This window comes from Acinetobacter sp. YH12131 (assembly GCF_013418635.1).
Classification (GTDB): domain Bacteria; phylum Pseudomonadota; class Gammaproteobacteria; order Pseudomonadales; family Moraxellaceae; genus Acinetobacter; species Acinetobacter towneri.
Map to the genome: position 1 here is coordinate 57,364 of NZ_VPBQ01000007.1, position 57,671 is coordinate 115,034.

Below are 57,671 nucleotides of genomic sequence, written 5' to 3' on the forward strand. Positions count from 1 at the left end.
TTACCAAAGGAACCCACGACAAAACTGCGTTCCCTAAGCTCAGGAAAAGACAGTGCAGAGCGGTGTTGATGCGCATCAAAGACCAAATGTTCATAGACTTCATCGGACAGCACCACAATATTATGTTCCTGAATAACATCAATTAAATGCTGCCAATCTTGCGCTGACCATACTGTGCCTGTGGGGTTATGTGGTGTGTTGATGATGATCATGCGGGTTTTGGCATGAATCGCATCTTTGACCATATTCCAGTCCACCTGAAAATGTGGAGCCTGCAGCGGAATATGAACGGCTTTTGCACCCAACAATTTTACACAGGGTGCATAACTGTCATAACTTGGATCAAAAATAATGACTTCATCGCCTGCCTGCAGCACGGTTTGCATGATGCTAAAAATAGCCAGTGTTGCCCCTGGGGTGATGGTAATTTCACTGATCGGGTCAAGCATTAGCTGATCACGCTGTAAAAATTGCTGTGCCAGTTGTTCGCGTAGTGGCAAGTAACCATTGCCCGAAGGATATTGATTGAAGCCTGCGTGTGTGGCTTGGCTTAAAGCATCCAGTAATGCTGCAGGTGGGGGAAAGTCGGGAAAACCCTGTGATAAATTTAAGGCATTTAGTTGTTGTGCCAAGTTAGACATGGTACTAAAAATACTCAGACCTTGAGCAGGCAGTTTCGCGTGAATATCGAGCATAGAGAGTTCTGGTTATGGCAGCAGCTTGTTTTACATCGTAGCGTTTTCAGGAGTGAATGCAAATGGGGTAAAGGGTGATGATGTGGCTTGAATAGATCGTTCGAGGCGTTATTTTTGATTGAACACCTCAAGATCGACTTATCAAAAAAATTTCATCTCAAATCAACTCCACCAATGCCCGAATAATCCCCAATCCCAGACCAATAAATGCACCTACCACTACACCATTGACCCGAATCATGTGTAAATCACCACCGACTTCGTTTTCAATTTTGCCAATCATTTCGCGCGAGTCCCATTCATGAATGCGCTCACTAATAAAGCGAATCACTTTTTCACTATATTGATCTGACAAGTTCACCGCAATCGTACTCATTTTTTCATTCAGTAATTGACGTACTGCGGTATTGGCAATGATATTTTCACCGACTTGCTGAATGGCAATACGCAGGTTTTGCGCAATTCCCGAATCAGATTTTTGTAAATCTTCCTTAATCGCATTGCAGAGAATCACCACTGCACCACTGATAAAATTCAAGACTTGTGGACTGTCTAATAGGGCATTTTTAGTGTCATTTAGACGTAGACTGGCACTGCTGTTGTTATCTGCCAGTTGTAACATCAGTTGTTGCCCAGCCTCTTCAATTTTTTGTCGCCAAGGGTGTTCAGGGTCTGCCAACATAGATTCGACCCGTTGCAGTAAAGAATCTATGGTGCGTTGCTGCACATCAATTCCAATCCAGCTCGCACCTTTGGCCAGTTTCCACACGCCAAGCTCTTTAAACAATTGACGGGTCAATTCACGGCTTTTTTCAGGATGTTTCAGCATCCAGTCATGGGCAAGGTCTAAACCGCGTTGCAGCACATCCTGATGAAAGTCATTTTCCAAAACCGCACGCAGCATTTCACTGGCCAAGTGGTTGACCTGAGTATTGCGAACCCATTGCACACTGTTGCTTTGAATAAAGCGCCCAATTTGTTCTTGCCCGACAAATTCAAAAATTTTCGGTACAGTTTGCTGAATGACTTGGGTCACTTGCGCATTATTTTGCGGATTCGCCAACCATTTACCCACGGCTAAGGATAAGTCAGTGCTATGCAGGCTTTTTTGTACCACTTGGGGCGATAAAAAGTTTTCCTGCACAAAGCGCCCCATCGACTCGGCAATACGGTCTTTGTTGCGTGGAATAATTTCGGTGTGATCACGCAAGAATTTAGGAATTGGCATTTTGCCAAAAGGATTGCGAAACAGTACCGTAATCGCATACCAGTCTGCCAGACCACCGACCACGCCTGCTTCGGCAGACAGCATTAGTATGTGAATCAACCACGTATATTCAGGCAGTAATTTTGCGGTCAGCATTAATGCCAGCCATGCCACCACGGCAATCACTAAAGCAATGGTGGCAAAGCGTTTACTGCGTTGCAGACTCGGAGAGGTATGCTGCGAGCTGCTCGCTAAAGTGTGGTCAGACGCTGTATTCATGCAGGCATCCTTATCTCATTAGGGCGCGGCAGGGGCAGAGGTTGGTGGGGGTAATGGTTGTCCTGTGGGACTTAAACCATATTTTGCCCCCAGTGATTGTAAAATTAGGCTCGCATCAAAGGCATCTTCAGGTGCAGATTTTTGATCTTTAAAACACTGAATGGTGTAAGACACTTGAGTCGGATCGAGGGTCACCACTTGCGGCATATCATAGAATGGGTCAGGCCAGAATGGTGCGCGACGATGATAATATCCATACGGCGAATAGCTATACGGATAGTAACTTGGTGCAGGGTAAACCACGGCTTGTCTAGGTGGTTTCTGGCTACGGTTACTCGGATCATCTAAAACTTTAAAAAAGCGAAAACCGTGTTGCAGCGTGGTTTGTGCTGCTTTCACCAAAGTAATTTCTTCTGCAGTGCCAAAACTCATGTTATGACCCGCTAAAAAACTAATCCGATAGGTTTGCGCATTCAGTGGTGTGGTGCTGTATTGCCCCAACTGCTCAAAGCTGAGCGGTTTAGAGGATGTCGTGGCACAGCCTGTAAACAGCAAACTGCTGGCAAGGGCAAGACCGAGTAGGGAATATTTCATGTGAAAGCTCCTGTACACATCAACCAGCCAAGACAAGCTCGCCAGTTAGAAACTGCTATTGGGTTGGGTTAAAAACTCAAGTTCTTCTGCACTCGAAGGACGTCCCAACACCTGATTCCGATGTGGATAACGTCCAAAACGGTCAATAATCACTTTATGTTTCAGTTCATAGCCCAACACGGTGGGGTCATTCAAACTTTCAAACAACGTTAATGCGACTTCGTGAATACGTTTGGATTCACTGTGCATAAACGGCATATATAGAAAACGACGTTCGGTTGGGTTTAAGTCCTGATCCAATTTTAAGTGAATCATTTCTTGTGCCAACACCAAGGCCATTCCATCTTGGGCAAAGGCACGCGGGTCATTACGGTATAAATTACGTGATAATTGATCTAAAACAATGATTTCAGCCAAACGACCTGCGGGTGTTTCGCGCCATGTCCATAGTTCTCCTTGTGCCGCTTGTTGCAGTACATCGGTAAATTTTTCTGCAAGCACGGCATCAAACTCTGCGCTTTTGACAAACCAGTTCGGTTCCGCAGCAGGAGAAAACCAAAAATCTAAAAAATCCTGATAATTCATACGCTTTATTATTTACCTCTGTTCTTTTGATTATAAAATCACAAATTTAGCATGTCTTATAGTGCAACTTTGTGATAAAAAATTGCCAAATTAAAATTTATTGACGTTGACCACTTTATTAAATGTCAGCATGCCCCAAAATCATCATTTTGTTAGAAAAAACAGCCCAAGCGCATGTGCTGATGCCAAATCAAGTTATACTTGAACGGTAGCAATTTCATCTCAGATCATCTGCATGATAGAGAAAATTGCCACCGACCCAAAATCAGCCTGTGGTTTATGTCGTATTTGTAGTGTATTGGATTAAGCGAGAGTGTAATGAGTCAACCCGAACCAAATGCGCAAGATGTTCTACCAACATGGGTAGACGCTGCGTTGCTTCAAGGGATGTTGCGCGGGATTGAACGCGAAAGTCTGCGTATGCAAAGCGATGGCTTCTTGTCGCAGCAAGCACATCCTCAAGCCTTGGGTTCGGCACTCACACATCCGCATATTACTACGGACTATTCCGAAGCGTTGATGGAGTTCATTACTCCACCGCAAAGCAGCATTCAACACGCGCTTGATTATTTGCGAGATATTCATAGCGTGGTGCATCAACACTTAGGCGAAGGTGAAAAACTTTGGCCGCTGTCGATGCCGTGTATGCTCGATGAAACCGATGACGGTATTCCACTGGCGCAATATGGCAGCTCCAATATTGGGCGCTTTAAAACCTTGTATCGCCGTGGTTTAGGTGTGCGCTATGGTCGCCGTATGCAGACCATTTCAGGGGTGCATTATAATTTATCCTTCCCTGAACATTTATTTGCCGCCTTGCAACAACATGAAAGTGATGAGCAGCTCAAAGCACTGAGTTTGCAAGATTATCGTAGTCATCGTTATTTAGGTTTAATTCGTAACTTTATTCGTTTAACGCCATTGGTGATGTTTTTAGTCGGTGCGAGTCCATCGGTTTGTCAGTGTTTTATGACAGGGCGTGAACATCATTTGTTGCCGTTGTTAAGAGGCACGTTGTATTTACCGTATGCGACTGCGTTGCGTATGGGTAACTTTGGCTATCAAAACTCGGCGCAAAAAAAACTTGGTATTCATTACAATGACTTAACAGGTTATTTAGATGGTTTGCAAAAAGCCGTGAAAACCCCGTACTTGCCATTTAGCCGCTTAGGTTTAGATGATGCTACGGGTGAGCCAATTCAAATTAATGACCATGTGCTGCAAATCGAAAATGAGTACTACAGTTTGGTGCGCCCAAAACAAGTACCACAAGAAGGTGAAACCCCATCTCAAGCACTTGCCAATCGTGGTATTGGTTATGTCGAATTACGTGCGGTAGATGTTAATCCGTATAGCCCAATTGGGATAGATGAACATACCGCAGGCTTTTTGGAAGTCTTAGCATTGTATTGTTTGTTGCAAGACAGCCCAGCCTTGTTAGATGCGGAACAAAGCATCATCGAAAAAAATCAGGCCGAAGTGGTCAATCGTGGGCGTGCGCCAAATGCGCACATTCAAGAGGGCGATGTTAAAACCCCAATTGAAGCGTGGGGACAGCAGTATGTCACCGCTATGCAACCTTTGGCTGCTTTACTCGACCAAAGTTATGCGACGCAGCTGTATTCTCAAGCTTTAGAACGCATGATGGCGCGTTTACATGAAGTCGATGAAACCCTGTCGGCACACATGATTGCCGATACTATTCGTCATGGTGGTACGTGGGGTTTTGGCAGTTATATGGCACAGCAACATGCACATGCGTATGAACAACATACGCTTCGTCCTGAAACACAAACATATTTTGATGAAATTGCAGTGCAATCTATTCAGCAACAACAACAACTTGAACAAGCACAAGGTCTGAGTTTTGCAGACTATGTCGCACAATATAGATAACAGTTCAGGGATTTAAACATGCAATTGAGTTATCGTCTGCTAAGTGGTGTTTTATTTTTAGCCAGTGTCATTGGGATGACATTTGCATTGTATTTGGAGCATGTGCAAGGTTTAGCGCCGTGTCCACTGTGCGTTTTTCAGCGGGTGGGCCTAATTGCATTGGGCTTGGTTTCACTGATTGCCTTTGTGCATAACCCTAAATCTAACGTGGTTAAGCGTATTTATGCGCTGTTCGGCAGTATTGGAATTTTATGGTCGGTGGGTGTGGCAGCACGTCATGTTTGGCTGCAAAACTTACCGCCCGATCAAGTGCCAAGCTGCGGTCCAGGGCTAGATTATTTGGTAGATGCCTTACCCATGAAAGCCGTATTGCAACAAGTACTGTCGGGTTCAGGTGAATGTGCTGTGATTGACTGGACGTTCTTAGGGCAGTCTTTACCTGTGTGGTCATTGCTGTTCTTTAGCGTGTTGGCGATCATTAGTTTATGGCAATTGCTGCGTAACTATCCTTTTGTGGCATCGACTACATTTGGCAAAGTGAAGAAAAAATAAATTCCGGGAGCCTACCCACTGAATTGATAAAAATGCGTCATCCATAAAATTGCGATGGCGCATTTTTTTTGTGTATCTGTTGATAATCTATCTACCAATCATCGTGTTGTAGCGTATTTTGAACTGCTTGGACTGTGTTAGGTGAGCGCAATGCCTTCTAAACTTGACCAATCGCCAATAAATTCATGAATTTGCTGCTCTGGTACTTCTTCATGCGCAGGATAAAACCATTTCACCAATTGCTCTGCCACACTTGGATGATATTGTAACTGAAAGTGGTTCAGACCATAGAACACAGCTTTGTGCGATTCAGGCAGTTTTAATTGAAACCGTGGGTTAGGATGTTCCCCCAAAGCACTTTTTATACTGACTAAATAATCGCCAATGACTTTGCGGGTCAGGTTCTGCTTTTTCTCAAACTCAATACTGCCTGCCACGAAATAAGCATTAATATGGGTCGGCAAAGGTGCGGGTTTGCGGTTGTCATCGACCTGTCCAATTCGTGCCTGATTATGTTCCCAGTCATCATCTCGCACACTGCCATAGCGCAAATCTAAAATGCCGTTGCTGCGAATATTGACCAAATGCCCGACAATTTTCACAATAGGAAAGCGACCTAATTTTTCCTGTAAATGGAAACCAAAACGCTCCAACACTGCTCCGTGATGTGGTGAGCCTAAACAGACCAGATTTTCGACCAAGTGAATCCAGTGCTGCAAATTTTGCTTACCGTAAAACAGCGCACTGCGCGACACCAAGCCACCCATGCTGTGCCCAATTAAATCAATACTGGTAATTTTAGGATGACGCTGAATTAAATCATCTAAGGTATTGGCAAGACTGCGGCCATTGGCAGAAATGCGACGCCCTGTATTGTAATTCAGATATAACATGGTGTTATGGTCACGTTGTGCCAGTAATTTTTCACCAAAACCACCAAATTGGTGTGTAGTCCAATCGAGGTGATTGCGGCATAAACCGTGCACAAAAATCACCACACGCCCAGACAAATCGCCTTGTTGGACTTCGCCATAATGGTCATAGAGCACCATAGGTAAGGCGAGCGGATTTTGCTGTTCGAGTAGATAATCTCCCAATACGCCATTCAGTACACCGACTAAAAAATGCAGGCTTGGTGTGAGTGCTTTGTCATGTAAGTTGGGAAATTGCGCAATAATTTGACGTAAACCTGGCGCAACAAAGTGATAGCCGTATTGTTGTAAGCTGTGAAAGGCAAACTTATACAGCTTTTGAAAAGTCGCGGTTTTTTGAAACTTTTGCGAGCGTTGTTCGCTCATGCCAAATACGCTGAGCAAAACTTCACGCTGAATGGTTTGAATCACTTCGCTCATCACGGCATTCAGGCGCGTGCTGACCAACTGTGCCAAGCCTTCTAAGATATCGGCCTGACTTGGAGGTGTACGGTCCCATCTACAATAGGTTTCATGCAGCGGTGTTAAACTTGGCATACTGTGTTGCCCCTTGTGTTCCCATATACCGAACGCTTTATTTTTACTTGGGTTCGCGGTATAAACTCAAGGGTCTGTTGGCATTTCATGAATTTACAGGACTGTAAATTTTTAGATGAATTGTCACCAAACCCGATACTTTTATTTTATCGTGTTCATCTTGAACTACTTGTAAAATACCGATGACTGCCAAGATGTTCGCATCTTTTTGTCTAACAATTGCATTTTTCCATGAAAATTAAATTAAAAACGCAAAATAAGTGCTGTATCAGCCAAAAATTGAATGGTGTTACTTAGAAATGTCACGCATGAATTTAATTTATTTACATGGTTTTCAGAGCAGTCCTTTGTCCATGAAAGGGCAGCTATTGTATGCCTATGTGCAGCAGCATCGCCCTGATATTCAGATGCATTTGCCCGATTTAAATGCTCCACCTTTAGCGGTTTTGGCAAACGTATCGGCATTGATTCGACGTTTGCCCAATGTGGCATTGGTGGGCAGCAGTCTAGGCGGCTTTTATGCGACACAACTGGTCGCACAGCATCATGTGCCTGCTGTTGTGATTAACCCTGCTATGCGACCATGGCAATTGTTTCAGGACTTGTTTGGCGATGTGCTGCCCTATGTGGTACATCCGAACTGGAGCTTAACTGCAGCGCAATTGGATGACTTAGCAGACATTGCGTTGCCAGTTGCGCAAGATGCAGACAAAATATTGGTGTTATTGCAACAAGGCGATGAAGTTTTGGATTATCGTGAAGCGCAGCGTTATTATAGTGCTGCCTCACCTTCGGCCATGATCATGACTGAAGCGCACGGCAATCATGCCATGGATGATTTTGCAGACAAAATTCCGATGTTACTGCAATTTTTATCGGATTCCCTAGCTTAAGGAAACAGTACAACGTGTCTCAATATACCGCTCAATCTCTTGAAGTTTTATCTGGTTTAGATCCAGTACGTCGTCGTCCGGGCATGTATACCGACACCACACGTCCAAACCATTTGGCGCAAGAAGTTATTGATAATGCGGTGGATGAAGCACTTGCAGGGCATGCCAATAAAATTACGGTAAAAGTCTATAAAGATGGCTCTTTGTCGGTAGAAGACAATGGCCGTGGTATGCCTGTCGATATTCACCCAGAATACGGGCAAAGCGGGATTGAAATTATTCTGACCAAGCTGCATGCAGGCGGTAAGTTCAGCACCGACAACTACCAATTTTCGGGCGGTTTGCACGGGGTCGGTATTTCTGTAGTGAATGCCTTGTCCAGTCGGGTTGAAGTGACCGTACAGCGTCAGGGCAACCTGTATAAAATGGCTTTTGATCAGGGCGAAGCTGCTGCACCTTTAGAAGTCTTGGAAGGCAAAGCCCCAAAACGTGCTTCGGGTACGTTGGTACATTTCTGGCCTGAAGCTAAATATTTCGATTCACCTAAATTTGCGCTAAAAGCCTTAAAACACAATTTAAAAGCCAAAGCGGTACTGGCTGCAGGTTTAGAAATTCATTACATTGATGAAATTAACGATGAAAAAATTGTCTGGCAGTTTGAAAATGGTCTAGTCGACTATTTGATGGATGAGCTGGAAGATCGAGAGATTGTACCTGCCCCTGCTTTTGTGGCGACAGGTGAGGCAGAGCGTGCCAGTGCAGAGTTTGCAATTTGCTGGAATGTAGAAGGCGGCGAGCAAATTCAAGAAAGTTATGTCAACTTGATTCCGACTGCGCAAGGCGGTACGCATGTCAATGGACTACGTTCTGGTGTGACCGATGCTTTACGTGAGTTCTGTGAATTACGCAATTTATTGCCGCGCAATTTAAAGCTATCTGCCGAAGATGTTTGGGATGGGGTTAACTACATTTTATCGTTAAAGTTCCAAGAGCCGCAGTTTTCTGGGCAGACCAAGGAGCGTTTATCGAGCCGTGAAGCGGCAAGCATTATGCAGAATATCGCCAAAGATGCCTTTGCCTTGTGGTTAAACCAAAATTCTGACATTGCCATGCAATTGGCAGAAATGGCAATTTCCAAAGCAGGTCGTCGTTTAAAAGCAGCGAAAAAAGTAGAACGTAAAAAAATCGTTTCAGGCCCAGCTTTGCCGGGTAAATTAGCCGACTGCGTGGGACAAACCCGTGAAGAATCGGAACTGTTTATTGTAGAAGGTGACTCTGCAGGTGGTTCTGCTAAGCAAGCGCGTGATAAAAACTTTCAGGCGATCATGCCAATTCGTGGAAAAATTTTAAATACGTGGGAAGTGTCTTCGGACGAGGTTTTGGGTTCGCAGGAGGTACACGATATTGCAATTGCGATTGGGGTTGACCCAGGTAGTGATGATTTATCTGAATTGCGTTACGGTAAGGTTTGTATTTTGGCCGATGCCGACTCAGATGGTTTACACATTGCCACTTTGCTGTGTGCTTTATTCGTGAAACATTTCCCAAGTTTGGTGGAAGATGGGCATTTATACGTCGCCATGCCGCCGTTATTCCGTATTGATGACGGTAAAGATGTGCATTATGCGCTGGATGAAGATGAGTTAGAAAACACGCTGAAAAAAGCCAAAACCAAAAATCCGCAAATTACCCGATTTAAAGGTTTGGGTGAAATGAATGCCAGTCAGTTACGTGAAACCACGATGGATCCAAATACACGCCGTTTGGTGCAACTCGATTTGGATGATAGTCATTTTACCGCAGGTTTATTGGATAAATTGCTGGCTAAAAAACGCTCTGCAGACCGTAAAGTGTGGTTAGAGCAAAAAGGTAATTTAGCCGATTTGGCGGTTTAAGCTGATTTAATTTAGAAAAAGCATCCATTATTTCAAAAAAGTAATGGATGCTTTTTATTGTAATTTTGATTGGTGTTTATAATTCAATATTTTCAGGCCATAAAAAATATCCACCATATTGACTGGTTTTAAATTCTGCACCTACGTCTTTGCCTTGTTGAGTGAGTATGTGCTTTCCAGCATCATTGATATTTAATAAGCCTTTTTCGGTAAAATGAGCCAACAATTCATTGGTTTTCATTTTATGTTTTGCTGCAAGTTTAGATGATGTTAATTTACCAACATTATTGTCATTGGTTTCTTCAACAGATTCATTTGTTGGTTCGGCTTTCACTTCATCTAAACTAATTCTAACTTCATCACTAATACGAATAATACGTTGCGCTTCTTCATAAGCATCTTTAAAGACATCTTGATCTTCATATTTGCGAATCAAAATGCCCATTTCGTTATTATTAATTTGGCTAAATTCATAAAGATTTAGACTAGAAATAATACATTCAGATTCATTGAGATAGCATTTAGCATGTAAGTTTTTACAAAAACTGAGCCGAACAAAATCAAGTTTTTGCATCCATTTTATTTCATCAGGATGTAAATCACTTTTTCCATAAACGATTCGAATATCAATTTTGAGTCGATCTTTATCTTCAAGTAACTCTTTAATACGGTCATTTAAACGTAAATATGGGCTAATTAAAATTAACCTTTCTTTGGCATTTTTTATCAGTTCTTCTAAGAAAAAATTGGTCGCGCTCGTATTTAAAAACTTAGCCATTTAACCCTCCTCATTGTGTCTAAATTATTATGTCCTGAGTATAGCGAATTTATTTAGGTAATGATTTGATGATTAAAAATATTCTAAAATTGAGGCGAAAAAAATGGAGCATCTTGTGCTCCATTTTTTATTGATCCTTAACTAAAGAACCAATATACAAATAATGAAATAATAAATACGCACATGACGTTCAACACCATGCCCACACTCATCATTTCACTTTGTTTAATTTGACCTGTACCAAATACAATCGCATTTGGTGGCGTTGCCACAGGTAACATAAAGGCACACGATGCACCAATACCAATAATCACCACTAAAATTTCTTTTGGAATACCCATTTGGTCTGCAATTGCAGCAAATACAGGAACCAATAACGCAGCAGACGCTGTATTACTGGTAAATTCAGTTAAGAAAATAATGAAGATGGTCACCGCAAAAATCACTACCAATGGCGAAGTATCACCAAAGGTATTGGCAAGGGTTTGACCCAATACCAAAGATGCGCCTGAATCTTTTAAGATCGCACTGAGGGTTAAACCACCACCGAACAGTAATAACACGCCCCAATCGGTATTTTCAGCTACTTGCTTCCAAGATGCAGTACCTAGCATGACTACCAAACATGCAGCAGCTAATGCAGTCCATGTATCGGGTTGGCTAATACCAAAGGTTTCGCTAAGTTTCTTGCCGAAAATCCACGCCACTGCAGTACATACGAATAAAATCATCGTTGCAACACTGGTTTTGGTCCAAGGAATTACTTCAGTTTCAAAATGAATTTTTTGATTTAAATTTGGACGCAATACCAAATATAAGCTGACCAACATTGCTGGTAGCAAAATCAGCATCATTGGTAAACCAATTTTCATCCAGTCAGCAAAGTCATAGTCTAACGCTTTGGCTGCAATAGCGTTTGGTGGCGAACCTACCAACGTACCCAAACCACCTAAACTGGCAGAGTAGGCAATCCCCAATAAAATGAAAACGAAGGTTTTACGCTCTTTAGTGGCATCGAGGTGTGATAACAAACCCAGCGCCAACGGTAACATCATCGCCGCCGTGGCTGTGTTGGAAATCCACATCGACAACGCAGCAGTGACAATAAAAATAGATAAAACCGAAATCCCCAAGTGACCGCCCGACATGGAAATAATCCACATCGCAATTTTACGATCCAGTTTCTGAATGTGCAGTGCAGTCGCTAAAGCAAAACCACCAAAGAACAGGAAAATAACAGGATCGGCAAAAGTCGCCAATGCCTTGCTGGTGCTAATTGGCTCAAGCACTTTGCTGGCATTTTCTACAGGCATGCCCAAAATTACGGCAAGCACCGGCACCAAAAGCGCGGTAATGGTAATGTGTACAGCTTCGGTGAGCCATAAAATACCAATAAAAAGCAACAGACTTAGACCCTTATTTGCATTTTCATCATAGGGCAAGACATTGTATAAACCGAAAGAGAGCAGGGCTGCAATTGCAACAATCACCCAGGTCTTGATCAGTTCTTTTCGCTTAATATTGGCTGGCACTTCTATATGGTTATTTTCCATAGAAGTTCACTCCGTCAAAAGGAATTAAAAGAAAAGAGGGAAGATTGGTCGATGCAAACGACCGAAGCAGTCTGAATAGACTGTTTTTTAAGCTGGTCTTAATTATAGGTGTAAATAATTATTTAAGCCAAAAAAAATCTAAATAATTTTCCATTTGTTATGTTTATTGGTCTGATTTATATCAATAAAGCAGGTGATGTTTGGATGATGAATAATCCTTGAGCAATCGCGTAAAGTGCCATAAAACCCAATAACGTAAATACAATCTGCTTAAATAATGTCTGGGAAATTTGTTTACGAATCAGACTGCCGATATACACCATCAGCATAGAGATGATGCAAATCAGGGCTAAAACTTTTAATTGTATGTGGCTAAACTGTTGAATGACTGGATATAAAACTGCCAATTGAATGAGTTTGGAAATAATAAAGTTTAAGTTGCTAATCACCACAATATCGGTTTTGCTGTGTTGAGTGCTGAGTAAATACATCATTAGAAATGGTGCCATGGCATTGGTCGCACCACCAATCACACCTGCCAGCAAACCAAAAATCAGCATATTTTTGAGTGAGGCAGAAATTTGCAAAGGACGTTGTCGAAATTGATCGGCCACGTACAATAAAATCAGTACGCCCATTGCCAATTTTAAATAACCTTCGTTCAGAATGAGCAGCAAACTGACGCCCAAATAGCTGCCAATCAGCGCACTGAAGATTAAACCCCAATATTTTTTGCAGTAGCCATATAAACTGCTGAATATAGATTGTGTGGCATCGCCCCGCAGCATGTAGATATTGAGAAGCAAACAGGGAATCAGAACCAAAGCAACCGCAGTACTGAGTGGATATAACATCGCCACCGCAGCCGTACTGAGCATAGGAAAACCAAAACCGCTCATGCCATGCAAAATTGCAGCAATCGCACAAAACAGCAGAATAATGAAATCGGTTTTTTGCATGTGGCCTTCACAGTGCTTTTTATTTGAAATTTAACTCAATGTAGCGGAGTTTTGCGCTAAGTACAAATGGGTTGCATGGTTATGAGCAAAGCATATTTATTGGAAACTATTTTAATGACCAATAAAAAAGCAAGACCGAAGTCTTGCTTTTTTGAACAGAGAAAAATACAGCTTAGAAATGGTATTTGACCAATGCGCTGACATCGTTTTGATCTACGCCTTTAATACCAAACTTGTTGTTCCAAACAGAGTGTTCGATACCGACATATAAACGTGTATTTGGCGAAATGTGTTTGCCTGCATTCCATTTATATTGTGTAGTCCAGTTGAGTTCGCTGGCATGGTCATCTTCTGCAGTAGACCAATCAAGGAAACCATCTACTAAAAAGTCTTCAGCACCGACTTTAAATGGAAGACCGTAAGCAAACGTCATTTGATAATCATCTTGAGAGATATCTTTATCATTATCTGCTTTGTAGAAGTTCAATTGCGCATATTTGAAATATGGAAGCTCAAGATCAAAACCAATACCGTATAGGTAATTGTTAAAGCCTTCGCCACCTTCCCAAGTGGTTGCAATTAAAACATCTTTAATTGGACCAAAGGCAAGTTTTTGACCAGAAACAGCGCCTAAGCTTAAGCGTGGTGATACTTCAAAGTAAGTGTCATTGCCATCTACATCATTGTTTGAACGGTCAGCAAAGGCAAAAAAATCACCATATTTAAAACCAGCAGCATATTCAGCAGTAATAGTGGTTTGCTCTAAATCATCAACCATGCCAACAGGATGAGCATAATTCTCACCATATAAACCTGTAATGCTAAAATCTTGCCAAACTGGCGCAGCTTGCGTAAAAGTTGCAGCAGTAGAGAGAGCGCATAGCGCAGCAATATGTGTAAATTTCATAAAATAAGACCCCAAGAAAAGCGTTTCAAGGATACAGATTCTTTAGCAAAAATAAAGCAAAATTCGATTATTGACGGGTCATTTTTGGGTGTTTTTTATCAGTTTTTGGGTTGAGTGTTTTTTAAACGATTTAAAACCAATGGTCAAAATGCAAAGGCGAATATTGCAGATGTAACTAAACCCTTTAAAAGCATCAAGTTTCTTATTGGCAATAGATTGAACAACATGGTGCTATCCAAATTGATCGCTTATTGAGCATCTAAGCTGAAATTGGTGATAAAAGGGTTATTCTTTTGCTGCTTTTCTATAAATATTGCTTGCATATTTTTCAGATAGGCCCGATATTCAAGGTATAGGGACACGGTTCTGCAGAATTAAAAGTGTTCATCATTCACGTAGGAGGAAGTGATTCCAAACTAAGTTGAAGATGTACTTTATGCTGTAAAAACAGCACATTATAAACACGCCAAAACATATATATAAAATTATGTGTAAGATTTTGGCACAACAAGATTCAGAAATAACGAACGCAAGAGGATGAAATCATGAACATTGAAATCCGTACCGATAAAAACATTCAAAACAGTGATCGATTAATTAGTTACGTTCGTGAAGAACTGAATAATGAATTCCAACGCCACAGTGAGCGTATTACCCATTTTTCAGTGCATTTTAGTGATGAAAATGGTGAAAAAGGCGGTGATGACGATATTCGTTGTATGATTGAAGCACGTCCAGCAGGTCTAAAACCAGTGGTTGTGAATCATCGTGGTCATAATATTGATACAGCCATTCACGGTGCGATTGACCGTTTAAAACGCAGCCTAGAACATGCGTTTGAGAAAAATGAAAATCCTCGTGGTGCTCGCCCAGAATTTGTAGATACAGATGTTGGTGGCGACGACGAATAAGGATCAGACAGATTCCAAGAGCCTCGCAAATTTTGCGAGGCTTTTTTGTGTTTGCATGTAGCCAATGCACTAAATTCACGATTTGCTGACATTTATCTCATACAAATGTCGCTTTATTGGGCATAATAGTTCTAAATTAAACATTGAATAAGAGAGCTCTCTGCATGTTAACTGCGCAACAACAAGTCTTGGTGCAAGCAATAGAAGAATTAGACCTTGCCCAAGTGCAACGCCTATTGGCAGACGGTTTAGACCCTAACTTTATGGATGCCGAAAAAGGCCCTGTGATTTCAGTCTGGTCAGATGGTTTATTTCAATGGTGGGAAAAAGTCTGCGAAGCATACGAAGCAGGTCAGCCACTCACAGAACAGCAAAAACAGCAAGATTTGCAAGTGCATTTAGATATTTTAGAGGCATTGATTCAAGCCAAAGTGAATTTGCACTTATGGGATGCCGAAGAAATTTACGGCCCATTGTGGGATGCAGCTTCTGCAGCATGTGTTCCTGCAGTGCAGCGTTTATTGGATGAAAAAGTCGATCCAAACAGCAAAGATGAAGATGGTTTAACCATTTTATCTTCGATTAGTGATTTATTGTTTGATTGTGATTTTGATGAAATTCAGTGGTCGGATGCTTTGCCAGAAGAACAACAGACTTTAGAATTGTTGCGTCGTTATGGCGCAAAAATGAGCAAAGAATTGGCCTAAGAGCAGAGATAAAAATATGTCAGTATTAAAAACAGTTGGGTTAATCGTGGCGGCAGGCATCAGCATGCAGGTGAGCGCGGCAGATTTTGAGTTTGATCGTCCTGGTGCAGGAGTGAGTACGGGTATTACACCTGTAGGGAAGTTGGCTTGGGAACTAGCTTTGCCAAGTGCAAGTTATCAAGAAAGTAACGATGCTTCGGGCGAAAAAGTTAAAACCACTCGCCTTAATGCTGACATGCTGTTACGTACAGGTTTGGCGCAAGATTTAGAGTTACAGCTGGGCTGGCAAGGTCCTGCATGGAGTAAAAGCAAAACCGCAGGTCAATCGGTTGAAGAAGATGGTTTGGGCGATGTCAGCATTGGTTTGAAACAAGCCATTGACTTAAATGATGACAAACTTTCTATGGCCGTGTTGTTGCAAGCGTTAATTGCCACAGGCAATGATGGCTTTAGCGAAGAAGATGATATTTATAGCTTGGGTACGGCAGTCAGCTATCAATACAGCGAGCTGTTAAAAACAGGCATCAACATGCGTTACGATGTGCAAAATAGCGATTGGGCGGTTACAGCAATTCCCAATATTCAGTACCGTTTAAGCGATCAATGGTCAGGTTTTTCAGAATTGGTCTATCGCAAAGCTGAAAGTCAGGACAATGAATATGGCTTAATTTCGGGAGTGATTTACGCACTGAATGAACGCACTCAACTGGATGCCAGTGTCGGTGTAGATTTAGACGGTGCAGATAAAAGTTACCGTGCAGGTTTAGGTATGGCGTTTTTGTTCTAAGCAATCGAAACCATTTAAAGCTTTAAAATACGTTGTATGCTGCAGCAGGCCAAAGTTATTAAGTATTAAGCTTGCTGCAGATCTGTTTTCATCCTAATAAAGTTCATGCCGAGGCGAGCAGAACATGAAGCAGTCCTTATTTCAGACCTTTTGGCAAGTTGCTGTTGATCTAATGGCTGATATTTTACGTTATGTGGCGCAGGGCTTATCTTGTCTGCTCGCAAGTCTATTTTTGCTGTGTTCGTTAAGCCTACACGCAGAAGCACCTTTACTCCCACCCGAACAAGCCTTTCAGTTTAGCGTTGAATCGGTCAATCCCCAGCAAGCCGAACTGCGCTGGAACATGCCTGAACAGTATTATTTGTATCAGCATCAATTTAAGGTTGAGCATGGACAGCAAATACTGGCTTTAGAGTTGCCTCCCGCAGAAGATGTTTATGATGAAAACTATGGACATACTCAGGTTTATTATCAACAAGTCAGTTTTAAAATTCCCACGCAGGCTGCACAGCGCTATCAAGTGAGCTGGCAAGGTTGTGCGCAAGATCGACTTTGTTATCCACCACAGCGCATTGAATTTCAGACAGACAGCACTGGTTTGGTGATTTTAGACAATCAAAGCGCAGCACAAAAAAATCTGTGGGGTGGACACAGTAACCCAACCCAGAATGTGTTTTCGACAACTCAGACCAACTCCACGCTAGCATCTTCAACAAGTCCTGCAGCAGCACAACCCATCACAGCACAAGATCAAATATGGTCAGAAAAACTGGCACAAAGTTCGTTTGCCTATGGCTTGCTGCTGTTTTTGGGTTTAGGGGTTTTATTGGCCTTTACCCCATGCTCCTTGCCGATGCTACCGATTTTGACCTCCTTGTTGGTGCGTGAACATAAAGGTGTCAAAGCGTGGACGATTGCACTGGTCTTTGTCTGTAGCATGGCAATGGTCTATGCCATATTGGGTTTAATTGCGTCATCCGCAGGTTTGAATTTTCAGCGCTGGTTGCAGCAACCTGCGACTTTAATTGCTTTTAGTTTGCTGTTTGTGCTGTTTGCCTTAAATCTGTTTGGACTGTTTGAAATCAAGTTGCCGCGTGCTTGGGTCAATCGACTCGATCAGGCACAATCCATGCAAAAAGGCGGTAATTTGGCAGGTGCTGCACTCATGGGCATGTTGTCGGCACTTTTAGTTGGCCCATGTATGACTGCACCACTGGCAGGGGCGTTATTGTTTATTTCACAAACCCAAAGTCAGATGCAGGGGGCGTTGCTGTTATTTACGCTCGGTTTTGGTATGGGTACGCCGTTATTGTTGGCCAGTGTGCTTGGTGCAAAAGCTTTGCCACGCGCAGGTTTGTGGATGCATCAAGTCAAAGTGCTGTTTGCTTTTATTATGTTGGCATTGGCATTGTATTTTATTCGTCCTTTATTGGGTGAAGCATGGATGCAATGGCTTAGTTTGGCACTTGGACTGAGCTTTGTTGGCTATGTGCTGCATCGTTTGAGTGGCTATCATGGCGTGCTGCGGGCGATTTATCTGAGTGCGTTATTGGTGGTGGTGCCGTATCTGATTTATAGCCAATATCAACACAGTCAGCGTTTTTGGCAGCAGGAAAACGATGCCGTCTTAGAATGGCACCGAGCAACGACTGCAACAGAATTAAAACAGTTACTTGCCCAAGCTCCGAAAAATCAGCGCATGATTATAGATGTCTATGCCGATTGGTGTGTGGCGTGCCGTCCGATTGAGCAGCAGGTATTGACATCCTCCACCGTAAAACAGGCACTTGCAGAATTTTATTTAATTAAACTCGATTTAAGCCATTACGATGCCAGTCATCAAGCCTTGTTGAATCAATGGGAAATTTTAGGGCCACCTACCTTTTTATTTTTGGATCCACAACAACAAGAAATTCGCAGCCTACGTTTAACGGGTGCATTTAACGAAAGCACTTTGTTAAATCAACTGCAGCAACTTCAAACCACACAGGAATCATCGCCATGATGCAGCTGTACATTGCCAATAAAAATTATTCGAGCTGGTCGATGCGCCCGTGGTTGGTACTAAAGGCATTTGACTTAGCCTTTGAAGAAATACAACTGAACTTTCCATGTGAACGTGGCGAGGGCGATTTTAAACAACGTGTCCTAGAAATTAACCCCAATGGTAAAGTGCCTGCCTTATTAGATCAGGGCATGTTGATTTGGGATTCTCTCGCCATTTGCGAATACTTGGCAGAGCAATATCCTGAACAGGCACTTTGGCCGCGTGATGTACAGCAACGCGCTTGGGCGCGTAGCATCAGCGCAGAAATGCACAGTGGTTTTACCGATTTACGCAGTTTATGTGGCATGAATATTCGCGCCAATTTAGCAGAAGTGGGTACAAAATTATGGCAAGAACATTCGGGTTTAAGGCAGGATGTGGCACGCATTGAACACATTTGGTCGGCACGTCCTGCAGCAGATGGTTTCTTGTGTGGTGAATTTAGCATTGCCGATGCGTTTTATGCTCCTGTGGTGACGCGTTTTATGACTTATGCCTTGCCTGTAAGTGCCAACAGCCAACACTATATGCAGCGGGTGATGCAGCATCCTGCTATGCGCGCTTGGGTACACGCCGCATCACAAGAAGCAATGTGGGTCAATTATTTAGAGCCTTATCAAAAACCAGCAAAATGACTTGGAAAAAGCAGGATTAGGAAAAATACTGCGGAAGTTTTTGTGCGGTAAAGTGGTCTTTTTTGTTCCAAAAATAAAACATAGTGTCTTAGTTTTCCCAATTATTCTATTTACGCTGCACGATTAAAATAGCGTTATTAAATGAATACAAGATTGGAACATCCCCATGAAAATTTTACACATCGACTCGAGTATTTTAGGTGAAAACTCAGTTTCACGTCAGTTAAGCCAAGCGATTGTGCAACAATTGACTGCAAAAAATAGCAATGCACAGGTCGATTATTTAGATTTGGCACAACAGCCGATTCCGCACTTAACTGCCGAAATTTTAATGGGGCAGGATGCAGAACAAGCGGCTTTGGGTGAAAAAATCATCCAACAATATATTGATGCCGATGTCGTGGTGGTGGGTGCAGCCATGTATAACTTTGGTTTGACTTCAACTTTAAAAGCATGGATTGATCGCATCAGCGTGGCAGGTAAAACCTTTAAATATACCGAGCAAGGGCCTGTAGGTTTGGCGGGTGAGAAAAAAGCCTATATCGCCAGCAGCCGTGGCGGTGTGTATGGTGATAATAGCCCTGCTGATTTTCAGGAAGATTTCTTGAAAACCATCTTCAACTTTACAGGGGTGAATGATGTAGAAATTATTCGCGCTGAAGGGGTGAGTATGTCGGAATTTAAAGACCAAGCTGTTGCCAATGCGATGCAAAAAATTCAGGCGATTTAACCCACTATTTCAATAAAAAAAGCTCAGTGCCTTGAGGGTGCTGAGCTTTTTTTATATAGATGGATCGGCTAAAAGGGTTGGTTAGCAAAGCCTTGTTATGGTTGAACTTAGCTCTGATCTTGCCGATGTGCAAACTCTGCTAAATCTGCCAATGCACGTTTGGCTTCTTCAAACCACGGTGAAAACATTTGAAAATTGTGCCACATACCCGTGTAGAGTTTGTAATGCACTTCTACGCCTGCCTGTTCGGCTTTTTCTTTAAAACGTGTTGCATCATCCAGCAAAATTTCTTTAGAGCCAATTTGTACTAAAACTGGTGGTAATTCATGTAAATCATCAAACAATGGCGAAATTTGCGGGTCTGCCCGATCAAGTTCAGGCGGTACATAGTAATCAATGCCTGTTTCCAGCGTTTCAATTGACAGCAGGGCATCATGCTTGCTGTTATAACGCAAGGATTCACTGGTGAGGGTTAAATCTAAAAATGGTGACAGCAGCATTAAGCCACTCACTTGCGGCAATTGCTCATCACGTATTTTTAAAGCTAGCGCCAACGCTAAATTTGCACCGCAAGAATCTCCTGACAAAATAATATCTTTGGCGTGTATACCTTGCGCCAACAGACTTTGATAGACATCAAACACGGCTTCCAAAGCATGTGGAAAAGGATGCTCAGGTGCAAGCGGATAATCGACATGAATCACTTGCATTTGGGTGCGTGCCGCAACTTGACTCAAAAATGCTCGATGGGTATTTAACGAACCCAGAAAAAAAGCCCCGCCATGAATATGAAAAATGAGCTGTGTTGCAGCATTCTGTGGTTTTAATTCTTCGGCATGCAGACCTGCTAAACGCAGCGCGCGTACCTGCACCGACTTTTGCATGGGAAATAAACGGCACATTTGTTCTAGTGCAAAACGTACAGAATTGGGGGGTAAATTAAATTGGCTTGGTTTGCGAATGGTGGTTTTTAAAAACTGCTCTGTAATAATTTGTTTCCACATGGGGTTAATCTTCATGATTTTTCCATCTTGTTCTTTATTTGATCGGATATTTGTGTATTTACCAACATAATTTACAAGGGTACACTAAACGGTCACATTCAAAAATTGCAAATTTGTTGTGACTTTTTAATAATAAAGTTGTCTGATAGTAGACCAGGGAAACAAAACAATGAAAAAAATTGCACTTGCATTCGGGCTGTTAGGTTTAAGCGCTTTGGCCAATGCTGCAGATCCGCTTAACGGCACAGTTTGGAAAACAATTGACGACAAAACCAAACAACCCAAAGCCACGGTAAGATTTACTGAGCAAAAAAATGGAACTTTAACCGCAAGCATTCAGTCAATTTTAACGCCTGGTGAAGAAAATGCCTGTACAAAATGTGAAGGTCCGTATCACAACAAATCACTCAAAGGTTTGACCATTGTTCGCGGTCTGAAAAATACAGGCGGCACGAGCTACGATGGTGGTTCAATTCTTGACCCGCAAACAGGTAAAACCTACAAGCTAAAAGGTAAACTTGCCGATGGTGGTAAGAAACTGGAATTGCGTGGTTTCATTGGTGTAGCGGCATTGGGTCGTAACCAAACATGGATTCGTGCGAACTAAGCATGTATTCCACCTGTGCAGTTGAAATCATATTGCACAGGATATAAAAAAACCTGCTCCATGTGAGCAGGTTTTTTATTGGTATTTTTTAAATTTAACCTAAAGCACGATAAGCCGTTTCATCAAAACCTGCAATAAAGCCTGATTCAGTTTTTAAGACAGGACGTTTAATTAAACTGGTGTGAGTGCAAAGTGCTTCAATTAAGTTGGCTTCACTGGCCAAAGCAGCTTGCTGTTCTGCTTCGCTGAGTTTGCGCCAAGTGGTGCCTTTTTTATTCAGTACTACATCTTGCCCAAGCGCATCTAACCAACTTTTGACAGTGTCGGCATCGATCCCTTGTTTTTTATAATCGTGAAACTCATAACTTAGCCCCAATTCATTGAGTAAATCGAAGGCTTTTTTCATTGAATTGCAGTTCTTAATCCCATAAATTTTTAACATATTTTTTTCACGTTAATATCATCAAACTGGCTATAGCCTAGCCCAAAACAGCGCTAAGTGCTAGAAACTTGCAGTGAACAATGATTGGCTGTTTAAATGGTATGTGTCATCAATACGTCATACCGATGTCACCAAATTGACACTTGATCGCTCTAAAATGGGACGCATAAACAGAAAAAAATGAAAAACTTGATAAGAACAGACTTTAGTGAAAATAAAAAATACAGTGAAGAACAACAGTAACAGCGCAAAACAGAAAATAAGATGATAAAAAGAGAAAACCCGCATTTAATCATCCTGATTATGCGGGTCTCATTTTAACGTCCATTGTTACATCCTTGAAACTAACCAAAACCAGTTAGTTTATTTTCCATCCTTCGGCTTCCAATCCTTTTGTGTCATCCTGACTGTCTCTTTGCCGTGATGCAATAATGCGCTGAATCGACTTGAAGATAAATACACAAAGTCGACAGATTATGTGCGAATTGAACCTCAGTTGAGTGAACAACTGTTCACTCGTGTAGGCTGTGAAATTTGTGTGAATAAGGGACTATTGACAATTCGTCTATGTTTGCGACGACGCATATTTTTAGCTGATATAAGGCATGGGACAGGAAATTTAGCCATTCTAAATGACTGGCACATAACGCAATAGCAGCAAAAAAATATGCTCGTCCTTCGCTGCGCCTTGCGCTGCAAACAAAGCAGTGCTTGTTTTTGCTCAGGCTGTGGCTAAAACTTTCTCAGATTGCGTTATGAAACTTGGCAATAGACCCACTATTCCCTGCGTTTCATGCCTGATCTGCTCAGTTTTAGCCTACAGCGCAAACCATTTATGAAATGTCAATAGACCCTAAATCTTATAATCAATAATCACAGGAGCATGGTCACTAAACCATTCGTCTTTATACACCCAAGCATTGACAGTACGTGCTTTCCAGTCGGGTGAGCAGGCATGATAATCAATCCGCCAACCAACGTTCTTGGCACGTGCTTGCCCGCGATTTGACCACCAAGAATACAGCTCTGCTTCATGGCGTACTTCACGGAAGGTATCGACATAGCCCAAGTCATTATAAATATGATCTAACCATGCACGTTCATGCGGTAAACAACCTGAAGACTTTTGGTTACCCGACCAGTTTTTAATATCAATACGTTTATGTACGATGTTGTAGTCACCACAGACAATGATCGATTTATTCTCTTCACGCCACTGTTTTAGAATTTTTTGATACTCTTCTAAAAAGTGATCTTTGCGCATTTGCGCTTCTTCACCTGAAGAGCCAGAAGGCAAATACAGTGAACAGATGTAAATTGGGTGATCCAGTCCTACATCAAATTCAGCACTGATAAAGCGGCCTTGAGAATCAGCCAATTCAAAGCCTAAACCATTTTGCACAGAAACAAAGGGCAAACGGCTGTAAATGGCTGTCCCTGCGTAACCTGCGCGTTCTGCAGGGAAAAGATGCGTGTGCCAGCCTTCAGGCTTAAATTTATCGGTCCATTGGGCGTGGGTGATGCGGCTTTCCTGCATGCAAATCACGTCTGCTTCAGACTTTTCCAACCATTCGAGTAAGCCTTTGCTTACCGATGAACGCAACCCATTGACGTTAATTGAAACCACTCGAAGAATTTTTTGATCACTCGGATAGCTACTCTTTGGTATCATGCTCAGGTCTTACCTCAATGTATTAATTTGGAGCACCTCATGACATCGCCAGCTCAATTTAACCCGCAAGCTTTTATCGAACTCGCCTTATCACGTGGTGTGCTTAAATTTGGTGAGTTTACTTTAAAATCGGGTCGTGTGAGTCCTTATTTTTTTAACGCAGGTTTGTTGAATGATGGCGAAGCTTTATCGCTATTGGCTTCGGGCTATGCAGATCAACTCATGCAATGCAAAAATGTAGATGTTATTTTCGGGCCTGCCTATAAAGGTATTCCATTTGTGGCAGCTACAGCAGTGGCTTTATCGCAAAATCATGGCGTAAGTGTGCCGTGGGGGTTTAACCGTAAAGAAGCCAAAGATCATGGCGAAGGCGGTGTGTTGGTGGGTGCTGCGGTTGAGGGCAAAAAAGTTTGGATTATTGATGATGTGATTACTGCGGGTACGGCTATTCGTGAAGTGGTGACTATTTTGAAAAATGCAGGCGCACAAATTGCGGGCGTATTGGTGGCTTTAGACCGTCAAGAAAAAGGTCAGGGCGATTTGTCTGCTATTCAGGAAGTGCAAAAAGAGTTGGAAATTCCTGTGCATGCTTTAATTACCATGAAAGATTTAATGAATTATTTGGATGCTAAAGGTGAAAAAGATGCCTTGGCGAAAATGGAAGCGTACCGTGTGAAGTATGGGATTTAAGTTGTTTTGGAGAAGGAAGCGAGAGCTTCCTTTTCGCTTTTATTCAGTTTGATTTTTAATAATATAATGAAATGTAATAAATAATAAAAAAGCCCGACTGAGGGGTGAGACAAATTTTGTATTTTTAAATCACATTAAAATTTAATATGAGAAAAGTACTATGATTTTTTACTAATTTAAAAGTTTGTTATACTTCGCATTATATAATAAAAACATATACGAACTCAAAAATGACAAGATCAACTTCGTTATACAAATTATTTATCAAAACACTAGAACAACAGATGTTCTCAAAAGAGATTGAGCAAATCTTAAAAGTTGTTGAAGGTATCACTGCTCTATTGGTCAGTAGTCAATTAAAGAATGGCGATGAAATTATTGATACTTTTAACAATTCGGTGGCAATATGCATTTTTAAAGATCAATTAACATTTCAGAACTCTCTTAGTCATGACTAAACTATAAGGATTAAGATTATGAGAGGTTTTGCTATTCATAATGCACCAACTAATCATGGTGGTCGTATTCTAGCTACTCAGATAAGAAATTCTCAAATGGGCAATTCTTTTGTTAGAGCGGGCGATGGGCATTTCTGTCCAAGATGTAAATGTTGGTCTTCAGTGATTAAAAGCCATGACCATATTATCTTTGATGGTAAGCCAGTTGCTTATGTCGGGGATAAATTAACATGCGGTGCTATTATTCAGCCGCAACAGTCGCATGTTGTTGGTGGGAGTAATGCTAATTATCATATAGTTTCTAATCCTCAAACTGAGCAAACTCTGCCTATAAGTGCTCAACAGAATTTAATAAATAGTTTTACAAATAAGAGGAAGTATGAGAACTATTATATTGAGTTTAATAAAACCGATTATGTAAAATTTAAAACAGGAATTCCTCCATACGATGAAGATAAAAAAGGGCTATTGGGGAGTGTTTTACAAATAGTTTCAGGAGCATGTGATTTTATCGTTACATCTATTTTAAAGAAAAAGAATCTGTTTATAACAGTTTCATATCACCCGCCAGTTGTAAAACATGATGCAAATAAAATCACTCCTTATGCAACTCTAAGACTCTATAAAGAAAAAAATAGAAAATCTGAATTATTAAAAATACAAGAATTGAAGTCTGATGGTGGGGTTTGGAGTATTGAGCGAGGAAAAGAACCAGTAGGTTTCTGTAACATTACCTTGCCTGAGCCTGATTTACTCCTATTGAGGGTTGAATTAGATCTTGGATATGTATTGATGTTTAGCGGTGGAATTGTTACCCCGATACCCAGTTTTACAACCCACAGCTTTACTTTAAATTCCGCAGCAAGGGAAGTTAGATGAAGAATTTTCTTATTTTTTTAACAGCCTTCTTGATATTCGGAAGCACTGCCTGCTCATCTAATGGACATAATACACATCATGGTGAAGTTGAACTCACTCAAGATAGTGAAGCTGCCCAGAGTCTTTCTGCAGAAGATCAATCTATTATAAAAAAATATAAAGATACGATTCATAATTTGAATTTTAGGGAAAGAGAACATGCGAATAAGGTAATGAAAGATAGCTTGTCTGAAATAAGCAAAATTAAGAATGATTCCGAGCGAGAAAAGTTGCAAATGCAGATTTACTTAGCCACAGCCATGTATAAAGAAGCTTATGATTTAAATAGTAAAATGTTAAAAACTAGGTTTAGCGAAGCACGTTTACTGACTCAATGTGAGTTGAGCTATTACGCTAAAAAGCCTAAAAATGAATATGAAAAATGTTATGCCCAAGTAGCGTCATTGCTGGAAAAGACATTGAAAGTCACTCCTAAAAATGACTCTGAATATTTATATGGTGAGTGGGGGTACTTACTCGCGATGTATAAGGCAGGACATGAAGAATATAGACAAAAAATGGAAGATTTTATTCATTCTACTCAAGATAAAACGCTGAAATATCAGTTTGAAAGTTCTTATGAGTTGGCGATTGAACAGATCGCTAGTTACCAGTGATCTTTGTTGTATTGGTTTTCAGGAGTGCGTAAATACATCAACCTAACCCTACTGTTGTGATGTATGCAAAATTCTTAAAATATGAACAGAGTCTTTAACGTCATACACGACAACATAGTGCGATGCACCACAAGTTCTCGAGTTCCATGGATGAGACCAGATCGCCCTTTAATGGCAGCGAAGAATGCTATACACGCACGACTTAAAAGGAGACATTTGTGGTATGAATAACACTGAGTATCTAAGCGGAGGGTATAAATAATTCTGTGTAAATACAGTTTTAAAAATACTTGGTTACACGCTCTTCAAACATGATACTAAAGCGATTCATAGCAGCTTTCCAATTCTGAATAGGCATCGTCCATTTTTTGCTTGCTGCCATAATTGCTAAATATACCACCTTTTTCACGGAATCATCAGTTGGGAAGATTTTTTTTCTTGGTTGCATGGCGGATAACGCTGTTCAATGATTCAATCGCATTCGTCGTGTAAATCGCTTTGCGAATATCCATAGAATAAGCGAAAAACGTGTTGAGATTCGACCAGTTGGCAAGCCATGACTTGCTGATTTGAGGATACTTCTCATCCCATTTTTGTCCAAATTCATCTAAAGCTTGTAAGGCTGCGTCTTCTGTAACAGCTTGATATATCTTTTTTTAAATCGGCTGTGACAGCTTTGTAGTCTTTCCAACTCACATATTTAAGATTGTTGCGTACCATGTGGATGATACACAACTGAATATGCGTATCAGGGTAAATTGTATTGATCGCATCAGGAAAGCCCTTCAGTCCATCTACGCAGGCAATCAGAATATCCTTTAAACCACGATTTTTCAGTTCTGTAAGGACTGAGAGCCAAAATTTAGAACCTTCGTTTTCTGACATCCACATACCTAATAAGTCTTTCTGTCCGTCTGTATTGACACCTAATGCTAGATACACCGCTTTGTTAATAATCGTACTATCTTGACGCACTTTCACCACGATACAATCCATATAGACAATAGGATAAAGGGCATCCAATGGTCGATTTTGCCATTCTATTACTTGTTCTTTAACTGCATCCGTCACTTTGGAAATAAGCGTTGGGGAGACGTCCGCATCGTACATTTCCTTGAATGTGGCAACAATATCTCGTGTCGTCATGCCTTTGGCGTATAGGGATAGGATTTGGCTATCCATTTGTGTGATACGCCTTGCGAAGCGCTGCTTCTCATCTTCTTAATCAGCTGGGGCTCAAAAGTGCCATCACGATCTCTAGGCGTGTCTAGTTCAAATTCACCATCATCAGTAAATAGCCGTTTGGTTGTATAGCCATTACGTGTATTTTTGCCTATACGAGGACTATTCTTCTCATAGCCTAAATGTTCAGTCAGTTCAGCATTGAGTGCAGTTTCAACGGTGAGTTTCTTTAGAGCTTTACTGAAATTATTCAGGTCAGCTTCTGTTTTTAAGTTCTTGGCAAATTCTTTTGCCAATGCCAGCATTGCTTCATCTTTCATGGTAAACACCTGTGTTGCCCCCAACAGCGTTGAGGGATAGTTTAAGCGTTTACACAGTTTTATTTACAGTCTCCCTAAGCGTATTCACTCAGTCTCCTCCTCACACTTCTTACACTCCAGCATCACCCCCAACTTTTCCTTGCGCCCTTGCTCTGTGATTACCCACGGGCGGTTTTGCCACGGTGGATTATGCCGCACATGCTGCCCATGACCGCAGGCCAAATCTGCGACCCAATCATTTTCTTCATCTAAATGAAAATCAATAATCGCTTGTTGCATCGCATACTCCTAAGTGCATGATGATCGTGGATAAAGCGTTACGAAAATTGCAGCAAAACCAAAGCCAAACTCCGCTATACTTTTGCTTATTCAATTCTTCAAAAGAGCACCGAAATATGCGCGTACTTGTTGTGATGGATCCCATCGAAAGTGTCAATTTGAAAAAAGACTCAACCATGGCGATGTTATGGGCGGCAAGCCGTCGTGGGCATACCTTGGGCTATGCATTACAGCAAGACTTATATATTGATCAGGGCAAGGCATTTGGTCTGATTGCTCCGCTCAAAGTCTTTGAAGACTATAACCATTATTACGAATTGGGCGAAAAACGCAAAGAATCCTTAGCTGATTATGATGTCATTCTCATGCGTAAAGACCCGCCTTTTGACATGAATTTCGTTTATACCACATATATTTTAGAGCAAGCTGAACGCGAAGGCGCATGGATCATCAACAAGCCGCAAAGCCTGCGTGACTGTAATGAAAAGCTGTTTGCGACTCAATTCCCAGAACTACAAGTTCCGACATTGGTCACTTCACAACAAAGCCTGATTCGTGAATTTATTCAGCAACATGGTGATGTGATCGTTAAACCGCTCGATGGCATGGGCGGCATGGGAATTTTCCGTTTGTACCAAGATGGGGTCAATATTGGCTCAACCATTGAAATTCTGACCAACAACGGCACTCAGCCAATCATGGCGCAGCGCTATATTCCAGAAATTGTAGATGGTGATAAACGCATCCTCATGGTTAATGGTGAGCCTGTGCCTTATTGTTTGGCACGAATTCCACAAAATGGCGAAGTGCGTGGCAACTTAGCTGCAGGTGGTTTAGGCGAAGCACGTCCATTGACTGAAAATGACAAAGCCATTGCCGCCAAAGTCGGGCCATTTTTACGTGAAAAAGGCTTGGTTTTTGTCGGATTAGATGTGATTGGCAACTATGTCACTGAAATCAACGTGACCAGTCCAACGTGTATTCGTGAAATTGATGCACAGTTTGGTACATCCATTGCCGATGATTTATTTACCGTACTTGAAGCAGGTCGTCCCAACTAAGTTTGGGCTTTATGTTCACTGTATCAATACAAAAGCCGTTTTCTATTTGAAAGCGGCCTTGTTTTTAGAGACGTGGATACAAAAAACAACTTAAACACTTTGCAAAATAGATCAATCAAAGCAGGTAAAATTGAATAAAACTTAACATTTTCCGTAGATTAATAATAAAACTAGTTTAAACTTGAAAATCTGTAGAAAAAAACAATCAAGCACTTGGTGAAAAAAAGTAAATAACCTTTCAAGCCCATGCGTTTGTGATTACAATTGATAGCTTATACAAGATTTTTATTTGCCTTATTTTGAGTTGAAGAATTAAACCGTGACTGACGCACAGCAACAACAGCCTAAACATGTCATGATGATGGCCGCAGGTACAGGTGGACATGTTTTTCCCGCTTTGGCCGTCGCAAAACAATTACAGCAACAAGGGATTCAAGTGTCATGGTTGGCGACCCCAACGGGCATGGAAAATCGTCTGCTTAAAAATCATAATATCCCAATTTACCAAATTAATATTCAAGGTGTACGTGGCAACGGTTTGATCCGTAAACTGGCTGCACCATTTAAAATTTTAGGCGCAACGCTCAGTGCTGTGCGTTACATGAAGCAATTAAAAGTTGATGCTGTTGCAGGTTTTGGTGGTTATGTGGCAGGGCCGGGTGGCTTGGCAGCACGTGCTTTGGGTATTCCTGTGCTGATTCACGAACAAAATGCAGTTGCGGGTTTTACCAACACTCAATTGTCACGTGTGGCAAAAACCGTGTGTCAGGCTTTCCCAAATACCTTTCCAAACAGTAACAAAATTGTCACCACAGGCAACCCTGTTCGTGAAGAAATCACTGCGACCTTAAGCCCTGCATGGCGCTATCAGGAACGTGAAAAAGCAGGCTTGCCAATTCGTATTTTAATTGTGGGTGGTTCACTAGGTGCACAAGCCTTAAATGAATGTGTACCTGAAGCGTTAAAGCAACTAAATGTCGCTTTAGATGTTTATCATCAATGTGGGCAAAACCATGCCGATGCGACGCAGGCACGTTATGCACACAAGCCTGACCATTTACAGGTTGAGGTACAGCCTTTTATTGAAGATATGGCCAAAGCCTATAGTGATGCCGATTTAATTATTTGTCGTGCGGGCGCACTCACGGTAACCGAGGTCGCGACTGCAGGTGTTGCAGCAGTATTTGTACCATTGCCTAGTGCGGTGGATGATCACCAAACTGCCAATGCCAAGTTTTTAGCCGATCTTGGTGCAGCAAAAATCTGTCCGCAAGCTAGCATGACACCTGAAAGTTTAACAACATTATTAACCCCGTTAATGAATCGTCAATTGTTGTCTGAAATGGCGGTCAAAGCCCGTCAGCAGGCGCAGCCTGATGCAACTCAACACGTGGTTCGTCTTATTCAAGCATTGTTCGAGTAAAATATGTCTCCATCTACACCCGCTGATCAAGCGAAAAAATTAATCAAAGTGCCTGAAATGCGCCGTATCAAACACATTCATTTTGTGGGTATTGGTGGCGCGGGGATGTGTGGTATTGCCGAAGTCTTGAAAAACCAAGGCTATAAAGTGTCGGGTTCAGACATCAAAGCTTCAAAAACCACAGCGCAATTAGAAGAAAATGGCATCAAGGTTTATATTGGGCATGCGGCAGAGAATATTAAAGGCGCCAATGTGTTGGTGGTGTCTACTGCAATTGACCCAGAAAACCCAGAAATTAAAACAGCAATTGACACCCGTATTCCTGTGGTGCGTCGTGCTGAAATGCTGGGCGAGTTGATGCGTTACCGTCATGGTATTGCAGTCGCGGGTACACATGGTAAAACCACCACTACCAGTTTAATCACCTGTATGTTGGCCGAAGAAAACATGGATCCAACTTATGTGATTGGTGGCTTGCTAAACCGTACTGGGGTCAATGCAGCATTGGGTGCGAGCCGTTATATCGTGGCAGAAGCCGATGAATCTGATGCATCGTTTTTATTCTTAGAGCCCATGGCGGCTGTGGTGACTAATATTGATGCCGACCATATGGACACCTATGGTGGTAGTTTCGATACCTTAAAAGATACCTTTATTCAATTTTTGCACAAACTGCCATTCTACGGTTTGGCTGTGGTGTGTGGTGATGATGCCAATATTCGTGAAATCATGCCGCGTATCGGGCGCCCTGTATTGACCTATGGTTTTAATGAAGACAACGATATTCGTGCCATTGATGTCGATCAAGACGGCATGCGCACACACTTTACTGTACTGCGTAAAGACCGCGAACCGTTACGCGTGACGGTGAATCAACCGGGGCTGCATAACGTATTGAATGCCTTGGCTGCAATTGGAATTGCCACCGATGAAGGCGTTTCTGATGGTGCAATTTGCCGTGCTTTAGAAGGCTTTAGCGGTGTCGGTCGTCGTTTCCAAGTACAAGGTGAGTTTGAGGTAGCAGACGGCAATGTGAAATTGGTAGATGACTACGGACATCACCCGAAAGAAGTGGAAGCCACCATTAAAGCTGCGCGTCAAAGTCATCCTGATCGCCGTTTGGTGATGTTGTTCCAACCACACCGTTTTAGTCGCACCCGTGACTGTTTTGATGACTTTGTGGAAGTGTTGTCACAAGTCGATCAATTGTTATTGCTCGATGTTTATCCTGCGGGTGAAAAACCAATTGTTGGGGCAGATAGCCGTACTTTGGCACGCAGTATTCGTTTGCGTGGTCAGGTTGAGCCAATTTTGGTCGATCCAAATGACGGCAATCTACCGAATATTGTGAAACAAGTGTTACAGGCCAATGACTTGTTATTGACCCAAGGTGCAGGTAATGTGGGGGCGATTTCAATCGAGCTTGCACAAAACCATTTATATTTAAAATAATCACAACCTGTGATGTTTGAATTTGATCGACCAGTTTAAAGTTTAAGGATATAAACGTGTCAAATGCTTCAAAGTTCGGCAAAGTTGCCGTGTTATTGGGTGGAAAATCTGCTGAGCGTGAGGTTTCTCTAGACAGCGGTCAAGCAGTACTCGAAGCACTGCTACGTTCTGGGGTCAATGCAGAAGCATTTGATCCACAAACACGTAGCGTGACCGAATTGGTCAATTATGATCGTGCCTTTATTGTGTTACACGGGCGCGGTGGTGAAGATGGTCAAATTCAAGGTGTTTTGGAATGGTTGAATATTCCATACACGGGTACGGGCGTGCAAGGTTCAGCCATTGGCATGGACAAAGTGAAGACCAAGCAAATTTGGCAAGGTTCTGACTTGCCAACTGCGCCATATCGTATTGTTAGCAAAGATTCCAATATTGAAGACGTGGTTGTCGAATTGGGTTTACCACTCATCATCAAGCCTGTACATGAAGGTTCAAGTATTGGCATGAGCAAAGTCGAAAAAGTAGAAGACTTTGCCGATGCTGTAGCGAAAGCAACTGCACATGACGCTATTGTTATGGCTGAAAAATGGATTACAGGACGTGAATTTACCATCGTGCTGTTAAATGGTCAGGCTTTACCGATTATTCGTTTAGAACCACCGAAAGATGTGGCGTTCTATGATTATGAAGCCAAATATCAACGTAATGATGTGCAATACGGTATTCCGTGTGGTTTAAGCATTGCCGAAGAGCAACAGTTACAAGCTTTGGCATTACGTGCCTTCCAAGCCGTGGGTGCAAGTGGCTGGGGTCGTATTGATGCCATGCAAGATGAGAACGGCAATTTCTGGCTATTGGAAGTGAATACCGTGCCGGGAATGACCAGCCACTCTTTAGTTCCGAAAGCGGCAAATGCAGTCGGCTATAGTTTTGATGAGCTGTGTGTGGCAATTTTGGCACAAACCCTTACAGGTGAAGCACACTAAATATGGCTCAACTTCCTGCATCCTTGCGCCGTAAACGGGCAGCGATTACCTCGATTCATGACAAACCGCCAACAGCCAAAGAAAAGCTGATTCATTTTGGCGGTTGGGTAATGCTGTGCGTTGCGGTGCTCGTGTTGGCAGTGGGTGCGTACGGGCTATACAAAGTCATGACCGATGCACAAATTGCCAAGCTAGATGTAGTGGGTACACGTTCAGATGCGGAACACCGCCAAGTGATGACGCATGTGAACCCTGTAATGACCAAGAACTATTTCACCTCTGACCTAGAGCAAATCCGCGATACCGCTTTGGAGTTGTCTTGGGTAGATCGAGTGGTGGTTTCACGTGCGTGGCCGAATGCTATTCGTGTGCGGGTTATGCCGCGTCATCCAATTGCACGTTGGGGGACAGGTCGTTTGCTCAGTGACAGCGGTGAAGTCTTTACCGAGGTCACGCCACAAAATAATCAACATTTACCGTTATTACACGGGCCAACGCATCAATCTAAAATGATGATGCGTCGTTATAATGAAATTAACCAATTATTCTTACCCGTCAACGATCGTTTAAAAGAACTATATTTAACAGAACGTATGACGTGGTTTATGCAGTTTGATTCAGGTCTACGTGTTATTGTAGATAAAGATCAAACCATGAGTAAGCTGCAGCGCTTGGGGCATCTTGCACAAAGTGATTTGAAACCTGTATGGTCTAAAATATCCGCCATCGATTTGCGTTATCGCAATGGTTTAGCCATTCAATGGAAAAACTCAATTCCGCCAAAAATTGCAAATGGTCACTTTGTTGTAACGATTGATGACACAAGCATTGCAGAGGGAATAAGAGCAAAGCCATAATATTGGGCTTTAAAAAAATAGAGGCATTAAGCCATAAATTAAACATACTGGTAATGGTAGTGAATAAATGAGTGAAGCTGTTCCCTCGGTTGTTGCGATTGACATTGGGACGCACAAAGTTTCAGTTTTGATTGCTAAGGTCCATGCGCCAGACAATATCCAAGTCATTGGTATGGCCACCGCACGTAATCGAGGCATGAGTAAAGGAAAAATTGTCAGTCTCGATAAAGTGATTACTGCAATTAAAAATGCCGTGCAAGAAGCAGAAGATATGGCGGAATGCCGTGTGCATTCGGCATGGATTTCTATTCCTAGTGCAGAGCTAAAAAGCTTTTATGCTTCAGGTCGCACACCTATTGAAAGTAGTGATCACACCATTACCACCAGTGAAGTGGTACGCGCATTGGACTTGGCCAAAGCCAGTCACCTCACCTCAGACCATTATTTGGTGAGCGCAGTACCACTCGGTTTCGATTTAGATGATTCGGGTGAATGGGTACAAAACCCAATTCGTATGTCAGCACATAGCATGACGGGGCATTATCAATTGATGATGTTGCCTATTAGCACCATGCAGAATTTAGACCGTGCTTTAAAAGGTGCCAATATTGGTGTCGAAAAAATGGTGGTGTCAAATTTAGCCACTGCAGAAGCCAGTCTGCTTAAAGATGAAAAAGAATACGGTGTGTGTCTGGTAGATATTGGCGCAGGTACGACCAGTATTGCAGTTTATTTAGATGGACGTTTGGCCTTGGCACACACTTTGCAGCGTGGTGGTGAGCATGTCACCCGCGATATTGCAGCGGTGTTACAAACCACAACTGAAGAAGCTGAACGGATTAAGCTATTGTATGGCTGTGTAGATATGAAAGTGGTCAAACCTGATCACATGATTCAGATTCAGGGCATTGATGGGCCGCAAACCATTAGCCGTATTGAACTGGCGGAAATTATTATTGCGCGTTATGAAGAAATTTTTGCACAAATTCGTCAGGAACTCGAAAAGAGCGGTGCCATTCATGGTTTATATCATGGTGTGGTTTTGGCGGGTGATGCCTCACAAATTGAAGGCATGATCAGCTTGGTACGTCGTATGTTGGGTGTTTCGGCACACTTGGGGAATCATCCTTCACAAGTTTATGCCGATGAACCGCATCAGGCCGCCTTACGCCGTTCACAATATGCAACAGCTTCAGGCTTATTGCTTTATAGTCAAAACTATACTCAAGACACGATTGTAGAACATGAAGACCCTGAAACCTTATCGGTTTGGGGGCGTGTCGGACGGGCATGGTCTGGCTTGAACGAAAAGTTAAAATCTATTTTTTAGTTGAGTTTTTTGGGAATATTGTTAGGAAGTTGTACGGATCATCACTGGTACTTGACAAGCCAGAAGTTGAACAGCATTCTTAAAAATAATTTTTATGAAGATCAAGGCAGTATACGGGCTTAAGTGACTGCCAATAACGTATTAGGAAATCTAAAGGTCATGGCCTCATTTGAATTTATAGATGATCAAACCGATAGCAACGGTCAAGCCCGTTTCACTGTGTTTGGTGTGGGTGGTGCAGGTGGTAACGCTGTGCAGCACATGCTTGAGTCGGATATTCAGGGTGTAAAATTTGTTTGTGCCAATACGGACAAACAAGCATTGGATCGCATGAATTCGCAATTCAAAATCCAGCTAGGTGAGCAAAGCACACGTGGTTTAGGCGCGGGCGGTGATCCTCAAGTGGGTCAAACTGCAGCGGAAGAAAGCCGCGAGCTGATCTGTCAGCAACTTGAAGGCACAGACATGGTGTTTGTGACTGCAGGGATGGGCGGTGGTACAGGTACAGGTGCTGCGCCAGTTGTGGCTGAAATTGCCAAAGAAATGGGCATTTTGACTGTTGGTGTGGTGACTACGCCATTTAACTTTGAGGGTAAGCGTCGCTTACTTTCTGCGGAAAAAGGGATTGCGGCATTAGAACAGCATGTAGACTCTTTAATCATTATTCCAAACCAGCGTTTAATGAAAGTTTACCGCGACATTTCAATGAAAGATGCGTATAAAAAAGCCGATGACGTTTTGTTGAACGGTGTACGCAGTATTTTTGATTTGGTGGTACGTCCAGGTCACATCAACCTAGACTTTGCTGACTTGAAAACTGCGATGAGTACGCGCGGTTATGCGATGATGGGTGTTGGTTCAGGTCGTGGTGAAAACCGTGCGCGTCAAGCGGCTGAACAAGCGATTCGTAGCCCATTGCTCGATAGCGTAACCATTGCCAATGCCAAAGGCTTGTTGATTAACGTAACGGGTGGTGATGATGTGACCTTCGGTGAAATCGAAGAGATCATGGACGTGATTCATCAACTTTCAGATACCGAACAAACCCAAGTATTCTACGGTACGGTATTTGATCCTGAAGCGCGTGACGAAATTAGCGTGACTGTTATTGCTACTGGTTTAGCGCGTAACACAGGCGATACACCAGAGCCTGCAAAACGCACCGTTACACAAACCACTTCTGCAGCACCAACAGCGGCAGTAGAAGAAGATGATGTGCCTGCAATTCAGCGTCAGCAGGCAGAAACTGCGCCTGCAATTAGTGCGACAACAACATCAGGCTCTGCGCGTCCAACGCCAATGAGTATTCAAGACTATTTGAAAAATCAGCAGCGTAAATAAGCCAAGATCCTCAATTTCATTGTGTGATCGGGAAAAGGCAGTTTTAAACTGCCTTTTTTGTTTTTTATCAATGGCTAAATATGCTAACGTATAGCGGTTTTAAAATTTAGATGAATTGAGAACATGCTGAAACAACGTACCCTACAACGTGTCGTCAAGGCGAGCGGTATTGGTCTGCACAGTGGTCAAAAAGTATTGATCAACTTTGTGCCGCATCATGCCGATGGGGGAATTGTGTTTCGTCGTATCGATTTAAATCCGCCTGTCGATATTCCAGCCGATGCCATGCTGATTCAAGAAGCATTTATGTGCTCGAATTTGGTTCAGGATAATGCCAAAGTTGGCACTATTGAGCATGTTATGAGTGCAATTGCAGGGTTGGGCATTGATAACTTGATTATTGAAGTGTCTGCCTCTGAAGTGCCCATTATGGACGGCAGTGCAGGGCCTTTTATTTATTTGTTGATGCAGGGTGGTTTAAAAGAACAGGATGCTGCGAAAAAGTTCATCAAAATTTTAAAACCTGTAGAAGCTTTAATTGACGATAAACGTGCGGTGTTCAGTCCGCATGAAGGTTTTCAGCTCAATTTCACCATCGACTTTGATCATCCTGCCTTTAAAAAAGAATATCAGTCTGCCACCATCGATTTTTCTACAGAAACCTTTGTCTATGAAGTCAGTGGCGCACGTACTTTTGGCTTTATGAAAGATTTGGACTATTTAAAAGCCAATAATTTGGCTTTGGGTGCGAGTTTAGATAATGCCATTGGGGTAGATGATACAGGCGTGGTTAATGAAGAAGGTTTGCGCTTCTCGGACGAGTTTGTACGGCATAAAATTTTAGATGCTGTGGGGGATTTGTACTTGCTTGGACATCAAATTATTGCCAAGTTTGATGGTTATAAATCAGGACATGCCTTAAATAATCAGTTATTACGCAATGTTCAGAGCGATCCAAGCAGTTATGAAATTGTAACATTTGATGACATAAATTCTTGCCCGATCACTTTTGTGCATGTGACATAAGTCATTGTCTTTTCTTACTACGTTATAATGTAACAACAATAATATGTGAATTTCATCACAAATTTGAGCACGAGTTTTTGGTGTTTTCTGCAAACAATTATTTTTTATTGCTTGCCAAACGTAACAAAGCTTGGCTAAGCTTAGGGTCGCTCACAAAGTCAGCAGCACCTCGTAACATATCTTGAGTTTCTGGACTAAGTGTTCTTAAAGGCTTTTCGCTTTTTGGGGGCGTTTGAGATTCAACTCTTAAACGAACTTGAATTTTTTGTATGTCTTTCAGTTCATGCAGTTGTGACAGTTGAGTAATGTATTGCTTTTGCAAATAAGCAAGTTGACTGACCATCGCTTGATTCGTTCCAGTAATGGTTAAGACACCTTGTTGATAACAAACCACCTGCCATTGCTCTGGTTGCGGCAGTAAAGGTTGAATAAGTTTGCCAAGTTTCTGCCATGCAGCAACTTGGGTTGAGAGAAACGTTAGGTTTCCTGTTTTTATGTGTTTTCTTGTTTGTTGAAAGAGATTCACAGGTTCGGACATACATCATTCCTTCATGTTTATGCCCTAATCTTATGCGCTCCTTTCAGTAGATATCAAGGAAGAGATCACAAGGAACTTCAAGTAAGAACAGTTAAGAGGTTTTTTTATGCATTCGCGCCGTATTTTATTAGCGTTTTCACTGGCAGCTTCGGCAGCATCTGTCGCATTTGCTGATTTAGTTGAGTTAGATTCTCAAAATTCATCGACTGATCGTATTGAGCAATTAACCCGCACCTTGTCACAAGGTTCTTATACAGAAACACAAGACATTGATGTTCCTGCACAAACGCAGATGACCGTTAAGCTTCGTGAAAAGACTACAGAATTAAACAATGCGTCTTTAGCAAAAAAATACGGTACCAATACCAGCACCCGTTTTGCTTCTTCAAATCCTTATGCTTGGTTAGTGTCACATCCATTACCAAATGCACGTATTAGCTCGAACTATGGCGGTCGTGTCATGAGTGGTCGTGCTGAAAACCATTCAGGCTTAGACCTTGCTGCACCAAGCGGTACTCCAATTTATGCGACTGGCCCAGGTATTGTGACCAAGTCAGGCTGGGGCACAGGTTATGGTCAATATGTAGAAATTAACCACGGTAATGGTTATATCACGCGCTACGCACACGCTTCACGTTTAATTGCACGTGTGGGTGACCGTGTAGATGCAGGCGAACATATTGCCAACGTGGGTTGTACAGGTCGTTGTACAGGTCCTCACTTACATTATGAAGTAGTGAAAGATGGTCAACGTAAGAACCCTTCTACCTATTTAGCAATGTTGCCGTAATGTTTTGGCTAGAAATTCATGCTCTAGCCACACTCACTGTAAACTACACGCGAACTACAAATTAAAACATGAAATTAAAGCGGCAAAGGTCGCTTTTCTTTATACTCACGTTTTAGCTTTTAGCGAAATCTAGTGAGACATTTCAGACATCAACTTATCACCTAAAAAAATAATAACACGCAGTATCTGCTTTATTGTATAAAAAACCGCCTAAATTGGAGGTTTTTTGTTATTTGCTGTAAGAATGTGTCAATGACTATTTATTTTCTAAATAGTATGCAGGATATGCATTTAAGATTAGCCATATCTACTAAAGTCTAAATTATGATACATATAAAGCATACGATTAGGCTTAGGAATAGTGAATTATGGCGTTTTACGGTGATACGGACTCACAAGAAACCCAAGAATGGCAAGACGCCTTTGATGCTGTGTTACAACATATGGGTACTGAACGGGCAGCATTTTTACTCGAAAAACTGTACCAACGTGCAATTGCAAAGCATGTACCCATTCAGCGATTAAATACTCCTTACCTCAATACCATTTCAGTGGAAGAACAACCTGCCATGCCAGGCGATCAGGATATGGAGCGTCGTATTCGCGCCCTGATTCGCTGGAATGCGTTGGCAATGGTATTGCGTGCCAATAAAACAGGTGATGATTTAGGTGGTCACCTTGCAAGTTTCGCATCTTCAGCCACATTATATGATGTTGGTTTTAACCATTTCTTCCGTGCCAATAGTGATCATTTTGGCGGTGATATGATCTACTACCAAGGTCACTGTGCACCCGGTATTTATGCCCGTTCATTTTTAGAAGGGCGTTTAACCGAAGATCAATTAAATAATTTCCGCCGTGAAGTGGGCGGTAACGGTTTACCTAGCTATCCACATCCTTATTTAATGCCTGACTATTGGCAGTTCCCAACGGTATCGATGGGTCTGGGTCCAATCAAGTCAATTTATCAGGCACATATTCAAAAATATTTAATGAACCGCGGTTTGATTAAAGAAGAAGACCGTAAAGTCTGGGCATATCTAGGCGATGGTGAAATGGATGAGCCAGAAAGTTTGGGTGCAATTTCACTGGCAGGTCGTGAAAAGCTAGATAACCTGATTTGGGTGGTGAACTGTAACTTACAGCGTTTAGATGGCCCTGTACGCGGTAACGGTAAAATCATTCAAGAACTTGAGTCGTTATTCCGTGGCGCAGGTTGGCGCGTGATTAAAGTGGTCTGGGGGCGTCATTGGGATGCTTTATTAGACAAAGACGACACAGGTGCATTAAGAGCCATTATGGAAGAAGCGGTGGATGGTGATTATCAGCGCTTGCAAGTGAAAGGTGGTGCATACGCTCGTGAGAAATTCTTTGGTAAATATCCTGAAGCCAAAGAATTGGTCAAAGATTTAAGCGATGAAGATATTGATAACCTGAACCGTGGTGGTCACGATCCGTACAAAGTATTTGCGGCGTATGCTGAAGCATGTAAGGCCAAAGGTCAGCCAACGGTCATTTTAGCCAAAACTGTCAAAGGTTATGGTTTGTCTGATGAAATTGAAGCGGTGAACAAAACCCACCAAATCAAAAAAATGCAGTTGGATTCTTTAAAATATGTACGTGACCGCTTCAACTTGCCATTTAGCGATGAGCAACTTGAAGAAGTGCCGTTCTATCGTCCAAGTGAAAATTCGCCTGAATTGAAATATATGAAAGCGCGTCGCGAAGCGTTGGGTGGTTATTTGCCTGCGCGTCGTAAAGACAGCGAAGCTTTACAAATTCCTGAATTATCAGTTTTCGATTCAGTCTTGGCAGGTTCAGGTGGCAAAGAACAATCGACCACTATGGTGATGGTGCGTTTAATTTCTGCTTTGCTGAAAGAAAAAGCCATTAAAGACCGTGTGGTGCCAATCGTTCCTGATGAAGCACGTACTTTCGGTTTAGAAGGGATGTTCCGCCAGTTGGGTATTTATGCCGCACATGGGCAAAAATATACCCCTGAAGACCAAGAACAGTTAATGCATTATCGTGAAGCCAAAGACGGTCACATGCTGCAAGAAGGGATTAACGAAGCGGGTGCGATGAGTGCTTGGGCGGCGTTAGGCACCAGTTATTCAACCAATAACCTGCCTATGATTCCAATGTATATGTATTACTCTATGTTTGGTTTCCAGCGTATTGGTGATATTGCATGGGCTGCGGGCGATGCACAGGCTCAAGGCTTCTTGTTAGGAGCGACTGCAGGGCGTACCACACTGAATGGTGAAGGCTTGCAACACCAAGATGGTCATTCACATATTTTAGCCAACACCATTCCAAACTGTGTGTCTTATGACCCATGTTTTGGCTATGAGCTTGCGGTGATTGTGCATGATGGTTTGCAGCGTATGTATGTGAATCAGGAGCGTGTGTTCTATTACTTAACCGTTATGAACGAAAACTACGAGCATCCTGAAATGCCACAAGGTGTTGAAGAAGGTATTAAACGTGGTATGTATTTACTGCAGGAAGATGAAAAAGCCACTGTTCAATTGCTAGGTTCGGGCGTGATTTTACGTGAAGTGATCAAAGCTGCGAAAATCTTGCGTGAAGAGTATCAAATTCATGCCAACGTCTACAGTGTGACCAGTTTTAACGAATTGGCACGTGATGGTATGGCGTGTGAAGAATACAACCGCTTGCATCCACTGGCAGAAGAAAGCAAAGAGCCATGGGTGTCGCAACAACTGCGAGGTACAGATGGTATTGTAGTTTCTGCAACCGACCATGTACGTGCGTATAGCGAACAGATTCGTGGTTACTTGCCAGACAACCGTCCATTCGTTGCTTTAGGTACAGATGGATATGGCCGCTCAGATACCCGTGGCAACTTGCGTAGCTACTTTGGTGTGGATGCAGCACACATTGTGGTAGCAACCTTGAAAAAGTTAGCAGATGAGGGCGAAGTCGATGCGCGTTTAGTCAAAGATGCGATTTCGACCTTTGAGTTGGATACCGACCGTCCTGTAGCGTGGGCACCGCAAGCGGTTCCTGAAGTACAAGCTGTTGCTGACTACAAAGAGGAGCACTGATCATGCAAATTCAAACGCCTGATATTGGTGTCGATAAAGCCACAGTTGCTGAAATTCTGGTCAAAGTTGGCGACACAATTGCAGTTGATGACAGCATTGTTTTACTGGAATCTGACAAAGCCTCAGTGGAAGTACCTAGCACTGCCGCAGGGGTAGTCAAAAGTATTTTAGTGCAGCAGGGTGATGAAGTTGCCGAAGGTGCAGTTTTGGTTGAACTCGAAGCCGATGCACAAAGCTCTGTAGTTGCAGAACCTGCCCCACAAGCTGAAGTACAGACTGCTGAGGAGCTAACGGAACAAGTTGCTACTGAAGCGCCAAGCACAGCTGCATCTGCAACCACGCAAGAAGTTGATGTGCAAGTGCCTGACATTGGCGTGGAAAAAGCGGTGGTTGGTGAAATTTTGGTACAAGTGGGTGATGCCATTGAGGTAGATCAAAGCCTGATTGTGGTGGAATCAGATAAAGCCACAGTAGAAGTGCCGAGTACGGTGTCGGGTACAGTTACCGCTATCCAAATCAATACGGGTGATACCGTAAAAGAAGGTGTGGTGATTCTCACTGTGAAAACAGTAGCTACTACTGCAGCGACACAAGTACAGCCAGCGCAAGCGCCAAAAGCAGAAATGGTAACAGAAGAAGCTTCAACTTCATCTAAACCATCACAAACAGCATCTGCTCAGGTAGATGTATCTGTACCTGATTTAGGTGTAGATAAAGCCACGGTCGCAGAAATTTTAGTACAAGTCGGTGATACGGTCAGTGCAGATCAAAGTCTGATTGTGGTGGAGTCAGATAAAGCCACAGTGGAAGTCCCTAGTACAACTGCAGGGGTCATTCAAGCCATTCATGTGGAATTGGGACAAAGTGTTACACAGGGCAATGCTTTGGTGAGTATCACCACGCAAAGCACAGCAACCGCTTCTACAAGTCAGACATCTACAGCCTCTGTGACTGCAAGTCCAGCACCTGCTACAGTAAAAACGGCTCAAGCAGAGCTGAAAGTTGAACCTGCAAATGCGGACAAGCTCAGCAAAGCACAAAACGAAGCCAATGCAAAAGTCTATGCAGGCCCTGCGGTACGTAAACTGGCGCGTGAGTTAGGGGTGGTCTTGGCCGATGTCAAAGCCACTGGCCCACATGCGCGGGTTATGAAAGAAGACTTGAAAGCTTATGTCAAAGCGCGCCTCACTGCACCGCAAGCTGCGCCAGTTGCCACTACTGCGCAAGTGGCAGGTCTGCCAAAACTGCCAGACTTTAGCGCTTTTGGTGGTGTGGAAGAGCATGCATTGACACGTTTGCAACAAGTGTCGATTCCGCAATTGTCATTAAACAATTACATTCCACAAGTCACACAATTTGATTTGGCCGACATTACTGAGCTGGAAGCATGGCGTGGTGAATTGAAAGGTAACTTTAAAAAAGAAGGTGTCAGTCTGACCATTTTGGCGTTCATTGCCAAAGCGGTGGCGCACTTGCTTAAAGCTGAACCGTATTTCGCTGCGCATTTGGCAGATGATCAAAAGTCGGTACTGTTGCGTAAAGAAATTCACATGGGTATTGCGGTTGCAACACCTGATGGCCTGACTGTACCTGTACTGCGTCATCCAGATCAAAAATCGATTAAACAAATTGCAATTGAACTGGGTGAACTTAGTCAAAAAGCGCGTGATAAGAAATTGTCACCAAAAGATTTACAAGGTGCAAACTTTACCATTACCAGTTTAGGTTCGATTGGCGGGACAGCATTTACCCCGTTGGTGAACTGGCCGCAGGTCGCAATTTTGGGTATTTCCCCAGCGACCATGCAGCCTGTCTGGAATGGTGAAGGTTTTGATCCACGTTTGATGTTGCCATTGTCATTGTCGTATGACCATCGTGTCATCAACGGTGCTGATGCAGCACGTTTTACCCATAAACTGACTCAGTTGTTGGCTGATATTCGGAGTTTACTGCTCTAAATCAAGTCAAAAAATTTACTTAAAACCCTGCTATGGCAGGGTTTTTTGTGACTTATTTTTATTCGCTTTGATGTCAGCACAGCATTTGCTTAAGCACACTATTCCGTTTAGAATAGGCTTACTTCATTGGGGAGTAGCCGCTTTTTACTTACGGGGTTTAAACCGCATCAAGTAAAAAGGTGATGGTCAACATATTTGTTCCACAGAACATGGTCATCATAGCAAAGAACCAAGTCTGCTTTTTCAAGCTTTCTTTTGTTGGCAAGACCTTTGATTTATCACTCTGCAGATTTTGGCTAGCAGGAGGGATAGGTCATTGGTATGTGTGCTAGCCAGAGAAAAACATCATGTATGAATTCCTCATCTCGACTGCCATTGTCGCTTTAGCTGAAATGGGTGATAAAACCCAGTTACTGGCGTTATTACTCGCAGCCCGCTTTCGTAAACCTGCCCCTATTTTAGTTGCCATTTTATTGGCAACACTGATTAACCATGGTCTTTCTGCAGTGTTAGGGCAGTGGATTACCACCGTACTCAGCCCAGAAGTCTTGTTGTGGATTTTATCTTTAGGCTTTATTGCAATGGCCATCTGGATGCTGATTCCAGACCAGTTGGACGATGAAACCGAAAGCATCAACAAATGGCAAAAATATGGTGTGTTTGGTGCAACCTTTGTGCTGTTCTTTTTGGCAGAAATTGGCGACAAAACCCAAATTGCCACGGTGGCTTTGGCGGCACGTTATGACAGCATTTTCTGGGTCATGCTGGGTACGACATTAGGCATGATGCTGGCCAATGCACCTGCGGTATTTATTGGCAATAAATTAGCGACCCGATTGCCTATTGCTTTAATTCATAAAATTGGTGCACTGATTTTCCTAATTATTGGTGTGTCGACTTTGGCGCAACATTATTTATTCTAAATTATTCATTAAAATGCATAAATCCTGAGCAAACTGCTCGGGATTTATTTATGTGAATGGTACTGCAATTCACTGATATTTCAGATAATCTGAGCCATTTTATTTATTGTAACTTTCCATAAATAGCTATATGTTATTCAATGATAGAAAATCTATTTTTAAAATGAAAAAATTGGGGATTGGTTATGGCATTTGACCGTACAACATCGCAGGTCTTATTTGATAATGGGACACATAAATGTATTAGTTTTACCAGTTTGGTCAAAGGTGAAGGTGTTCAGGCCAACCAATTTCTGATCATTGATAATAACCGTGCCGCAGTGCTAGACCCGGGTGGCGACCTGACCTATGTACCACTGACCATGGAATTAAACAAATATACCCGTTTGACCAATCTTGACTATGTCATGGCATCGCACCAAGACCCAGACATCATCACTTCAATGCCGCGTTGGTTGGTCTATACCGAAGCAAAAATCGTAGCATCAAAATTGTGGGCGCGTTTCTTGCCGCACTTAAGCTCATCTTTTATGAGCGACCGTATGAAAGGTAACTGGTTAGATCGTTTGGTGGAACTGCCAGATGAAGGTCAGGCAATTCCTTTGGGCGAGTCTAAAATTATTGCTGTGCCTGCGCATTTCTTACACTCTGTTGGTAATTTCCAGTTTTATGATCCTATCGCCAAAATTTTATTTTCTGGTGATATGGGTGCGTCAATGGTGGAAGATGCTTCAATTCCATTGACTGATTTTGCTGCGCATATTCCTGCGATGAAAGGCTTCCATCAGCGCTATATGTGTTCCAATAAAGTGATTCGCCTCTGGGTGAATATGGTACGCACCATGGACGTTGAAATGATTGTGCCGCAACACGGTACGCCATTTGTGGGCAAAGAACAGGTGAATCAATTCTTAGACTGGATTGAAACACTGGAATGTGGCGTCGATTTGATGGACGAACACGTTTTTAGCTGCCCTGAATAAGCGACAAAAAAAGCTGAAAAAACTGTAAAAAAAACTTGAGTGCAAAAACAACTTTTTTTAAGATTTTCGCCCAAAAACGATTTTTTTGATGACGAGAACTTAACGAATGTTGTCTCAAGTACCTACAGCAGATGCCTGCTTAAGCTGCGGCGCGTGTTGCGCTTATTTCCGTGTTTCATTTTATTGGGCTGAAGGCATGAATATGCCTGAGCACTACACGGAACCAGTAACAGCAGTCTATTCATGCATGTGTGGTACCAATCAGAGTCAGCCGCGTTGTGTCGCTTTAGAAGGTGAAGTTGGACAGCAAGTGAGCTGCGGGATTTATGAATTACGCAGCAGCTCTTGTAAAGAAGTGCAAATTGCCGATGATCAATGCAATAAAGCACGTCGTGCGCATAACATGATTCCATTTGTGCAAGTCGATCCAGCCATTTCTGTGAATGATGATGACTTCGATCAAGTGGTTTAATGGTGCTTTAAGTTGTTGATCGCAATCCAGATTGAAAAAGCAAAGCTGCGGCTTTGCTTTTTTTTACGGCTAATTTTGGATAAATAGCCAATCATGGTTCACATTGAAGCGGCTTTATCTGCCTGAAAAATGAAACATCGCAAGTTTTAAACCTGCACGGCTAAAAAGCAAACTAAGGATGAAAACTTCAATTTTTAGATGAAAATTACCGATTTTTTCATGTCGCATCCCCCAGAAGGGCAGAATAAAAAATATTTCTTAGAGAACAAATGAAATTTGTGCCCAGATTTGTTTATAATGGCTCACGGAAATTACCAGTGAGACTGTTATGCTGACCATCGTTCAAGAAGCGTTAACCTTCGATGATGTCTTATTACTCCCTGCCTATTCTACTGTTCTCCCAAAAGATGTCTCCTTAAAGACACGTTTTACGCGCGGCATTGACCTGAATATTCCTTTGGTTTCAGCAGCAATGGATACGGTGACTGAATCTCGTATGGCAATTGCGATGGCGCAAAACGGTGGTATTGGTATTTTGCATAAAAACATGGACATCGTTGCGCAAGCAGCCGAAGTGCGCCGTGTGAAAAAATTTGAAGCGGGTATGGTGAAAGACCCGATTACCGTAACGCCAGAAACTACAGTACGTGAATTGATTGCGCTGACTCAAGCCAATAATATTAGCGGTGTACCTGTGGTAAAAGATGGCAAAGTTGTCGGTATTGTGACAGGACGTGATACACGTTTTGAAACCAACCTTGAACAACCTGTCAGCAATATCATGACAGGTCAAGATCGTTTAGTGACAGTACGCGAAGACGAATCTAAAGAAAACATTCAAGCTTTATTGCAACAGCATCGTATTGAAAAAGTCTTGGTGGTGAATGACCAGCAGGAATTAAAAGGCTTAATTACGGTCACTGATTTCCGTAAAGCAGAATTGTATCCAAACAGCTGTAAAGATGACTTAGGTCGTTTACGTGTGGGTGCTGCAGTGGGTACAGGCGCAGAAACACCAAGCCGTGTAGAAGCATTGGTTGAAGCAGGTGTCGATGCGATTGTGGTTGATACAGCACACGGTCACTCTGCAGGTGTAATTGAGCGTGTACGTTGGGTAAAAGCCAACTATCCACAAGTTCAAGTGATTGGCGGTAACATTGCAACTGGCGATGCTGCTTTGGCATTGTTAGATGCAGGTGCAGATGCAGTGAAAGTGGGGATTGGCCCGGGTTCAATCTGTACCACACGTATTGTGGCAGGTATTGGTATGCCGCAAATCTCTGCAATTGACGCTGTTGCCAATGCATTGAAAGAACAGATTCCATTAATTGCCGATGGTGGTATTCGCTTCTCTGGTGATATGGCCAAAGCGATTGGTGCAGGTGCAAGTACCATTATGGTGGGTTCATTGCTTGCTGGTACTGAAGAAGCACCGGGCGAAGTTGAATTCTTCCAAGGTCGTTACTACAAAGCATACCGTGGTATGGGTTCATTGGGTGCAATGGCGGGTGCAACAGGTTCTGCAGACCGTTATTTCCAAGACTCGAAAGCAGGTGCAGAAAAACTTGTACCAGAAGGTATTGAAGGTCGTGTACCGTACAAAGGCCCAATGGGCAACATCGTGCATCAGATGATGGGTGGTTTACGTTCATCTATGGGTTATACAGGTTCTTCAACCATTGAAGATCTACGCCAAAATGCTAAATTCGTGAAAATTACTGCAGCAGGTATGCAGGAATCTCACGTGCATGATGTGACGATTACTAAAGAAGCGCCGAACTATCGCGTTGGTTAATATGAACTATCGCGTTGGTTGATATTTAGTAGCATTTTCAAATAAAAGCCGTCATCAATGTGACGGCTTTTTCATTTTTGGTGTAAAGTAACTCGCAGTAAAAAAGTGATGATAAAGATCACCCCTAAGAAGTGAGAACAATATGAGTTATTTTGGTACAGACGGCATTCGAGGGAAGTTTGGAGAGTTACCAATTACACCTGATTTTGCATTAAAACTAGGTTTTGCAGCAGGTAAAGTTTTAAAAAAACACACCAAAAAAAATAAACCTATTGTGGTATTGGGTAAAGATACACGTCTTTCAGGCTATATTTTAGAAGCAGCATTACAGGCGGGTTTAAATGCCGCAGGTGTCTATGTGCATTTGCTCGGTCCTTTGCCTACGCCCGCCATTGCACACTTAACCCGTGCTTTGCATGCCAGTTTAGGTATTGTGATTTCAGCATCGCATAATCCATATTTTGATAACGGGATTAAATTCTTCTCGGGCGAAGGGAAAAAGCTGCCAGATGCCTTGCAAGAAGAAATTAACCAAGAATTGCAGCAAGAATTAAAAATTGAAGATACGGCCAACTTGGGTAAAAGTGTTCGTGTCAAAGATGCCAATGGGCGTTACATCGAGTTTTGTAAATCGACCTTTCCATATCATTTAGATTTAAATGACCTCACTATTGTGGTCGATTGCGCCAATGGTGCTGCCTACAATGTTGGCCCTGCGGTATTTCGTGAATTAGGCGCGAAAGTGATTGCCATTCACAATGAACCGAATGGTTTAAACATCAACGAAAATTGCGGCTCAACCCATCCTGAAAGTTTGCAAAAAGCAGTGCTTGAGCATCAGGCGGACTTGGGGGTTGCATTTGATGGTGATGCAGACCGTGTGATTTTGGTGGACAGTCAAGGCAAGCAAATTGATGGCGACCACATTTTATATATTCTTGCTACACAAGGCTCGAAAAAACCTGCAGGTATTGTTGGGACGTTAATGAGCAATATGGCGCTGGAATTGGCGTTAGAAAAAGCCCAAGTACCATTACTCCGTGCCAATGTCGGTGACCGTTACGTGCTACAAGGTCTGGAAGAAAATGGCTGGGTTATTGGTGGTGAGCCATCGGGGCATATTTTGACTTTGGACAAGAGCACCACAGGTGATGCAATTATTGCTGCCTTGCAAGTGTTAACGGTGATGGTCGAACAAAATAAAGCCCTACATGAATTGGTGGCAGATTTTAAACTGTTGCCAAATGTGCTGGAAAACGTGCGCTTAGCAAATATGTTTGATCCGTATACCGTTCCTGCCTTGGTGGAAGAGTTTGACCGTGCTACGGAACAGCTGAAAGGTCGTGGACGCTTATTGATTCGTAAATCGGGCACTGAACCTGTGATTCGTGTCATGGTGGAAGGTGATGATTTGGCTGAAGTGAAGGCAATGGCGAAAGATTTAGCAGATGCTGTACGTCGTCATGCCGTCTAAAAGGGGGGTAAATCGTGAGTGATTTAATTAAAGATTTAAGTGAGCTGCGTTTAAGTTACCAAAAAGGTGAATTGCTAGAAGCACAGGTCAGTGCCAATCCGCATATTCAGTTTTTGAATTGGTTTAACCATGCCTTAGAAGCCAAGCTGCATGAACCGTATGCGATGTCATTGGCGACTGCCAATGCGCAAGGTCGTCCGCATGTGCGTACTGTGTTGCTGCGTGGAGCCACCGAAGCAGGCTATGACTTTTATACCAATTATGACAGTCAAAAAGGGTTGGATTTAGCGGCCAATCCTTATGCTGAATTGTTATTTTACTGGCCTGAACTGGAACGTCAGATTCGTGTCAGTGGCTATGTCGAAAAAATTGATGAGCAAGAATCGACTGCGTATTATCACAAACGCCCGCGTGATAATCAGATCGCTGCGCATATTAGCACTCCGCAAAGTGGTGTGATTGCCAGTCGTGAAGAACTACAGGCGCGTTTCCAAGACTTGCATGCCCAAGTGGGTGATCAATCTGAATTGCAAAAACCCGTATTTTGGGGTGGCTACCGCTTGCAGCCTGATTATTACGAATTTTGGCAAGGCCGTCCGAACCGTTTGCATGACCGCTTAGCTTATGAAAAAATTGAAGGTGACTGGAAACTACAACGCTTGATGCCTTAAATGACTGGAAATTATGTCAAAAATTCTAATAAAGCAAAGACCTTTACTTACACGCCCTGAAAACTTTCAGGGCGTCTCTACATTTGTTGCCCAAATTTTAGCGCGCCGTGGCGTTGCGTCTGAGCAGGAGCTGGAACTTAAACTGAAGCACTTGCTTGCTCCAAGCATGAAAGGTCTACCAGAAGCAATTCAGCTGATGGATCAGGCGATTGATCAGCAGAAAAAAATTGTAATTGTGGGCGATTACGATGCCGATGGCGCGACCAGTACCACACTTATGATTTTGGCATTGCGCGAAATGGGCGCACACGTGCAGTATTTAGTACCTGACCGTTTTAAATATGGTTATGGCTTAACCCCCGCCATTGCCGATTTGGCTTTTGAGCGTTATACGCCTGATTTATTAATTACCGTAGATAACGGGATTTCCAGTCATGCAGGGGTGGAACGTGCGCAAGCTTTGGGGATGCAGGTCATCATCACCGATCACCACCTTACCACGAAAGCTACTCCAAATGCAGAGGCTGTGGTGAATCCGAATCAATTGGGTTGTGATTTCCCAAGTAAAGCCTTGGCAGGTGTGGGTGTGGCATTTTATGTGTTGGCGAACTTATCCAGTCAGCGTAAAAAACAGGGCAAATCTGCTGCAAATTTAACGCAATATTTAGATTTGGTGGCTTTGGGCACCTATGCCGATGTAGCCAGTCTGGATTATAACAACCGTATTTTGGTGGATGCAGGCTTAAAACGGATACAGCAGAATTTATGCCGTCCGGGGATTAGTGCATTGCTGGATTTGGCAGGACGTGAACCCGCACAGCTTAAAGCACAAGATTTGGGCTTTGTCTTGGGACCACGTATTAATGCCGCAGGGCGCATGGAAACCATGGACATTGGAATCGAGTGTTTACTGGCAGCGGATATGCAAAGTGCCTATGCTTTGGCGCGTCAGTTAAATGCTTTGAATCAGGAACGTCGTCAGGTTGAAGGGCAAATTAAACAGGATGCGCTGGCAGAATTGGAAAAGCTGCAGTTAGATCAAAGTGATTTACCGCATGCCTTGATCCTGTTTGAAGAACATTGGCACCAAGGTGTGATTGGAATTGTCGCAGGACGCTTAAAAGAACAGTTTCATCGCCCTGCGATTGTATTTGCTGCCGATGAAGATGGTGAGCATATTAAAGGCTCTGCTCGTTCAATTGAGGGGATTCACATACGTGACACTATAGAATTGGTTGCAGAACAATATCCACACTTGGTTAGTCATTTTGGTGGGCATGCGGCTGCGGCAGGTTTGACCATAAAAAAGGTGCACTTTGCAGAATTTAAACAGGTCTTTGAACAGATCATTGCGCAAATGGATGCGGATTTATTTCATGCTGTGCTATGGACAGATGGTGAATTGCCGCAAGAAGCTTTTGATTTACACACAGTAGATTTATTACAGCATTTGGCGCCGTGGGGACAAAAGTTTCCGCAGCCTGTGTTTGAGGGACGGTTTAAAGTGGTTGATTTTAGATGGTTGAAGGACGCTCATTTAAAATTGCGTTTGGCATTGGACAATGGACAAGTGGTTGATGCGATTGCGTTTGGTGCTAAAGATAAATTTGAATTTAACCCGATGCGGGATGATGTGCGTTTGGTTTATGAGTTAGAGCGCAATGTGTTTAATGGCAATGTGAGTTTGCAGTTGCAGATTGTGCATTTGGAGCAGTAATCCAAATAAAAAAATCCGCTCAAATTTGAGCGGATTTTTTTTGCTTTTAATTTATGGAATTAGAAGCGGAATGTACCGTTGATGCCATAAGAATCAGCACCATCAGTTGTTGTGTAATTCACACCTACAGCAAATGCAGGGGTAAAGAATTTTTGTGCACGAACGCCAAAAACAGTTTCAGAATCATCAGCAGTTGAGTCTGCAATGCACAATTTCTACCTAACTGCTTTATTTTAGGGCATAAAAAAAGCACCCTTCCGAAGAAGAGTGCTGTTTGAGTATGTAATTAGGCTAAACTTAGAAGCGATATTTTGCAGCGACACCAAAGCGGTTATAGTCATTGTTGCCAACTTCACCAAAGCCAACACGGCCTTCGAGGCTGATTTGCGGGGTAAAGAATTTACGTGCATTAATACCAAATTCGTTAGTATCACCGTAGTCACGATCTTTACTGTAGTAGTCTACACCTAGACTTAAGGTTTTATCGATGAAGTAATCTGCCGCAAGATTATATTCGTCTAAATCACCAAAACCTGCGCCTGCTTCTAAGTTGATATCTTTACCATTGCTTAGAGAAGTGACATATTTAGCGCGAAGCGTAGGATCGACACCGTCGTCATAATCGTTGTCGTAGCCTTTTAGACCTGCAGCAATTAATAAACCTGGTGCGGGTAAATAACCGACTTCAGCGCCATAAACAGTCTCATCAAAATCGCCACCGCGGTCAAATTTCATATCGTCGCGACCAACATTACCACTCACATAGAAATCTGAGTTAGGAATGTAAACTTCAGCACCTACGCCGTAACGATGACGTTCATCATTACCGACTTCGTCATATTGGTATTTGGCATTTACGTTGCTAGCACGATCAAGGAACGCTGCTTCTGCCAAAGGTGCATTACGGGTTTGTACAGGGTTAAAGTAATAAGTACCATCTACACCGAATGAACCGCTTGAACTGCCGTTGTCTGGATCAATCAGTCCTGCTGATGCACCAATTTCAGCTTGGTATGCGTTCGCAGTACCAGTGATAGCCAAAGCTGAAAGTAGGGCTGATGCGATTGCTAATTTTTTCATGGAAAGTACCCCTCTGAAATCTGGTTAACAGTTAAACTTTTTGTTACAACTTTTAGTCTAGGCGAAAAAAAATCAGCGTCAATCACAGGAAAGTTGCCGCTTTGTTACAAGCGTAAATTTGTGTAATATTTTGAGTTTAAGTGATTGAAATAAAAATGAAATAATTAAATGTTTTGTTTTATTAAAACTATGTGTATTTTGTGAATTTTACTAAAGTTGATCATTAAATCGTCAAACTTGTTTCATCTTTGTTTTATTTTGGCGGGTTGAAGCAATTACCATACACCACTTTTTAAGCATGTTTTCAGCTGAATGTGTCAGGCAAAAAATCAGGGCGATAGATCGGCCATTAAGATAAATATCCGTGTTAATCGTGCATGCTATTTTAGGTTGGATATCATCAGGCTTTCACTTTAAAAGTTTAAAGCGATCTTTATTTTTAACCACATTTAGCATTCAACTTATAAAAGCTGAAAAGTTATGCTGGAATTTACAGCAGGATAGAAATGCCAGAACATGTCTGTGCTACAATTATCAGTTAATAAGCTTCATTGTTAATTGAGAGAATTTACGTGGAAATTAATCCTTATCTAAACCAATTAAAAGACTTGAACGAACGTGGTCAAACACTACGGGGGTATCTTTGACTACGATCTGAAAAAAGAGCGTTTAGAAGAGGTTCTCCGCGAGTTAGAAGATCCTGCAATCTGGAATGATCAAAGTCGTGCGCAAGCCATGGCCAAAGAAAAGGGCGAGCTTGAAAACGTGATTCATGTTCTAGAAGGTTTGGCGACCCAGTTAGAAGATGCCCAAGCCATGCTGGATTTAGCCGTTGAAGCCGATGATGAAGATTTATTGGTGGATGTGCAGTCTGAATTGACTTCTGCAGAAGAAGAACTGGCGAAATTAGAATTCCGCCGTATGTTCAGCAATCCAATGGATCCAAACCCATGCTATGTCGAAATTCAGGCAGGTTCGGGTGGTACAGAAGCACAAGACTGGGCATCGATGCTGTTGCGTATGTATATGCGTTGGATTGAACGTCACGGCTTTAAAGCAGAATTGATGGAAGAGTCGGATGGTGATGTAGCAGGGATTAAATCTGCGACTATTCGCGTTGAAGGTGAATATGCGTATGGTTGGTTGCGTACCGAATCGGGCGTGCATCGTTTAGTGCGTAAATCGCCATTTGACTCAGGTAACCGTCGTCATACGTCATTCTCTGCGGTGTTTGTTTCGCCAGAAGTTGATGACAACATTGAAATTGATATTAACCCTGCCGATGTTCGTACCGATACTTACCGTGCTTCAGGTGCGGGTGGTCAGCACATTAACAAAACTGACTCTGCGGTACGTTTAACCCACGCACCTACAGGTATTGTGGTGGCATGTCAGAACCAGCGTTCGCAACACGCCAACCGTGACCATGCGTGGAAACAGTTACGTGCTAAGTTGTATGAACTGGAAATGAGTAAACGTAATGAGGCGGCTCAAGCTTTAGAAGACTCGAAGTCTGATATTGGTTGGGGCAGCCAAATTCGCTCTTATGTATTGGATGATTCACGTATTAAAGACTTGCGTACAGGCGTGGAAACTTCAAATACAGGTGCGGTTTTAGATGGTGATTTAGACAAGTTTATTGAAGCCAGTTTAAAGCAGGGTCTATAAGTTACGGTCTGTAAGATCCTAATGAGCCTGCCCAATTCAGTGAAGTTGCTTAAAAAATTATATAAATCGTAAAAAAACGATATTAATATCGAAAAAATACGATATATTAAAAGCAGCTGCTGAATTGGGCTTATATTTACGAATATGTGTCTGAATGATGGATGTCGATTTAATCTTTAAAGCCTTAGCCAATCCTACCCGTCGGCAAATTTTAGAATGGTTAAAAGCACCAGAACAATTTTTGTCGGTAGATGAGTGTGGCGACTTTAAGCGTGGCGTATGTGCAGGACACATTGAGCGTTTGGGCAACGTGTCGCAATCGACCATGTCAAATCATTTGTCGGTACTGCAACAGGCAGGTCTTATTCGTGCAGAAAAATATGGACAATGGTCGTATTTTTCTCGTAATGAAGCACTCATTCAGCAATATGTCGAATATTTAAAACACTCACTTTAACTGTGAGATTAGAGGCAAAAATGGCTGAATTAGACTCTCCTTTAGTTTTGGGTGATCTGCATCTAAAAAACCGTGTGGTGATGGCACCTTTAACCCGTAGCCGCGCCAGCGATGACCGTGTTCCAACGCCAATGATGGCAGAATATTATGCACAGCGTGCCAGTGCAGGTTTGATTCTTTCAGAAGCAACGGTAATTTCTGAAGAAGCCAATGGTTATTTAAATACCCCAGGATTGTTTACCGATGCTCAAGTGCAGGGTTGGAAACTCGTTACCGATGCCGTGCATGCCAAAGGTGGTTTGATTGTGGCGCAACTGTGGCATGTAGGTCGTGTTTCACATCCAGATTTACTCAATGGTGCAACACCAGTATCGGCAAGTGCGGTACAACAAGCAGGTTATGTCAGTTTGTTGCGTCCTAAACGTGAATATGTGTTGCCACGTGCCTTAGAAATTGCAGAAATCCACACCATTACCGAGCAATATAAACAAGCCGCCATCCGTGCCAAAGAAGCAGGATTTGATGGGGTAGAGTTGCATGCAGCCAATGGTTATTTGATTGATCAATTCCTGCAAAGCAAAACCAACCAACGTGACGATGAATACGGTGGTTCGGTTGAAAATCGTGTGCGTTTCTTGTTAGAAGTGATGGACGCCTTAATTGAAGTCTGGGGCGCAGGTCGAGTCGGTGTGCATTTAGCACCACGTGGCGATGAGCACGACATGGGAGATGATGATCCACGTGAAACCTTTGGCTATGTCATGCAGCAATTGGGGCAGCGTAAAATCGCCTTTTTCTTTACCCGCGAATATTTAGCCGAAGACAGCATTTCCCAAGAAATGAAAGTACGTTCAGGCGGTGTGCCATATATCGCGAACATGCGTTTAAGTCGTGCTGATGCCGTGGAATTATTGGCTTCGGGCAAGGCCGATGCGGTGTCATTTGGTAAGGCGTATATTGCCAATCCAGACTTGTATGAGCGTTTATTGGCAGATGTACCTTTAAACGAACTCAAGCTGGAAAACATGATTGGTACAGCCGTTGCAGAAGGCTATATCGATTATCCAACTTTGGCGGAAACACAACACGCTGTAGAATAAAAGCCAGTATAGCGCCACATGCAATTAACATGCGCGTGTGGCTCTGTTATATTTTGCCGATAATCTTTCTTTGGGGCGCATCTTTTGGCTACTCCATTTTGGTATAACGCAGCCTTGGCGCTGTTAAAACCGATTTATCAGTCACGTATTCGTAAACGTGCCGAATATCCTGAGCAATTACAACAAGAACTGCTTGAGCGTTTTGGCCCATTTCAGCCTGCTAAAAATTTACATGCCATTTGGTTTCATGTGGTGTCGGTGGGGGAAACTAATGCCGCACAACCTTTAATTGAACATTATTTAAAAGTGGGACATCCCGTTTTAGTCACCAATACCACCAAAACGGGGCAGGCACGCGCCAAATCATTATTTTTAAAAGCACCGTATTTAGATTTATTTCAAGCCGTGTATTTACCTGCCGATCAGGTGCATTTAATTCGTGAGTTTTATCAGAAATATCAGCCTAAATTATTGGCACTGGTCGAAACAGAATTGTGGCCTAATTTGATTGATCAGGCGCAGCATTTTCAAGTCCCGTGTTTGTTGATTAATGCGCGGCTTTCGGAAAAATCGGCCAAAGGTTATGCCAAAGTTAAAGGATTAACTCGCGGCATGTTGCAAAATTTGCAGCAACTTTTGGCGCAAGACTCTGCCACACAGCAGCGTTTTATCGCATTGGGGATGCCTGCCGAGCGTACAAACGTGGTGGGTAATATTAAATTTGATATTACTGCGCCAGAAGATTTTGTAGAGCAAGCCGCGCAGTTGCAACAGACATGGCAATTGGCACATCGCAAAATTATCACCCTTGCCAGTACCCATGCGCCTGAAGAACAGCAATTATTGACTGCTTTGAAACCTTATTTCGCACAGCATCCTGAACTGTTATGTATTGTTGTGCCGCGCCATCCAGAGCGTTTTGATGAAGTGGCTGTGCAGGTGAAAAAACTGCAACTCAATATGCAGCGCCGTAGTTTGGCTGAAGCGATTCAACCCGAAACACAAGTGTATTTAGCCGATAGCATGGGTGAAATGTGGTTGTGGTACGCCTTAAGTCAGGCCTGTTATGTTGGTGGTTCGCTGAATGAACCTGGCGGTGGGCATAATATTTTAGAGCCTTTGGCCTTAAATGTCGCCACGGTATTGGGCAAAAATTATTTTAACTTTCAAAGTATTGTGGATGAGTTTGTTGCAGCAGAAGCCGTGTATGTGGTCGAAGATGCTGAACAA

Annotated in this window: 52 protein-coding genes, 2 pseudogenes and 1 riboswitch (2 of these 55 only partly in view); of the genes and pseudogenes, 36 read left to right on the forward strand and 18 right to left on the reverse strand. The window is 42.6% G+C overall.

Annotated elements, in window-relative coordinates:
* From FTU66_RS07085 to FTU66_RS07100, 4 genes are all read right to left on the reverse strand, one after another.
* Positions 1–695: the 5' portion of a methionine aminotransferase gene (locus FTU66_RS07085; protein ID WP_180112535.1), read on the reverse strand. Its footprint begins 460 nt before the window's first position; only the first 695 of its 1,155 coding nucleotides appear in the window; it begins with the start codon at positions 693–695; its stop codon lies beyond the left edge, outside the window.
* A 157-nt stretch (positions 696–852) separates the two neighbouring features.
* A complete protein-coding gene (locus FTU66_RS07090) occupies positions 853–2,181 on the reverse strand; it encodes a DUF445 domain-containing protein (protein WP_180112536.1) in 1,329 nt (442 codons plus the stop codon).
* A gap of 18 nt (positions 2,182–2,199) precedes the next feature.
* Complete coding sequence (locus FTU66_RS07095) at positions 2,200–2,775, reverse strand: hypothetical protein (RefSeq protein ID WP_104852739.1); 576 nt, start codon at positions 2,773–2,775, stop codon at positions 2,200–2,202.
* A gap of 45 nt (positions 2,776–2,820) precedes the next feature.
* Positions 2,821–3,360 (reverse strand): DUF924 family protein, encoded by a 540-nt coding sequence (locus tag FTU66_RS07100; RefSeq protein ID WP_096901505.1) that lies wholly within the window; start codon positions 3,358–3,360, stop codon positions 2,821–2,823.
* 318 nt (positions 3,361–3,678) lie between these two features.
* Here FTU66_RS07100 and gshA point away from each other — a divergent pair, with 318 nt between their 5' ends.
* Together gshA and FTU66_RS07110 are read left to right on the forward strand one after the other, a co-directional pair.
* Positions 3,679–5,256, forward strand: a complete 1,578-nt coding sequence (gene gshA / locus FTU66_RS07105) for a glutamate--cysteine ligase (protein WP_180112537.1) — start codon at positions 3,679–3,681, stop codon at positions 5,254–5,256.
* Between the two features lie 18 nt (positions 5,257–5,274).
* Positions 5,275–5,808, forward strand: a complete 534-nt coding sequence (locus FTU66_RS07110; protein WP_131261221.1) for a disulfide bond formation protein B — start codon at positions 5,275–5,277, stop codon at positions 5,806–5,808.
* A 137-nt stretch (positions 5,809–5,945) separates the two neighbouring features.
* On the opposite strand, the gene FTU66_RS07115 is transcribed toward FTU66_RS07110, so the two are convergent.
* Positions 5,946–7,277, reverse strand: coding sequence for an alpha/beta fold hydrolase (locus FTU66_RS07115; RefSeq protein ID WP_178318907.1), 1,332 nt, complete (start codon positions 7,275–7,277; stop codon positions 5,946–5,948).
* A 308-nt stretch (positions 7,278–7,585) separates the two neighbouring features.
* On the opposite strand from FTU66_RS07115, the gene FTU66_RS07120 reads away from it, so the two are divergent.
* Positions 7,586–8,170, forward strand: a complete 585-nt coding sequence (locus FTU66_RS07120) for a YqiA/YcfP family alpha/beta fold hydrolase (RefSeq protein ID WP_026438348.1) — start codon at positions 7,586–7,588, stop codon at positions 8,168–8,170.
* Between the two features lie 14 nt (positions 8,171–8,184).
* Positions 8,185–10,065 carry a DNA topoisomerase IV subunit B gene (gene parE / locus FTU66_RS07125; RefSeq protein WP_004974183.1) on the forward strand — a complete coding sequence of 627 codons (1,881 nt, stop codon included), beginning with the start codon at positions 8,185–8,187 and terminating at the stop codon, positions 10,063–10,065.
* Between the two features lie 76 nt (positions 10,066–10,141).
* Here the strand turns inward: parE and FTU66_RS07130 are convergent, their stop codons facing one another.
* The 4 genes from FTU66_RS07130 to FTU66_RS07145 all read right to left on the reverse strand — a co-directional run bounded on the left by FTU66_RS07130 (position 10,142) and on the right by FTU66_RS07145 (position 14,262).
* The gene (locus FTU66_RS07130; protein ID WP_004974184.1) at positions 10,142–10,843 is read right to left on the reverse strand and encodes a phospholipase D family protein; all 702 of its coding nucleotides are present in this window, start codon (positions 10,841–10,843) and stop codon (positions 10,142–10,144) included.
* Positions 10,844–10,980: 137 nt separating this feature from the next.
* Positions 10,981–12,396 (reverse strand): DASS family sodium-coupled anion symporter, encoded by a 1,416-nt coding sequence (locus FTU66_RS07135; protein WP_180112538.1) that lies wholly within the window; start codon positions 12,394–12,396, stop codon positions 10,981–10,983.
* 176 nt (positions 12,397–12,572) lie between these two features.
* Positions 12,573–13,355: a sulfite exporter TauE/SafE family protein gene (locus tag FTU66_RS07140; protein WP_004974188.1), complete on the reverse strand. Its 783-nt coding sequence runs from the start codon at positions 13,353–13,355 to the stop codon at positions 12,573–12,575.
* 172 nt (positions 13,356–13,527) lie between these two features.
* Positions 13,528–14,262 carry an outer membrane protein OmpK gene (locus tag FTU66_RS07145; protein WP_180112539.1) on the reverse strand — a complete coding sequence of 245 codons (735 nt, stop codon included), beginning with the start codon at positions 14,260–14,262 and terminating at the stop codon, positions 13,528–13,530.
* Between the two features lie 545 nt (positions 14,263–14,807).
* Here FTU66_RS07145 and FTU66_RS07150 point away from each other — a divergent pair.
* From FTU66_RS07150 to FTU66_RS07175, 6 genes are all read left to right on the forward strand, one after another.
* The gene (locus FTU66_RS07150) at positions 14,808–15,173 is read left to right on the forward strand and encodes an HPF/RaiA family ribosome-associated protein (RefSeq protein WP_004974190.1); all 366 of its coding nucleotides are present in this window, start codon (positions 14,808–14,810) and stop codon (positions 15,171–15,173) included.
* A gap of 164 nt (positions 15,174–15,337) precedes the next feature.
* Positions 15,338–15,880, forward strand: a complete 543-nt coding sequence (locus tag FTU66_RS07155) for an ankyrin repeat domain-containing protein (RefSeq protein ID WP_136144366.1) — start codon at positions 15,338–15,340, stop codon at positions 15,878–15,880.
* Between the two features lie 16 nt (positions 15,881–15,896).
* On the forward strand, positions 15,897–16,667 hold the full coding sequence (locus tag FTU66_RS07160; protein ID WP_180112540.1) for a transporter: 771 nt from the start codon (positions 15,897–15,899) through the stop codon (positions 16,665–16,667).
* Positions 16,668–16,839: 172 nt separating this feature from the next.
* Positions 16,840–18,672: a protein-disulfide reductase DsbD gene (dsbD, locus tag FTU66_RS07165; protein ID WP_180112568.1), complete on the forward strand. Its 1,833-nt coding sequence runs from the start codon at positions 16,840–16,842 to the stop codon at positions 18,670–18,672.
* Positions 18,669–19,349: a glutathione S-transferase family protein gene (locus tag FTU66_RS07170; RefSeq protein ID WP_131261214.1), complete on the forward strand. Its 681-nt coding sequence runs from the start codon at positions 18,669–18,671 to the stop codon at positions 19,347–19,349. The genes dsbD and FTU66_RS07170 overlap by 4 nt, the downstream gene beginning before the upstream one ends.
* A gap of 166 nt (positions 19,350–19,515) precedes the next feature.
* Positions 19,516–20,079 carry an FMN-dependent NADH-azoreductase gene (locus FTU66_RS07175; protein ID WP_004974205.1) on the forward strand — a complete coding sequence of 188 codons (564 nt, stop codon included), beginning with the start codon at positions 19,516–19,518 and terminating at the stop codon, positions 20,077–20,079.
* Positions 20,080–20,186: 107 nt separating this feature from the next.
* On the opposite strand, the gene FTU66_RS07180 is transcribed toward FTU66_RS07175, so the two are convergent.
* A complete protein-coding gene (locus FTU66_RS07180) occupies positions 20,187–21,098 on the reverse strand; it encodes an alpha/beta hydrolase (protein WP_004974206.1) in 912 nt (303 codons plus the stop codon).
* A 154-nt stretch (positions 21,099–21,252) separates the two neighbouring features.
* Here FTU66_RS07180 and FTU66_RS07185 point away from each other — a divergent pair, with 154 nt between their 5' ends.
* Positions 21,253–21,690, forward strand: coding sequence for a DUF2147 domain-containing protein (locus tag FTU66_RS07185; protein WP_004974208.1), 438 nt, complete (start codon positions 21,253–21,255; stop codon positions 21,688–21,690).
* A 94-nt stretch (positions 21,691–21,784) separates the two neighbouring features.
* Here FTU66_RS07185 and FTU66_RS07190 read toward each other — a convergent pair whose 3' ends face one another.
* Both FTU66_RS07190 and FTU66_RS07195 read right to left on the reverse strand, forming a co-directional pair.
* The gene (locus tag FTU66_RS07190) at positions 21,785–22,132 is read right to left on the reverse strand and encodes a Spx/MgsR family RNA polymerase-binding regulatory protein (protein ID WP_179995430.1); all 348 of its coding nucleotides are present in this window, start codon (positions 22,130–22,132) and stop codon (positions 21,785–21,787) included.
* Between the two features lie 853 nt (positions 22,133–22,985).
* Positions 22,986–23,804, reverse strand: coding sequence for an exodeoxyribonuclease III (locus FTU66_RS07195; RefSeq protein WP_019838101.1), 819 nt, complete (start codon positions 23,802–23,804; stop codon positions 22,986–22,988).
* Between the two features lie 39 nt (positions 23,805–23,843).
* Between FTU66_RS07195 and pyrE the strand changes: the two genes are divergently transcribed.
* The 3 genes from pyrE to FTU66_RS07210 all read left to right on the forward strand — a co-directional run bounded on the left by pyrE (position 23,844) and on the right by FTU66_RS07210 (position 26,487).
* On the forward strand, positions 23,844–24,494 hold the full coding sequence (pyrE, locus tag FTU66_RS07200; protein ID WP_096901637.1) for an orotate phosphoribosyltransferase: 651 nt from the start codon (positions 23,844–23,846) through the stop codon (positions 24,492–24,494).
* Positions 24,495–24,970: 476 nt separating this feature from the next.
* Complete coding sequence (locus FTU66_RS07205) at positions 24,971–25,831, forward strand: PAAR domain-containing protein (RefSeq protein ID WP_180112541.1); 861 nt, start codon at positions 24,971–24,973, stop codon at positions 25,829–25,831.
* Complete coding sequence (locus tag FTU66_RS07210) at positions 25,828–26,487, forward strand: hypothetical protein (RefSeq protein ID WP_179996563.1); 660 nt, start codon at positions 25,828–25,830, stop codon at positions 26,485–26,487. Before FTU66_RS07205 ends, FTU66_RS07210 begins: the two co-directional genes overlap by 4 nt.
* A 48-nt stretch (positions 26,488–26,535) precedes the next feature.
* Here FTU66_RS07210 and FTU66_RS13775 read toward each other — a convergent pair whose 3' ends face one another.
* The 3 genes and pseudogenes from FTU66_RS13775 to FTU66_RS07225 all read right to left on the reverse strand — a co-directional run bounded on the left by FTU66_RS13775 (position 26,536) and on the right by FTU66_RS07225 (position 28,268).
* Positions 26,536–26,595, reverse strand: coding sequence for a hypothetical protein (locus FTU66_RS13775; RefSeq protein WP_373684820.1), 60 nt, complete (start codon positions 26,593–26,595; stop codon positions 26,536–26,538).
* Positions 26,596–26,767: 172 nt separating this feature from the next.
* Positions 26,768–27,989 (reverse strand): annotated as a pseudogene (locus tag FTU66_RS07220) (IS256 family transposase).
* A gap of 84 nt (positions 27,990–28,073) precedes the next feature.
* Positions 28,074–28,268 (reverse strand): DUF3565 domain-containing protein, encoded by a 195-nt coding sequence (locus tag FTU66_RS07225; RefSeq protein ID WP_167846407.1) that lies wholly within the window; start codon positions 28,266–28,268, stop codon positions 28,074–28,076.
* A 116-nt stretch (positions 28,269–28,384) separates the two neighbouring features.
* On the opposite strand from FTU66_RS07225, the gene gshB reads away from it, so the two are divergent.
* The 8 genes from gshB (at position 28,385) to lpxC (ending at position 37,744) form a co-directional block, all read left to right on the forward strand.
* Positions 28,385–29,329: a glutathione synthase gene (gene gshB, locus FTU66_RS07230; protein WP_180112542.1), complete on the forward strand. Its 945-nt coding sequence runs from the start codon at positions 28,385–28,387 to the stop codon at positions 29,327–29,329.
* A gap of 319 nt (positions 29,330–29,648) precedes the next feature.
* Positions 29,649–30,752: an undecaprenyldiphospho-muramoylpentapeptide beta-N-acetylglucosaminyltransferase gene (gene murG / locus FTU66_RS07235; RefSeq protein ID WP_104852726.1), complete on the forward strand. Its 1,104-nt coding sequence runs from the start codon at positions 29,649–29,651 to the stop codon at positions 30,750–30,752.
* 3 nt (positions 30,753–30,755) lie between these two features.
* Positions 30,756–32,204, forward strand: coding sequence for a UDP-N-acetylmuramate--L-alanine ligase (murC, locus tag FTU66_RS07240; RefSeq protein ID WP_179990852.1), 1,449 nt, complete (start codon positions 30,756–30,758; stop codon positions 32,202–32,204).
* Positions 32,205–32,260: 56 nt separating this feature from the next.
* Complete coding sequence (locus FTU66_RS07245) at positions 32,261–33,190, forward strand: D-alanine--D-alanine ligase (protein ID WP_180112543.1); 930 nt, start codon at positions 32,261–32,263, stop codon at positions 33,188–33,190.
* Positions 33,191–33,192: 2 nt separating this feature from the next.
* On the forward strand, positions 33,193–34,047 hold the full coding sequence (locus FTU66_RS07250; RefSeq protein ID WP_004974235.1) for a cell division protein FtsQ/DivIB: 855 nt from the start codon (positions 33,193–33,195) through the stop codon (positions 34,045–34,047).
* A gap of 67 nt (positions 34,048–34,114) precedes the next feature.
* Positions 34,115–35,377 carry a cell division protein FtsA gene (ftsA, locus tag FTU66_RS07255; protein WP_004974236.1) on the forward strand — a complete coding sequence of 421 codons (1,263 nt, stop codon included), beginning with the start codon at positions 34,115–34,117 and terminating at the stop codon, positions 35,375–35,377.
* A gap of 159 nt (positions 35,378–35,536) precedes the next feature.
* Positions 35,537–36,718: a cell division protein FtsZ gene (ftsZ, locus tag FTU66_RS07260; RefSeq protein WP_004974238.1), complete on the forward strand. Its 1,182-nt coding sequence runs from the start codon at positions 35,537–35,539 to the stop codon at positions 36,716–36,718.
* A 123-nt stretch (positions 36,719–36,841) separates the two neighbouring features.
* Entirely contained in the window at positions 36,842–37,744 is a 903-nt protein-coding gene (lpxC, locus tag FTU66_RS07265) for a UDP-3-O-acyl-N-acetylglucosamine deacetylase (protein ID WP_004974240.1), read from the forward strand.
* 97 nt (positions 37,745–37,841) lie between these two features.
* Here lpxC and FTU66_RS07270 read toward each other — a convergent pair whose 3' ends face one another.
* Positions 37,842–38,282 (reverse strand): DciA family protein, encoded by a 441-nt coding sequence (locus FTU66_RS07270; RefSeq protein WP_004974242.1) that lies wholly within the window; start codon positions 38,280–38,282, stop codon positions 37,842–37,844.
* A 106-nt stretch (positions 38,283–38,388) separates the two neighbouring features.
* Between FTU66_RS07270 and FTU66_RS07275 the strand changes: the two genes are divergently transcribed.
* The 10 genes from FTU66_RS07275 (at position 38,389) to recJ (ending at position 52,136) form a co-directional block, all read left to right on the forward strand.
* A complete protein-coding gene (locus FTU66_RS07275; protein ID WP_004974246.1) occupies positions 38,389–39,072 on the forward strand; it encodes a M23 family metallopeptidase in 684 nt (227 codons plus the stop codon).
* Positions 39,073–39,440: 368 nt separating this feature from the next.
* Positions 39,441–42,143 (forward strand): pyruvate dehydrogenase (acetyl-transferring), homodimeric type, encoded by a 2,703-nt coding sequence (aceE, locus tag FTU66_RS07280; RefSeq protein WP_180112544.1) that lies wholly within the window; start codon positions 39,441–39,443, stop codon positions 42,141–42,143.
* Positions 42,144–42,145: 2 nt separating this feature from the next.
* The gene (locus FTU66_RS07285; RefSeq protein ID WP_180112545.1) at positions 42,146–44,101 is read left to right on the forward strand and encodes a 2-oxo acid dehydrogenase subunit E2; all 1,956 of its coding nucleotides are present in this window, start codon (positions 42,146–42,148) and stop codon (positions 44,099–44,101) included.
* Positions 44,102–44,217: 116 nt separating this feature from the next.
* Positions 44,218–44,376, forward strand: a riboswitch (yybP-ykoY riboswitch).
* 72 nt (positions 44,377–44,448) lie between these two features.
* The gene (locus FTU66_RS07290; protein WP_180112546.1) at positions 44,449–45,024 is read left to right on the forward strand and encodes a TMEM165/GDT1 family protein; all 576 of its coding nucleotides are present in this window, start codon (positions 44,449–44,451) and stop codon (positions 45,022–45,024) included.
* A gap of 185 nt (positions 45,025–45,209) precedes the next feature.
* Entirely contained in the window at positions 45,210–46,007 is a 798-nt protein-coding gene (locus FTU66_RS07295; protein ID WP_004974253.1) for an MBL fold metallo-hydrolase, read from the forward strand.
* A 106-nt stretch (positions 46,008–46,113) separates the two neighbouring features.
* Positions 46,114–46,479, forward strand: a complete 366-nt coding sequence (locus FTU66_RS07300) for a YkgJ family cysteine cluster protein (protein WP_004974255.1) — start codon at positions 46,114–46,116, stop codon at positions 46,477–46,479.
* 328 nt (positions 46,480–46,807) lie between these two features.
* On the forward strand, positions 46,808–48,274 hold the full coding sequence (guaB, locus tag FTU66_RS07305; protein WP_004974257.1) for an IMP dehydrogenase: 1,467 nt from the start codon (positions 46,808–46,810) through the stop codon (positions 48,272–48,274).
* Between the two features lie 142 nt (positions 48,275–48,416).
* Complete coding sequence (gene glmM, locus FTU66_RS07310; RefSeq protein WP_104852719.1) at positions 48,417–49,748, forward strand: phosphoglucosamine mutase; 1,332 nt, start codon at positions 48,417–48,419, stop codon at positions 49,746–49,748.
* A 14-nt stretch (positions 49,749–49,762) separates the two neighbouring features.
* The gene (gene pdxH, locus FTU66_RS07315; RefSeq protein WP_131261206.1) at positions 49,763–50,419 is read left to right on the forward strand and encodes a pyridoxamine 5'-phosphate oxidase; all 657 of its coding nucleotides are present in this window, start codon (positions 49,763–49,765) and stop codon (positions 50,417–50,419) included.
* Between the two features lie 13 nt (positions 50,420–50,432).
* The gene (gene recJ, locus FTU66_RS07320) at positions 50,433–52,136 is read left to right on the forward strand and encodes a single-stranded-DNA-specific exonuclease RecJ (RefSeq protein WP_180112547.1); all 1,704 of its coding nucleotides are present in this window, start codon (positions 50,433–50,435) and stop codon (positions 52,134–52,136) included.
* A gap of 59 nt (positions 52,137–52,195) precedes the next feature.
* On the opposite strand, the pseudogene FTU66_RS07325 reads toward recJ, so the two are convergent.
* Both FTU66_RS07325 and FTU66_RS07330 read right to left on the reverse strand, forming a co-directional pair.
* Positions 52,196–52,342: pseudogene (locus FTU66_RS07325) on the reverse strand (putative porin); the annotation flags it as partial.
* Positions 52,343–52,433: 91 nt separating this feature from the next.
* A complete protein-coding gene (locus FTU66_RS07330; protein ID WP_168381588.1) occupies positions 52,434–53,216 on the reverse strand; it encodes a putative porin in 783 nt (260 codons plus the stop codon).
* A gap of 572 nt (positions 53,217–53,788) precedes the next feature.
* Between FTU66_RS07330 and prfB the strand changes: the two genes are divergently transcribed.
* The 4 genes from prfB to FTU66_RS07350 form a co-directional block, all read left to right on the forward strand.
* Positions 53,789–54,884 (forward strand): peptide chain release factor 2 gene (gene prfB, locus FTU66_RS07335; RefSeq protein ID WP_104852716.1). Its coding sequence is split into 2 segments (ribosomal slippage): positions 53,789–53,860 and positions 53,862–54,884, totalling 1,095 coding nucleotides; the frame shifts between segments, so codons are not numbered across the junction.
* A gap of 157 nt (positions 54,885–55,041) precedes the next feature.
* Entirely contained in the window at positions 55,042–55,341 is a 300-nt protein-coding gene (locus FTU66_RS07340) for a helix-turn-helix transcriptional regulator (RefSeq protein WP_019837093.1), read from the forward strand.
* Between the two features lie 20 nt (positions 55,342–55,361).
* Positions 55,362–56,441: an alkene reductase gene (locus FTU66_RS07345; RefSeq protein WP_180112548.1), complete on the forward strand. Its 1,080-nt coding sequence runs from the start codon at positions 55,362–55,364 to the stop codon at positions 56,439–56,441.
* 84 nt (positions 56,442–56,525) lie between these two features.
* Positions 56,526–57,671 carry the 5' portion of a 3-deoxy-D-manno-octulosonic acid transferase gene (locus FTU66_RS07350; RefSeq protein WP_180112549.1) on the forward strand. Its footprint extends 135 nt past the window's final position, so 1,146 of the gene's 1,281 nt are visible here — the first part of the coding sequence; it begins with the start codon at positions 56,526–56,528; its stop codon lies off the right edge, out of view.

Bases quoted from the DNA above. Each gene is read 5' to 3' on its own strand.
- gshA (WP_180112537.1), top strand. From the start codon at position 3,679: ATGAGTCAACCCGAACCAAATGCGCAAGATGTTCTACCAACATGGGTA.
- FTU66_RS07345 (WP_180112548.1), top strand. From the start codon at position 55,362: ATGGCTGAATTAGACTCTCCTTTAGTTTTGGGTGATCTGCATCTAAAA.
- FTU66_RS07295 (WP_004974253.1), top strand. From the start codon at position 45,210: ATGGCATTTGACCGTACAACATCGCAGGTCTTATTTGATAATGGGACA.
- murC (WP_179990852.1), top strand. From the start codon at position 30,756: ATGTCTCCATCTACACCCGCTGATCAAGCGAAAAAATTAATCAAAGTG.
- FTU66_RS07330 (WP_168381588.1), bottom strand. From the start codon at position 53,216: ATGAAAAAATTAGCAATCGCATCAGCCCTACTTTCAGCTTTGGCTATC.
- FTU66_RS07285 (WP_180112545.1), top strand. From the start codon at position 42,146: ATGCAAATTCAAACGCCTGATATTGGTGTCGATAAAGCCACAGTTGCT.
- FTU66_RS07290 (WP_180112546.1), top strand. From the start codon at position 44,449: ATGTATGAATTCCTCATCTCGACTGCCATTGTCGCTTTAGCTGAAATG.
- aceE (WP_180112544.1), top strand. From the start codon at position 39,441: ATGGCGTTTTACGGTGATACGGACTCACAAGAAACCCAAGAATGGCAA.
- dsbD (WP_180112568.1), top strand. From the start codon at position 16,840: ATGGCTGATATTTTACGTTATGTGGCGCAGGGCTTATCTTGTCTGCTC.
- ftsA (WP_004974236.1), top strand. From the start codon at position 34,115: ATGAGTGAAGCTGTTCCCTCGGTTGTTGCGATTGACATTGGGACGCAC.
- FTU66_RS07225 (WP_167846407.1), bottom strand. From the start codon at position 28,268: ATGCAACAAGCGATTATTGATTTTCATTTAGATGAAGAAAATGATTGG.
- FTU66_RS07185 (WP_004974208.1), top strand. From the start codon at position 21,253: ATGAAAAAAATTGCACTTGCATTCGGGCTGTTAGGTTTAAGCGCTTTG.
- FTU66_RS07275 (WP_004974246.1), top strand. From the start codon at position 38,389: ATGCATTCGCGCCGTATTTTATTAGCGTTTTCACTGGCAGCTTCGGCA.
- FTU66_RS07095 (WP_104852739.1), bottom strand. From the start codon at position 2,775: ATGAAATATTCCCTACTCGGTCTTGCCCTTGCCAGCAGTTTGCTGTTT.
- FTU66_RS07180 (WP_004974206.1), bottom strand. From the start codon at position 21,098: ATGAAGATTAACCCCATGTGGAAACAAATTATTACAGAGCAGTTTTTA.
- ftsZ (WP_004974238.1), top strand. From the start codon at position 35,537: ATGGCCTCATTTGAATTTATAGATGATCAAACCGATAGCAACGGTCAA.
- FTU66_RS07195 (WP_019838101.1), bottom strand. From the start codon at position 23,804: ATGATACCAAAGAGTAGCTATCCGAGTGATCAAAAAATTCTTCGAGTG.
- FTU66_RS07150 (WP_004974190.1), top strand. From the start codon at position 14,808: ATGAACATTGAAATCCGTACCGATAAAAACATTCAAAACAGTGATCGA.
- FTU66_RS07160 (WP_180112540.1), top strand. From the start codon at position 15,897: ATGTCAGTATTAAAAACAGTTGGGTTAATCGTGGCGGCAGGCATCAGC.
- gshB (WP_180112542.1), top strand. From the start codon at position 28,385: ATGCGCGTACTTGTTGTGATGGATCCCATCGAAAGTGTCAATTTGAAA.
- FTU66_RS07205 (WP_180112541.1), top strand. From the start codon at position 24,971: ATGAGAGGTTTTGCTATTCATAATGCACCAACTAATCATGGTGGTCGT.
- FTU66_RS07170 (WP_131261214.1), top strand. From the start codon at position 18,669: ATGATGCAGCTGTACATTGCCAATAAAAATTATTCGAGCTGGTCGATG.
- FTU66_RS07340 (WP_019837093.1), top strand. From the start codon at position 55,042: ATGGATGTCGATTTAATCTTTAAAGCCTTAGCCAATCCTACCCGTCGG.
- recJ (WP_180112547.1), top strand. From the start codon at position 50,433: ATGTCAAAAATTCTAATAAAGCAAAGACCTTTACTTACACGCCCTGAA.
- FTU66_RS07130 (WP_004974184.1), bottom strand. From the start codon at position 10,843: ATGGCTAAGTTTTTAAATACGAGCGCGACCAATTTTTTCTTAGAAGAA.
- FTU66_RS07210 (WP_179996563.1), top strand. From the start codon at position 25,828: ATGAAGAATTTTCTTATTTTTTTAACAGCCTTCTTGATATTCGGAAGC.
- FTU66_RS07120 (WP_026438348.1), top strand. From the start codon at position 7,586: ATGAATTTAATTTATTTACATGGTTTTCAGAGCAGTCCTTTGTCCATG.
- FTU66_RS07155 (WP_136144366.1), top strand. From the start codon at position 15,338: ATGTTAACTGCGCAACAACAAGTCTTGGTGCAAGCAATAGAAGAATTA.
- guaB (WP_004974257.1), top strand. From the start codon at position 46,808: ATGCTGACCATCGTTCAAGAAGCGTTAACCTTCGATGATGTCTTATTA.
- FTU66_RS07270 (WP_004974242.1), bottom strand. From the start codon at position 38,282: ATGTCCGAACCTGTGAATCTCTTTCAACAAACAAGAAAACACATAAAA.
- FTU66_RS07250 (WP_004974235.1), top strand. From the start codon at position 33,193: ATGGCTCAACTTCCTGCATCCTTGCGCCGTAAACGGGCAGCGATTACC.
- FTU66_RS07115 (WP_178318907.1), bottom strand. From the start codon at position 7,277: ATGCCAAGTTTAACACCGCTGCATGAAACCTATTGTAGATGGGACCGT.
- FTU66_RS07110 (WP_131261221.1), top strand. From the start codon at position 5,275: ATGCAATTGAGTTATCGTCTGCTAAGTGGTGTTTTATTTTTAGCCAGT.
- FTU66_RS07135 (WP_180112538.1), bottom strand. From the start codon at position 12,396: ATGGAAAATAACCATATAGAAGTGCCAGCCAATATTAAGCGAAAAGAA.
- lpxC (WP_004974240.1), top strand. From the start codon at position 36,842: ATGCTGAAACAACGTACCCTACAACGTGTCGTCAAGGCGAGCGGTATT.
- FTU66_RS07100 (WP_096901505.1), bottom strand. From the start codon at position 3,360: ATGAATTATCAGGATTTTTTAGATTTTTGGTTTTCTCCTGCTGCGGAA.
- glmM (WP_104852719.1), top strand. From the start codon at position 48,417: ATGAGTTATTTTGGTACAGACGGCATTCGAGGGAAGTTTGGAGAGTTA.
- pyrE (WP_096901637.1), top strand. From the start codon at position 23,844: ATGACATCGCCAGCTCAATTTAACCCGCAAGCTTTTATCGAACTCGCC.
- FTU66_RS07090 (WP_180112536.1), bottom strand. From the start codon at position 2,181: ATGAATACAGCGTCTGACCACACTTTAGCGAGCAGCTCGCAGCATACC.
- FTU66_RS07145 (WP_180112539.1), bottom strand. From the start codon at position 14,262: ATGAAATTTACACATATTGCTGCGCTATGCGCTCTCTCTACTGCTGCA.
- FTU66_RS07140 (WP_004974188.1), bottom strand. From the start codon at position 13,355: ATGCAAAAAACCGATTTCATTATTCTGCTGTTTTGTGCGATTGCTGCA.
- FTU66_RS07300 (WP_004974255.1), top strand. From the start codon at position 46,114: ATGTTGTCTCAAGTACCTACAGCAGATGCCTGCTTAAGCTGCGGCGCG.
- FTU66_RS07190 (WP_179995430.1), bottom strand. From the start codon at position 22,132: ATGTTAAAAATTTATGGGATTAAGAACTGCAATTCAATGAAAAAAGCC.
- FTU66_RS07175 (WP_004974205.1), top strand. From the start codon at position 19,516: ATGAAAATTTTACACATCGACTCGAGTATTTTAGGTGAAAACTCAGTT.